Origin of the sequence: Amycolatopsis sp. A133 (assembly GCF_031082405.1) — a bacterium.
In the GTDB taxonomy this organism is placed as follows: domain Bacteria; phylum Actinomycetota; class Actinomycetes; order Mycobacteriales; family Pseudonocardiaceae; genus Amycolatopsis.
The window spans coordinates 113,630-171,300 of the sequence record NZ_JAVHJU010000020.1; the positions used below are offsets into that span (position 1 = coordinate 113,630).

The following is a 57,671-nucleotide window of genomic DNA, read 5'->3' on the forward strand; positions in this document are numbered from 1 at the left end:
GCGGTGCGGGGGTGGCGGCGGATCAGCTGCCGCCAGGCCGCGCGACCTCCGGCCCTCTTCGCCGGCCCAGCAGCGGGGTCGCCGGGAGGCGATAGTCCGAAAAGGACAGTTCGCGGCTTTCGCCGGGAAATCGCGCGAGACGTGGAGGCCCGCGCCCTTCTCGGCCAGGAGGGGTTCGGCGGGCGGTGGTGCGCGGGGTCGTGACCTCCTTTTCCATCAAATCCATTTGATGTATTGTCCGGGGATGGTCGCCGAGCCGCCCGCTTTCGTCCGCCTGGCCGCCCACCCGCTGCGGTGGTCGCTGCTGACGGCGCTCGCCGGCGGCGACCTGCGGGTCCGGGAACTGGTGGAGCGCGTCGGCGAACCGCAGAACCTGGTCTCCTACCACCTGCGGCTGCTGCGCGTCGGCGGCCTGGTGACCGCCACCCGCAGCAGCTTCGACGGCCGGGACAGCTACTACCACCTCGATCTGGACCACTGTGCGGGCGCGCTGGCCGAAACGGGTGCGGCGCTGCACCCCGCGCTGCGCCCGGAAACCCCGCCGCCGGCCGGGCGGATCGCCGTGCTGTTCGTCTGCACCGGCAACAGCGCCCGCTCCCCGATCGCCGAAGCCCTGCTGCGACGGCGGACCGCCGGGAAGGTGACGGTGACCAGCGCGGGCAGTCACCCGAAAGCCGCCCTGCACCCCGAGGCGGTCCGGGTGCTGGGCGACGAGTTCGGCATCGACATCACCGGGCAGCGGCCGCGGCACCTGGACGCGGTCGCCGGGCAGCGGTTCGACCACGTCATCACGGTGTGCGACAAGGTCCGCGAGGTCTGCCCCGGGTTCCCGCACCGCCCGCGGCGCCGCCACTGGAGCATCCCCGACCCGGCGGCGGCGCGCGATCCCGGCTCGTTCGCCAGGACGGCGGCCGAGCTCGACACACGCGTCCGGCACCTGCTGCCGGATCTCGTCACCACGAAGGACAAGGAGGTCCGGTCGTGAGCGAACAGCACGCCAGTGTCCGGTACGTCGTCGACGACGTACCGGCGGCCGTCGATTTCTACACGACCCACCTGGGGTTCACGGTGCGCATGAGCGCGGGACCGGCGTTCGCCGACGTCGTCCGCGGCCCGCTGCGGCTCCTGCTTTCCGGCCCCGCCAGTTCCGGCGCCCGCGCCACCCCCGCGGACGCCGCGGCGGCCGGGCGCAACCGCATCCACCTGGTGGTCGACGACCTCGACGCCGAGATCGCCCGGCTCACCACCGCGGGGCTGGCCTTCCGCACCGACGTCGTGTCCGGGCCCGGCGGGCGGCAGATCCTCCTGGCGGACCCGGCGGGCAACCTCGTCGAATTGTTCCAGCCCGCGCACCCGAGCAGCCGCTAGGCTGCGGTGCCGTGCCCGGAACCCGCCTCGACCTCGCCCGGATCCAGGCGGCCCGCCGGGTGATCGACCCGGTTTTCCTGGAGACACCGCTCTACCGCTGCGAAGCGCTGGAACCCGCCCTCGGGTGTGCGGTGAGCATCAAGCTCGAGACGGCGAACCCGGTGCGCAGCTTCAAGGCGCGCGGCACCGAAGTCATCGCGAGCCGGCCCGGCTCGCCCGCGGTGGTGTGCGCCAGCGCGGGCAACCTCGGCCAGGCGCTCGCCTGGTCCGGACGCCGCCGGGGGCTCGGCGTCACCGTCGTCGCATCGCGGTACGCGACGACGGCGAAGCTCGAGCGCATCCGCGCGCTGGGTGCCCGGCTGGAACTGGTGGACGGCGACCACGAACTGGCTCGCGAGCGCGCGGCGGCCATCGCCCGGCGCGACGGCATCCGGCTGGTCGAAGACAGCCTGGACCTCGAGACCTGCGAAGGCGCGGCCACTATCGGCCTGGAACTGGTGGACGCCGGGCCGTCGTTCGACGCCGTCCTGATCGCCCTCGGCGGCGGGGCACTGGCCACCGGGGTGGGGCACGTGCTCCGGGCGCGCGCCCCGAGCACCGAGGTGATCTGCGTCCAGCCGCAGGGCGCTCCGGCGATGACGCGCTCCTGGCACGAACGGCGCGTCGTCACCACCGGCCCGACGAACACCATCGCCGACGGGGTCGCCGGGCGGTGTCCCATCCCGGAGGTCCTCGACGACCTGCTCGTGGTCGCCGACGACGCCGTCCTGGTCGGGGAAGCGTCGATCATCGCCGGGGTGCGGCTGCTGTTCGACCACGCCGGGCTGGTCGTCGAGCCGTCGGCGGCGCTGGGCGTCGCGGCGATCCTCGAAGACCCCCGCCGCTTCGCCGGACGGCACGTGGTGACCATCGTGTGCGGCGGCAACGTCGACCCGGCCGCCCACCGCGGCTGGACCCATCCGGCCTGAAGAACTGTTGTGGCCCGCCGGAACCCGGCTTACGCTGGACAGCCTGCACGGTTCAACCCCGAGCCATCCCCTGTCCCCCGTCGCGCGGGAGGGTGGTTCCCGACCATGCACCCGGCCGATCCTCCGCATCCGGGGCGGCTGACCGTCTCGCGGTCCCACGGCGATCCCGCCGTCGTGGCGCTGGACGGGGAACTCGACAGCGAAACCGTGCTGCTCATGGCCCGCGCCATCGCGCAGAGCCTGGCGCAGGATCCGGTGCCCGAGGTCGTCGTGCTCGACCTCGCCGGGGTCACCGCGCTGGCCGCCGCCGGGCTGCGGGTCCTGCTGCACGCCCGCGACCACGTCGCCCGCTGCCGGAGCTCGCTGCGGATCACCACGCCGCGGCACCCGGAAGCGCGGCGGACACTGCAATCGTCCCGGCCGTACGCCACCTTCGACGTCTACGCCGATCGCCGTGCCGCGCTCGACGCGGGTGACCGGCACTCCTTCCTGGAGCTCGTTCACCGGCTGTGGGCCACGGGCGGCTGAGCCGCCGAAATTACCAAAGGTAATTTCTGCCGCCTTCTTGACTTTACCAATGGTCAAGAGGAAGGTACTGGCCACCTGATTCGTCTAGACCAATCGGCGCTCCCCGCGGTACGGCATCCCAGGAGGAGACCCATGTCCCGCACCACCCGCACCACCACAGCAGCTTTGACGAGCCTCGCGACCGTGGCCGCCACGGCCCTGATCCTCTCCGGCGGGGCCGACGCCAGCCCGGCCGCCGCGGCGGCCGGCTGCGGCGTGCTCTTCGACGACTTCCACTACGCCTCGCCCACCGATTCCGCCTTCGGCGGAGCCGGCTGGACCACGCGCAACGACGTCGGCAGCCCCGGCGTGGCCGGCGCGCGCTGGCTCACGAGCAACATCAGCTTCCCGGCCGTGAACGGCGAACGCGTCGCCCAGCTCACCGCCACCACCGACGGCAGCGCGGCGGGCACGACACACGCCGAGCTGTACCAGAACCAGTTGCGGTTCTTCGAAGGCACGTACGCCAGCCGCGTCCGCTTCACCGACGCGCCCGACAGCGGCAGCGACGGGGACCACGTCAACGAAACCTACTTCACGATCTCCCCGCTGCGGTACGACCGCGACCCGCTCTACAGCGAACTCGACTTTTCCGAGTACCTGCCCAACGGCGGCTGGGGCGGTTCCCAGGCGAACTACCAGACCAGCTGGTACACCTACTGGAACAACCCGACGTGGGACGGCCTGCGCACGTCCACCGCGCAGAACCGCAGCATGGCCGGCTGGCACGACATCGTCACCCAGGTTTCCGGCGGGCACGTGAAGTACTACATCGACGGCGTGCTCACCGCGGACCACACGACCGACGCCCAGGGCAACCCGGTCTACCCGCGCACGCCGATGTCGATCAACTACAACATGTGGTTCATCGACACGGCCGGGCACACGAGCGGGAACAGCGTCTACACCGAACAGGTCGACTGGACCTACTACGCGGGCAACCAGGTCGTTTCGCCGTCCGACGCCGTCGCGCAAGCGGGTCGGTACCGCTCGAGCGGAACGTCCCATGTGGACTCGGTCAGCGGCTGCACCACACCGACCACCCCGCCGCGGACGACCACCACCCCGACGACGCCGACGACCCCCACCACGCCGTCCCAGCCCGCCGACTGCTCGACGGCGCCGGCCTGGGACCGGGGCACCGTGTACCTCGGCGGCCAGCGGGTGAAGCACAACACCCACCTCTGGCAGGCGAACTGGTGGACCCAGGGCTCCGAGCCGGGGCTCACCGCCCAGTGGGCCGACCTCGGCCACTGCTGACCCTCCCGCAGCCCGTCGTGAGTGGTAATGCGGGTTAGAACCCGCGTTACCACTCACGACCGCCGCGCCACCTCCACCCTCACGCCTTCGGGAAACCCCATGCGCAGACGCACCCTCGCCGCCGCACTGGCCGTCGCCGCCGTGACCGCCGTCGCCTGCGGCACCGACACACCCGCTCCCGCCGCCCACGGCGGTGAGCTGACCGTCTGGCTGATGAACGGCGACCTCAGCGACAAGGCCACCGCGGCGATCAACGCCGCGTTCGAGAAGGCCACCGGCGCCAAGGTCACCGTGCAGATCCAGGAATGGGACAACATCAACACCAAGATCAGCACCGCGCTGGCCCAGGACAACACGCCGGACGTCATCGAAATCGGCAACACGAACGTCCCGCTGTTCGCCGCCAACGGCGCGCTGACCGACCTCACCCCGCACCGCGACGAGCTCGCCGCGGGCCAGACCTGGCTGCCCGGCCTCGCCGGTCCGGCCACTGTGGACGGAAAGCTCTACGCCGCGCCGCTGTTCGCCGGCAACCGCGCGGTGATCTACGACAAGCAGGTCTGGGCCGACGCCGGCGTCACCTCGCCGCCGAAGACGTTCCCCGAGCTCACCGCGGCGCTCGACAAGATCAAGGCTAAGCACCCCGCGCCGGACTATTCGGTCTTCCACTTCCCCGGCCGGTACTGGTTCGGCGCGCTGCAGTTCGTCTGGGACGCCGGCGGGCAGATCGCCACGCAGCAGGACGGGAAGTGGACCGGTGCCCTCGGAAGCCCCGAGGCGCAGAAGGGGTTGCAGGCGTGGAAGGACTTCCAGAACGCCTACTCCTCCGCCGCGTCCCGCAACGTCGACACGAAGGCACCGGACCAGGCGGCGATCTTCTCCGCCGGCGGCGCGGCGGCCATCCTCGACACGAGCGTCAACACCGTGCTGAAGAACAAGCCCGAGCTGAAGGACCGCCTGGGCACGTTCCCCTTCCCGAGCACCACCCCCGGGAAGACGCAACCGGTGTTCCTCGGCGGCTCGGACCTGGCCGTCGCGGCCAAGAGCCGTCACCAGGACCTCGCACTGGCCTACCTCAAGACGGCGGCCGACCCGGCCGTGCAGCGCGACGCGATCGCCGGCCTCGACGGCTGGACCCCGGTCTCGACCGAGCTGATCGACCGGATCACGCCCACCCTGCCGCCGCTCAACGCGGCCTTCGCCACCGCGGCGAAGACCAGCGTCGCCACCCCGGCCGCACCCGGCTGGGCGACCATCGAAAGCGACAAGTCCATCAACGCGTTCTTCGCCGACATCGCCACCGGGCGACGGCCGGTCGCCGAGGCCGCCCGGGAATTCGACGCCCACCTGTCCGAGGCGCTGGGCGCCCGCTGACCGGCGGGGTGGCCCGGCCGACCAACGAGCGCCCAGCCACCCCGCCCCTGTTCGTGAAGGAGTCCCCGTGCTGCTGGAGAAAGCGCCGCCGCGCGCCAGGGAACGAACGGCGGCGTCCCGCCGTGGTTCGCTGCTGCCCTACGGCCTGCTCCTGCCCGCGGCCGCGTTGCTCGGGCTCGTGCTCGGCTACCCGCTCGTCCGGCTGGTCGTGATTTCGCTGCAGGAGTACGGCCTGCGGTCGCTGTTCACCGGCAAGACGGGTTTCGCCGGCTGGGACAACTACGCCGCCGTCCTCGGCGATCCCCAGCTGCTGCCGGTCCTCGCGCGCAGCGTCGGGTTCTGCGCCGCGCTGGTGGCCGGGACGCTCGTGATCGGTTCCGGCGTCGCGCTGCTGCTGCGGCGCCTGGGCCGCGGGATGCGCACGGCGGTCACCCTGTGCCTGATCGCGGCGTGGGCCCTGCCGAACGTGGCGTCCACCCTGGTCTGGCAGTGGCTCTTCCAGCCCGGGTACGGCGTGGTGAACTGGCTGCTGACCCGGCTCGGCTTCAGCGACCTCACCCAGCACGACTGGACGACGACCCCGGCGTCGGCGTTCACCCTGGTCTGGCTGCTCGTGGTGTGGCAGTCGGTCCCGTTCGTCGCGCTCACCCTGCACGCCGGCCTCTCCCAGATCCCGCGGTCCTACTACGAAGCCGCGGCGCTGGACGGCGCCGGGCCGTGGCGGGTGCACCGCACGATCACCCTCCCGTTCCTGCAGCCGATCCTCGGCCTGGTCACCATCCTCTCGGTCATCTGGGACTTCACCGTGTTCAACCAGATCTGGATCCTCACCCAGGGCGGCCCGGGCGGCGGCACGACGACCCTGGGCATCTGGACGTTCACCCGCGCCTTCAGCCGCAACGACTTCGGCCAGGGCGCGGCGATCGCCGTCGTCTCCGTCGTGCTGCTCGTCGGGCTGACCGCGGTGTACGTGCGGCGGCTCGTCCGCGCCGGGGAGGACCTGTGATCCGGCGGATCGGCCGGAACACCGCGGCCGCCCTCTTCTGCCTCGTGTGGATCTTCCCCGTCTACTGGATGGTGCTCACGGCGTTCAAGCCCGCGGGCAAGATCCTCAACCCCACCCCGGAGTTCCTGCCCTTCGACGTCACGCTGGAGAACTTCGCCGGCGCACTCGCCAAGCCCGGGTTCGTCCAGGACCTCGTCAACAGCGTCGTGGTCGTCGTCGCGGTCGTCGTCCTGTCCATCGTGGTCGCGTTCCTGGCCGCGACGGCGTTGACCCGCTTCCGGTTCTTCGGGCGCCGGAGCTTCCTCATCGGCGTGCTGGTGCTGCAGATGGTGCCGGTGCCCGCGCTGGTCATCCCGCTGTTCCTCGGCCTCAAGAGCGCGCACCTGCTCGACACGCTGCCCGGGCTCGTCCTGACCTACGTGGCGCTCGTGCTGCCGTTCACGATCTGGACGTTGCGCGGCTTCCTGCACGGCATCCCGGTCGAGCTCGAAGAAGCCGCGATGGTCGACGGCGCGACGCGCGGACGCGTCATGCGCTCGGTCCTGCTGCCGCTCGTGCTGCCCGGGCTGATCGCGACCAGCGTGTTCGCCTTCATCACCGCGTGGAACGACTTCCTGTTCGCCTACGTGATCATGAAGGACAGCTCGGGCTACACGCTGCCGGTCTGGCTGGTCTCGTTCAGCACCAGCACGGGCACCGACTACGGCGGCCTCATCGCCGCGTCGACGCTGTTCGCGCTGCCCGTCGTCGTCTTCTTCGCGCTGGTGCAGCGCCACCTGGTCGAAGGCATGACCGCGGGCGCGGTGAAGGGCTGATGCTGATCCCCCACCCCGCGCGGCTCACGCGCCGCGCCGGTTCCTGCGTGCCCACCGGAATCCTGGCGGGCCCGGGCACCCGCGGCCCGGCCCGGCTGCTCGCCGCGTACACCGGCCTCCCGCTGGTCTCAGGCGGACCCGTCATCCGGCTCGCGCGGAAACCGGGGCTCGGGCCGGAGGAGTACACCCTCGAGGTCACCCCCGACCGCGCGCTGCTCACCGCGTCCACGGACGCGGGCCTGCTGGCCGGCGTGCAGACGATCCGCCAGCTGGCCCCGCGGCTACCGTGCCTGACGATCCGCGACGCGCCGCGGCTGCCGTGGCGCGGGGTGCTGCTCGACGTCGCCCGGCACTTCATGCCGCTGGACTTCCTCCGCGAGTTCGTCGACCTCCTGGCGCTGCACAAGTACAACGTCCTGCACCTGCACCTCACCGACGACCAGGGCTGGCGGATCGAGATCGGCGGGTGGCCCCGGCTCACCGAGGTCGGGGCCTGGCGCACGGAGTCGATGGTCGGACCAGCGGGCAGCGGCGTCTTCGACGGCGTCCCCCACGGCGGCTCGTACACCCAGCGGGAGCTGCGCGAGCTGGTCCGGTTCGCCGCCGAGCGCGGGGTGCGGATCGTGCCGGAGATCGACCTGCCCGGGCACGTCCGCGCGGCGCTGGCCGCCTACCCTTCGCTCGGCAACCGGCCGGAAACGCCGTTGCCGGTGTGGACGGAGTGGGGCATCAGCCCGGACATCCTCGGCGTCCACGACGGCGCGTTCGCCTTCTGCCGCGACGTCCTCACCCAGGTCGCCGACGTCTTCCCGGCGCCGTACCTGCACATCGGCGGCGACGAATGCCCGACGGTGCAATGGGAAACCAGCCCCCTCGCGCGCGAAAAGGCCACGCGGCTGGGGTTGCGCACCACCGCCGAACTGCACCCGTGGTTCCTCGGCAAGCTGCACCGCGTGGTCGCCGGGCTCGGCAGGCAGGCGGTCTGCTGGGACGAAACCGGGCACGCCGCGGGACGGCTGCCCGCGGACCTGATCGTCACGGCCTGGCGCGACGCCGCCCACGGCGCGCTCGCCGTCGCCCGCGGCCACCGGGTGATCATGGCCCCGCACACCTCGACCTACTTCGACTACCGCCAGAGCGAGGACCCCGGCGAGCCACCCCGCGAGCCCGTGACGACCCTGGAAGACGTCTACCGCTTCGACCCCCTGGCGGGCGGGCTGCCGATCGCCGACGGGACCGGGCCCGGCATCCTGGGCACCCAGGCCCAGCTGTGGACCGAGCACGCCCCGACGCCCGACCACGTGCGCCACCTGGCGTTCCCGCGGCTGTGCGCGCTGGCCGAGCGGGCGTGGTCGCCGCCGGGCCGCGGTTATGCTGACTTCCACCAGCGCCTGACCGGACACCTCGGCCGGCTCCGGGCGCTGGGTGCCCTGCCGAAGGAGCGAGTCCGGTTCGCCGGCGCGCTCGGAGTACCCGGGAAGACGGTGCCTTGACCGCTGTGCCATCCGGGGCTTCGCCCCAAGCCGGGGACTCCGCCACCCGGAACCCCCGAAAAGAAGCTGTGACATCCGGGGCTTCGCCCCAAGCCGGGGACTCCGCCACCCGGAACCCCCGAAAAGAAGCTGTGACATCCGGGGCTTCGCCCCAGGCCGGGGGCTCCGCCACCCGGAACCCCCGAAAAGAAGTGGGCGAGCTGACGGACCGGCCGCCCACAGTGAAGCGCGACCGCGTCCGCCGGCACCTCCTGAAGGTGATCGAGAACGCCGACCCGGGCACCGGGCTCGCCTCCGAACGGGACCTGGCGACCGAGCTGGGCGTCTCCCGCCCGACCGTCCGCGCGGCCATCGACGAGCTGACCCGCACCGGGCTGCTGGTGCGCCAGCGCGGCCGCGGCACGTTCACCAGCCCGCAGAAGGTCACCCAGGAACTGGCGACCGGGCTCGCGGTGCCGCCGGCGGAAGGCCACTGGACCAGCCGGGTGGTCGCGTTCGCGGTGTCCCCCGCCGCCCGGACCCTGGCCGGGGAGCTGGAACTCGAGCCGGGCACGCCGGTGCTGCGGATCACCCGGGTCCGGTACGTCGACGACGAACCGATCGCGATCGAACGCCTCGCGCTGCCCGCCGGCCTGGTCCCCGGCCTGCGGCCGGCGGACCTGGAGGCGGGCAACTTCTACCGGCTGCTGCGGGAACGCTTCGGGATCGCCGTGCACGACGCGGTCCAGACGATCGAGCCCGCGGTCACCAACCCCGAGCAGGCCGAGCTCCTGGAAATCGCGGTGTACGCCCCGATCCTGCACATCGAGCGGCTCACCCGCGACGGAGGAGGCCGGATCGTCGAACTGACCCGCTCGGTCTACCGCGGCGACCGCTACCGCATCACGTCGAAACTCCGCTTCGACGCCGAATCCGGTTAGCAGCCGAGGCCGGATCCCCAGCGCCCCGAGTGCGTTGAACCGGCACTGCGGCGCGAAGCGCCTCCGTTGAGGGTGGTGGCGGGGGCATGGATGGAGCAACCGAGGCCACCTTGGGGCGGTGCCGTCAGCCGAGGGCGTCGAGCAACTCGCGCTCGCGGTGCGCGCTGAGGCCCGCGCGCCGATCCCGGTCCAGCCCCTGCTCGCGCTCCCAGCGCAGCGTGTCCGCCAGCAGCTCCGTCCGGGGCCGGTGCCGGAGCCCGGCGGCGCGCGCCGCGGACCCGTCCCGGGCCGACCACCCTTCCCAGCCCGGCTCGACCAGCCACATCGCCAGCGATTCGGGCCCCATGTACTCGGCCACGCCCTGGGCGAGCAGCCACTCGGCCCCGGCGGTGACCACCGGACCGGTGTGCCCGCCGGCGGCGCGGGACAGCTCGATCCACTCCCCGAACGGAACGACCGGGCCGACCGCGTCGTAAGTGCCGGTGGTGCCCGTCTCCGCGGAGTCGAGCAGCCAGGCGGTGAGGTCACGCACGTCGACCACCTGGGTGGGCACGGCCGGGGTGCCGGGGACCAGCATCGGCCCCCGCGGATCACGGGCCGCGCGGGCGGCCCAGTAGCCGGAGCGCCCGGTGTGATCGCCCGGACCGCCGATGAGCCCGGCCCGCGCGATGAGGAGGCGGTCGCCCACCGCGGCCGTCGACGCCTGCTCGCAGGCGACCTTCGCCTCGCCGTACACCTCGCGGTCGGCCTCGCCCCGGTCGGTCGGGGCGAGCAGGGCCGCGGATTCGTCGGCTCCCGGGGTGGCGTGCGAGGCGTAGACGTTGCCGGACGAGACGTATACCCAGTGCCCGGCCTTGCCACCCAGCGCGTCGAGCGCTCCGCGAACGAAACCGGGCTGCCACGACACCTCGACGACCGCGTCCCACACCCGGCCGAGCAGGGGGTCGTACGCCGACAGCAGGCGCCGGTCGGCGGCGATGAGGGTCGCTCCGTCCGCGGCTTCTCCGCTCTCGCCGCGCGCGAGGCAGGTCACCCGGTGGCCGCGTTCGATCGCCTGCCGCGACAGCTCCCGGCCCACCCACGCCGTTCCGCCCAGAACCAAGATCTCCATACCGGCACCCAAGCACCAAGATCACCGCCAGACCAGCGAATTCGCTCACAGCTGATGACGGGCCGCAGATCGGGCATTCGGTTAATAAATCTTCGGCCACGTCGGAAATGCGCTTTCTTAGCCCACCCTCGTTACCCGAACGAGTGAACGGGGACAGCATTCGGGTGACAACGACGCCGAAACCCGCTTGTCACGGCAGGTGCCCACCGCGGCAGATGGCCCAACAATTGCGCTGTTCGTTTCGCTTTTTCAGCGCCCGGGTGAGAGTGCTTCAACCGCACTGCCGGAACGGCATAGGATTTTCCTTCGCTCGGGAAAACGTTTCCCGGCGCATTCCGGCAAACGAAGAATCGAGGACCATCCATGCGAAGACGCATGCTGGGGGCGGTCCTGCCCCTGGTGCTCACGGCGGCCACGGCCGCCCCGCTGACCGCGGCCGCCGATCCCGCCCCGGCGGTCTCGGCGCTGACGAAGTCCGTGCAGGGCACCGGTTCGCCCGCCGCGCACGGCGCGACCGCGAACTGGGTCGTCGGCTACGAAGACCACGCCACCACGACCGGCGCCGCCACCATCACCGACGCCGTCGGCGCCGGGCAGACCTACCAGCCCGGTTCCCTGCACGTCCCGCCCGGCTGGACGCCGGAGTGGTCGACCGACGGCAGCACGTTCACCGGCGCCGAACCGGCGTCCGGGGTCACCGCGGTCCGCGCGACGAACCCCACCGCCGGTCCCGACGCGACCCAGCTGACCGGCGCCCTCACCCCGCCCGTGCAGGCGGTCACCACCGCGACCGGCGGCGACGGCTTCACGCCGATCCTGTACCGCACCCCGAGTGGCGTGCTGCAGGCGTGGAACATCTACCACCACCTGGGGGCCACCGCACCGAAGGTGGTCTGCACCGACCTCGCCACCGGGCAGCGGTGCCCGGGCGGCCCGTGGCCGAAGGTGCTCAACACCGCGCCCGGCCCGCTCGGCACCCTGGGGGCCGGCGACATCGCCACCACCATGGTCGAGCAGTACGTGCGCGACCCCGCGTCGCCCGCGAAGGTCTACTACCCCGCCGTCACGGCGGCTTCCGTCGGCGTCGCCTGCCTGGACATGGCCGCCGCGGCCAACTGCGGCTACTGGTCGCTGGCCGCCATCGGCGGCTCGCCCGCGGTGAGCGGCCTCACCGGGTTCGTCGAAACCGGCGGCAACCTGTACGGCCTGGTCACCAGCGGCGCGGTGGTCTGCTGGACCATCGCCACCCAGAGCGCCTGCGGCGGCCAGCCGTACGCGCCGATCGCGCCGCCGATCAGCGGCAACCCGTACGTCTACGGCGCGCTGGACGTCATCGCGGGCAAGGTGTTCGCGTCGTCGTCGAACCCCGGCACCGCGCAGCAGCCTTCACTGGGCTGCTTCGACCCGGCGACGGCCACGGCGTGCGCCGGCTGGGCGACCTGGCGGCCGACGGGACCGGCGGGGAACTTCACCTACAACGCGTACACGGCGTTCAACGCGGCCGGCGCCCCGGTGGGCGTGTGCTCGTCGACGACCGGCGGCACCAACGTCACGACGTGTTACGCGGTGGACGGTTCCGCACTGCCCGCACCGCCGGGCGCGGCCGCGCTGCCGGCCGGGACGTACGTCTTCAACCCCGAGGTCGTCACCGACCCGAGCGGCCACGTGCGCAGCTACCTCCCGGTGTGGAACGGGGGTATCGCGGGCGCGGCGCTGTGCCACGACTGGACGACGGGGGCGGCGTGCGCGGGGCTGCCCGCCCGCATCACCCACCCGTCGGTGAACGGGGGCGCGACGCGGGACTACGGCTACGCGTACGACCCGCCGACGGGCTGCCTGATCGGCCTCGGCGATGCGGGCGTGCTGTTCTCGATGGACCCGGCCACCGGCGCCACGCCGTGTGTCCGTTCCGGCGGGCAGGTCACGCTGCGCCCGGGTGATTTCTACTGCGACGGCGGAAGTCACGTCCAGGGTTACACCGCGGCGCGGCTGACGGGCATCGACCCGGCGAACGTCGACTTCGCGGCGTCCCGGGTGACGGTCGTCGACCAGGACGGCGCCGTGGTGCCGACGCCGGGCTTCGCCCCGGACGGCTCGGTCGACCTCACCGGCGTCTCGGTGGCGGCGCACCCGTCGATCACGGTGACGACGACACTGGTCCTCCACAGCGCGGCCGGCTTCAGCGGTTCGCTGGTGGTCGACTTCGCGGGCGACGCACCCCAGCTGTGCTTCCGCACGACGATCACCAACGACTGCATGGTGACGTCGGTGGCCAACACGGCGACCGGAACGGACTCGACGGGTTCGTTCACGTCCAACACGGTGACGCTCCCGGTGGCCCCGGGCGCCGCGTGCACCCCGAAGGTGACCGTGGAGAAGGAGATCTGCACGGCGGTCCACCCGGCCCAGTGCGGCCCGGGCGGCGCCGGACCGTGGGCGAAACAGGCCCCGGTCGGCCTGCTCGGCGTGCTCGCCGCGTCGGCGTACTGGCGGATCACGGTGACGAACCAGGGTCCGGTGGGGATCACGTCCGCACAGGTGGTGGACACCGTGGAGCCGACGTGCCAGACGGGTCCGTTCACGCTGGCGGCGGGCCAGTCGAAGCAGGTGTACTGCGCGACCTACGCGCTGCTGAACCTGTTCCCGATCACCAACAAGGCGAAGGTGACGTACGTGCCGGTGAACGTCCCGCCGGGGACGCCGCCGTCCACAACGGACTGGTCGTCGGCCAAGGCCTGTTCGCTGCTGTGCAGCCTGTAGGGAGGTGAGCCGGGCGGCCCGCGGGATGTTCCCGCGGGCCGCCCTCTCTTCGGCGGCGGCTCACACCGTGACGGCTTCCTCCGCCGGTGGCTCGGCGGCCTTCGGCGAGACCGCCGGCGCCATCAGGACCGCGCACAACGGCACCGCCATCGCGATCGCCGCCAGCACGAACACCGGGAACAGGAAGGAGAACACCTCGGCCCCCGCCGGGTCCGGGGCGGTCGTGTCCATGGTCATCCGGACCGCCGCCATGCCCGTGTAGTGCATGCCCGTCACCGCCGCGCCCATCACGAAGCCGGCCAGCAGCCGCAAGGAGAGCCGGTCGAGGAACACCGCGAACCACAGCGCCGCCGTCGCCGCCACCACCGCGATCACCACCGAAAGCGCCACCAGCACGCCGTCGTAGCCGAAGTCGCCCTTCACCCGCAGCGCCGACATTCCCGTGTAGTGCATGACGTTCACCGCCAGGCCCGTGATCACGCCACCGAGGGCGAGGCGCCACCAGCCGAACTTCGCGCGGCCGCCCACCACCACGAGCCCCGCGAACACCGCCGTCACCGAAAGAACCGCCGACAGCACCGTGCGGAAGATGTCGTAGCGGACCGGCATCCCGGGGGTGCTGAAACCGAGCATCGCCACGAAGTGCATGAGCCAGATGCCGACGCCGCCGATCGAGATCGCCGCCAGCACCAGCCACCGCATCCGGTGGCGGGGGTTCGCCGCGTGGCGGGCCTGCACCGCGCACGCCAGCCCGAGCGCGCAGCCGACCACCGACGTCAGGTAGGCGAGCACGAGCAGCCAGTGCCCCAGCGCAAAATGCTCCATGGCGGATCCTCTCTACAGGTCGCGCAGCCCGTGCAGCACGCGCTCCATCAGGTCGTGGCGCTCGCCCCAGGTGGCGGTGTCCGAAAGCGTGTCGCGGACGATCACCAGGTTGTCCTGCATCAGGTCCGCCACGAGCACGCGGACCACGCCGAGCGGCAGGGCCAGCAGCGCGGCGACCTCCATCAGCGACCGCGGCCGGACGCACAGCTCGAGGACCTCCGCCGGCGCGCTCGACGTCTGGTAGCCGGCTTCGGCCCGGCCGTCGCCGGTGGTCTCGACCAGCGCTTCGACGGCGATCTCGACCGACGGCGCCGTCCGGCCTTCCGTCCACGCGTAGGGGCGGGCGAGCGCCGGGCTGCGGCGCGGCTCGTCCCCGTGCGGACCGGGCGGCGGATCGTCGATCACCGGTGGTCCTGGGCCACCGGTATCTCGCGCGCGGGCACGTCGACCTTCTGCCCCACCCGCTCGACCAGCATCGTCATCTCGTAGCCGACCAGCCCGATGTCGCAGCCGGTCGAGGCGAGCACGACGAGGTTCGAGCCGTCGCCCACGCTCATCAGCAGCAGGAACCCCTGCTCCATTTCGATCACCGACTGCACCACCCGCCCGGCGGTGAACAGCTCCGCGGTGCCCAGCGACAGGCTCGATAGGCCGGCCGCGATGGCCGCGAGCTGGTCGGCGCGTTCGCGCGGGAGCGCTTCGTCGGCGGCCACGAGCAGCCCGTCGGCGGAGACGAGCACGGCGTGCGCGACCCCCGACACGTCCTGCACGAACCCGTTGACCAGCCAGTTCAGCGTGGCCGTCCGTTCGGGCGGCACGGCGGGGAAGGCCGGTGTCCCGCCGAAGGACCGGGACGGCGGGGCGGCGCGGCGAGTCGGGGAGCCGGGGAGTTCCGTCATCGGGGATCCACTTCGTCGTTTCCGGATCGTTCGGCGCGGGCGGCGGTTTCCCGCCGGGCCGCGCGCATGCCCTGGTAGTGGCGCGAGAGGCTGCTGCGGACGGCGGCGGCGTCGCGGAACACGCCCCCGCTCTGCTCGCGCCCGCGCGGAACGACCGCCCCGGGAGCGAGCTGCGCCCCGGGCCGCCGGGTCGGCAGCCCGGCGTCGGTGAGCGGCTGCGCGGCCACGGGCTTGAGAGCGCTTTCGGCGGCGTGCCGCGTGCGGTCGGCCGGCGTGTCCCACTCACCGACGGTTCCGGGCCGGGCGCCGGGCGCTTCGACGGAGGTGGGCGGGTCCGTGGGGTCGGCCGCATGCGACGCCGGCGCTGCCGGTTCGGCTGGAACGGTCCCGGCTTCGGCGCGGGCAACCGGGTCCACCGGCTCGGCCGGGGAGGCTCGATGCCCCGCACGGGATCCGGCCCCACCCGCCACCGCGACCGAAGACACCCGATCCCCCGGCTCGGCCGGAGAATCCCGGCGCCCTGCCCGAGAGCCGGCTTGACCGCCCTCGTCCACCGCCGGCCACTCCACCGGCGTGGCCACCCCGTTCCGGCGGACCACCGGCTCGGCCGGCGGCTCGGTGAACCAGCTCGTCACGACCTGCTCGAAGATCGGCGTCGAGGCCTGGGCCGGCACCACCGGCGGCCGCGGGTGGTGCGTGCGGTCCGGGCCTGCCGTCACCAGCCGGCCCGCGCCGATCGGGCGGGCCAGGTCGGCGAGCACCAGTGCGCCCGGGACGTGGACGCTCGCCGTCACCCCCGCGTGGCGCGCCGCCGTTCCGGTCGCGCGCAGGCGGACCGTCACGCCGTGCAGCGCCGCGAGCCTGCCGACCACGAACAACCCCATCCGGCGGGTCGTCTCCGGGCCGACCGTGCCGGCCGCGGCGAGGCGGTCGTTCACCGCCTCGAGCTCCGCCGGGGTCAGGCCCAGTCCCTGGTCCACGACCTCGATGAGCAGGCCTCCGTCGGCGCCGCGGTCGGCCGTCAGCGCCACCTTGTGCTCCGGCGGCGAGAACCGGGTCGCGTTCTCCAGCAGCTCGGCGAGGATGTGCACCACGTCCGCGGCCGCCTCGGGCTGCACCGAGCTGCGCGGTGCGTTGCCCAGCGCCACCCGCCGGTAGTCCTTGACCTCCGACGTCGCCGCGCGCAGCAGGTCGCGCGTCGGCACCGGTTCGCGGCCGTGGCGGACCGGGCGGCCGCCCGCCAGGACGTGCAGGTTCTCGCCGTTGCGGCGCAGCCGGGTCGCGATGTGGTCGATGCGGAACAGCTCGTCGAGCCGCCGCGGGTTCTGCTCGCCCGCTTCGAGGTCTTCGATGATCGACAGCTGCTGTTCGATCAGCGACTGGCTCCGCCGCGACAGCGTCACGAACATCTCGCTGACCTGCTTGCGCAGCTCGGCCTGCTCGACGGCGAGCCGCACGGCCTGGCGGTGCATGTCGTCGAACGCGCGGGCCAGCTGCCCGATCTCCTCGTCCGTCCGGACCCCCGAGCCGGGCACCGCGCGCCAGTCGACGTCGTGGCCCTCCCGGACCTGCCGGACGGTCTCCGGGAGCTGTTCGTTCGCCGCGCGCAGGGCGGCCGCGCGCAGCCGGCGCACCGGCGTGACGAGCGAGCGCACCACCAGCAGCGCGATCGCGAGCGCGCCGAGCAGCGCACCGAGGACCAGCGCGGTGTCGCGCAGCGAGTCCGACCGGGCCCGGTCGGCCGCGGCCGAAACGTCGTCCGCCAGTTTCGCCGCGACGTCGGTCAGCACGGCCGTCACGCCGGTGGTCTCGGCGGTGATCGAGGGCAGCAGCGACGCGAGCGGGCGGCCGCCGCCCGGCTCCTGGAGGGCGTCGAGCCGGCCGTCTGCGGCACCGGTCGCCGCGGTGAACCGGGTCAGCCGGTCGCCGGTCAGCTGGTGCTCCGCCTGTTCGACGAGGACCTCCTGCTCGGCGGCGGTCTGGATGACGGCCGGGCGCAGCGAAGCGTCGTCCGGGCTGTTCTGCGCGGCCCGCCGGTAGGTCTCTTCGGTGGCCAGTTCGCCCCGCAGGTGCACCAGCAGCCGGGCGGTCTCCGCGCCGGCCGCGGTCTCGGCGCCGGCGTCGGCCGGGACGAACGCGGGCACGAGGTCGCCGAGGGTGGCGATGATGTCGTTGTAGCCGGCGGCTTTCGTGCGGACGTCGCCGCCGCCGTCACCGGCCGCGCGGATCCCGGCGAGCTTGCCCAGCGCGGTGTTGAGCGCCCGGCCGGTGTCGGCGGGCAGCGGCGCGAAACCGGCGTCGCGCTGGATCGCGGCCACCTTCGCGTCGACGGCCGCGGTCAGCGTGTCCGGCGCGCCCGCCGGGACCGCCACCGCGGCGACCATCTCCTGGCCCAGCGCCCCGGTCAGGTCGATCGTGTCGCGCAGCACCGGCAGCCGGTCACGGGCCGCGCTGAGCGCGGTCGCCCGGTCGAGTTCACCCTGGATCCGGATTTCCGCGAGCGCCACCGCGACCAGGACCGGCAGCAGGAGGACGACGCTGATCTTGGTGCGGACGCTCCAGTGCGCCGGCCACCACGCGGCGTCCGCCGACCGGCGGAGCGTGGATCTGCTTTCGTGCATGGCGGAATCGCTCGATTCCCAGCCGCGCGCGCACGGCCGATGTCGAACTCGGACAGGACGAGGAACCCCAGGGGAAGACGTGGCGTTGATCGAGCCGATCAGCAGAAGACATCACGTCCGGCGCCCTTGTCAACCCCGCGCAGCGGCGTTTCGACCAGGCCGGATCGAATTATTTCCGCGGCTCACGCATTGTGGTCCGGCGGTCGCTGCTTGCACACCGTTCAAGCATGTTCGTGCAGCTCCAGGGCCTACCGAGGGGTAGACAAGGCCCGCCATCAAGCTGGCGGCAGAATTACCGACAGCGGCAGGCGGGGCGAATTCGGCCATTGTTCGGGCGGTGTGTTATTAATTCCCCGTGACCGATGTGGACGAAGGCGGCAAGCGGGTCGGGTGGGTCGAGCTGTACTTCGACCTCGTCTTCGTGTTCGCGGTGGGGCAGGTGGCGCACGGCGTCGTCGCGGACCCGCACTGGGCGCGCGCCGCCGCCGCGCTCGGCCTGTTCGCGACGCTGTGGTGGACGTGGATCGGCTTCGCCGTGCTGTACAACCGCCGCGGCGACGACGGCCGCGTCGCCGACCGGCTGTTCGTGCTCACCGGCACGATCCCCTGCGGGATCGCCGCCACCCAGGCGCACCACGTCTTCGAAGGGCACCCGGCGATCTTCGCGGTGGCGATGGCCGCGGTCCGCGTGGTCTTGGCGGCCGCGCACCGGTGGCCGGCGCGCAAGGGACTCGACCAGCGGCGGGTCAGCTGGGGCTACACGGTTTCGGCGGTGCTGTTCGGCGTGTCGGCGGTCGTCCCGCACGGGTGGGTGCTGTGGGCGTTCGCGCTGCTGCAGGAGGCGGGCTTCCTGTTGCTCGGCGACCGGCACGACCGGCATGACCGGCGCCGCGGCGAGCGGCCCACGCGGGAGGCGAGGTGGCGGACCATGCTCGCGCCGCCACGCGACCCGAACCAGGCGGTCGACTCGGCGCACCTCGCGGAGCGGTTCGGGCTGTTCATGATCCTGCTGCTGGGCGAACTGGTGATCACGGTCGGCACGGCGGCACTGGAACGGCCGGCCGACGACCTGGGGTACTGGCTGGCCCTGGCCGGCGGCCTGGTCCTCGCGGGCGCGCTGTGGTGGGTGTACTTCTCGTCGGCGGTGGAGATCTACGAGCGCATGCTCGGCCTCTCGGGCGGCAACCCGGCGCTGGCGTATTCGCTGTACGCGGGCGGGCACCTGATGCCGGCCTTCGCGTTGCTGCTGATGGCGGCCGGGGTGAACCTCTCGCTGCACGAGTCCCCGCCTCCGGCGGCGGTGTGGTTCACGACGGCGGGCCTGACGATGTACCTGGCCGGGACGAGGGTCTTCGCGGCGGGCTCCCACCGCTGGTACTTCGGGCTGGCCCGGGTGGCCGCCCTGGCGGCCACGGTGAGCCTGGCGTTCCTGGGCCGCCTGCTGCCGGCCCCGGCGGTGGTCCTGGTGATCGCCCTGTGGGCAGCGGCCTCGGCAACGGTGACGGCCCTGATCCGCCACCGCACCCTGACCAGTTTCGACGCCGACCCGGTCGCCTTCCTGCGGCAGGTCGCCGACCGGCGCCGGACGGGCGGGCCGAGCGAGTCCGACACCTGACCCGCGTGATCCCAACCGGAACTCGCGTGATTGAGGCCGGAACTCGCGTGATTCAAGGCGGAACTCGCGTGATTGAGGCCGGAACTCGCGAGTTACGGGTTCCATCACGCGAGTTACGGGTCTGATCACGCGAGTTACGGGTTCCGTCACGCGAGTTACGGGTCTGATCACGGGGGTTGCGGGTCTGAAGGCGCGAGCGACTCGCGGGAGCCCTGCTCGTCGACCAGGCTCCGCGCTTCCTCCAGCACCTGCGGGGACAGCATCAAGTTGGTGCAGTTCCGACGTTCGCGGGTACCCGTTCTTCCCAACGGAAAACCTTTTTTCCCGCCTTTACGTTGTGTCACGCAACAGTGGACGCGAATCCGCTTCGACCGCCCCCGCGAACCGCTCGAACGCGGCGATCGTGGCCGCGCGGGTCCCGGCGTCGAGCCGGTTCAGCACGCCCGCCAGCACCCGGCGGCGGTCGCGGTCGACCCGGTCCACGAGCTGCCGCCCCGGTGCGGACGGGGCGAGCAGCGTTTCCCGCCGGTTCAGCGGGTTGGGGGCCTTTTCCAGCAGGTTCAGCGCGACCAGCCGGTCACACGCTCGGGTGACCGACGACGGGTTCATCGCCAGTTCGCGCGCCACCCGGCCCATGGTGACGGGGGTCCGGTCGACCACCACCCGCAGGGCGCGGAACTGGGTCAGGGTCAGCTGCTCGGTGTTCCGCTCGACCGTCGAGTCGGCGATCAGAACCATCGCCCGCAGCGCCGCCAAGGCCGCGCCGGTGCCGTCTTGCTCCCGCCACGTTTGCGTCACGCAAGTATGGTAGACAGCAAAAGCGGGTACAGCGATTCGTGAGCGCCGACGGCGACCGCGAAAGGAGGCGTCCGCGCCGGTGAAACCCGATCCCGGGCACCTCGAGGCCACGGCCCTGCGCGACTACGTCGAGACCGTCGCCGAGCTGCTGCGTGTCGAACCGGCCGCGTCGTGGAGCGAATACGGCCCTCCGTCGACCGCCTACATCGCACTGGCCGCGCGGCACGGGGACCGGTTCCTGATGCTGCTGTGGGCCGCCGACAGCGGGTGGTGCCTGGCCGTGGAACCGGACGGAGCCGAAGAGCCGGCGGTACTGGCCCGGTGGCCCGAGCCGGCGCGGCCGCAACCGGCCGTCGTGGCCCGCCGGGTCCACCAGGCGCTCACCGAAGCGGCACCGCACGGCAAAGGGAGTACTCATGAGCCAGACAGTCGGTGACTACCTGCTGCAGCGCCTGCGCGAGTGGGGCGTGGAGCAGGTCTTCGCCTACCCGGGCGACGGCATCAACGGGCTCGTCGCCGCCTTCGGCAAGGCGGACAACCAGCCCCGCTTCGTGCAGGCCCGGCACGAGGAGATGGCCGCCTTCTCGGCGGTCGGCTACGCGAAGTTCAGCGGCAAGGTCGGCGTCTGCATGGCCACGTCGGGCCCGGGCGCGATCCACCTGCTCAACGGGCTCTACGACGCGAAGCTCGACCACGTCCCGGTGGTCGCGATCGTCGGGCAGACCGCGCGCAGCGCGATGGGCGGCAGCTACCAGCAGGAAGTGGACCTCCAGGCGCTCTACAAGGACGTGGCGAGCGAATACCTCGTCGAGGTCAACGTCGCCGAGCAGCTGCCGAACGCGCTCGACCGGGCGATCCGGACGGCGCAGTCGTCCCGCTGCCCGACCGCCCTGATCATCCCCGCCGACCTGCAGGAGGAGGCGTACTCGCCGCCGCAGCACGCGTTCAAGCAGGTGCCCTCGAGCCCGCCGAGCACGGCGTGGCCCCGGCCGGTCCCGCCGGAGCAGGACATCGACGCGGCGGCCGAGGTGCTCAACGCCGGCGAGAAGGTCGCCATCCTCGTCGGGCAGGGGGCGCGCGGCGCGGCCGGGGAAGTCCGCCAGGTCGCCGAGGTGACCGGCGCCGGCGTGGCGAAGGCGTTGCTGGGCAAGGACGTCCTGCCCGACGACCTGCCGTGGGTGACCGGCTCGATCGGGTTGCTCGGCACCCGCCCGAGCTACGAGCTGATGCGCGACTGCGACACGCTGCTGATCGTCGGCTCGAACTTCCCGTACAGCCAGTACCTGCCGGACTTCGGCCAGGCGCGGGCCGTGCAGATCGACCTGGACGGCCGGCTGATCGGGATGCGCTACCCGACCGAGGTCAACCTCGTCGGCGACAGCGGGGCCACGCTGCGCGCGCTGCTGCCGAAGCTGACGGCCAAGCCGGACCGCTCGTGGCGCGAGACGATCGAGAAGAACGTCGCTTCCTGGTGGGAGACCGTCGAAAAGGAAGCCGCGGTGGACGCCGACCCGGTGAACCCGATGGCCATCGTGTCCGAGCTGTCCAAGCGGATCCCGGAGAACGCCATCGTCACCGCGGACTCCGGCTCCTCCACCAACTGGTACGCCCGCAACCTCCGCATCCGCGGCGACATGCGCGGGTCGCTGTCCGGCACCCTGGCCACGATGGGCCCGGGCGTGCCGTACGCCATCGGCGCCAAGTTCGCCCACCCCGACCGGCCGGTGATCGCCCTCGTCGGCGACGGAGCCATGCAGATGAACGGCCTCGCCGAGCTGATCACCCTCGCGCGCTACCACACGCTCTGGAGCGATCCGTGCTGCGTGATCTGCGTGTTCCACAACAACGACCTCAACCAGGTCACGTGGGAGCTGCGCGCGATGGGCGGCGCGCCGAAGTTCGAGGAGTCCCAGTCCCTGCCGGATGTCGACTACGCCGGTTTCGCGCTGTCGCTGGGCTTGGCCGCCGTCACGGTCGACAAGCCGGACCAGCTGGCCTCGGCCTGGGAGACCGTGCTCACGGCGGGCAAGCCGGCGGTGCTGGACGTCCGCTGCGACCCGGACGTGCCGCCGATCCCGCCGCACGCCACCTTCGAGCAGGTGAAGTCGGCGACCGAGGCCGTCCTCAAGGGCGACCCCGACGCGTTCCACCTCGTCGCCCAGGGCGTCAAGACGAAGCTGCAGGAGTTCCTGCCGGGCGGGAAGGACCGGTGACGCGCGGGGTCGCGGCGGCGCGAGCGGTGTGGGGCGGCGGCATCCTCCTCGCTTCCCGGTCCCTGCCGGTCCCACGGGAGGTGGCGCTGGCGCTGGGCCTGCGCCACCTGGCCCAGGCCGCGGCGGTGCTGCGGCGGCCGGACGGCCTGATGGCCCGCTGGGGCTGGACGATCGACGTGGCGCACGGCGTGAGCATGCTCGGCCTGGCCGCGGTGTCCCCCCGGTGGCGGGCGGCGGCGCTGGCGAACGCGGTGGTCGCGGCCGCCTGGGCCCGCGCGGCCCGCAGTGGACAACGGAGGCAGTCATGAACCAGGTCGTCGTCGTGACGGGGGCCAGCGGGGGCATCGGCCGCGCCGTCGCCCGGGCCTTCGGGGCGCGGCACGCCCGGGTCGCCCTGCTGGCCCGCGGCGAAGAAGGGCTCGAAGCCGCCGCCGAAGACGTCACCCGCGCCGGCGGAACCGCGTTGCCGATCCGGGCCGACGTCGCCGGCTTCGACCAGGTCGACGCCGCCGCTTCCCGGGCCGAGCAGGAACTCGGCCCGATCGACGTGTGGGTGAACGTGGCGTTCACGTCGGTGTTCGCGCCGTTCGAGGAGATCGAGCCGGACGAGTTCCGCCGCGTCACCGAGGTCAGCTACCTGGGTACGTGCACGGCACGCTGGCCGCCCTGCGGCGCATGAAGCCGCGGGACCGCGGCACGATCGTGCAGGTCGGCTCGGCGCTGGCGTACCGCGGAATCCCGTTGCAGAGCGCGTATTGCGGCGCGAAGCACGCGATCCAGGGGTTCAACGAGGCCCTGCGCTGCGAGCTCCTGCACGACGGCAGCCGCGTCCGCACCACGATGGTGCAGATGCCGGCGGTGAACACGCCGCAGTTCTCGTGGGTCCGGTCCAAGCTGCCGCACCAGGCCCAGCCGGTGCCGCCGATCTACCAGCCGGAGGTCGCCGCCCGCGCGGTCCTGCACGCGGCCGCGCACCCGCGCCGCCGCGAGTACTGGGTCGGCGGCAGCACGGTCGGCACGCTGATCGCGAACGCCGTCGCGCCGGGTGTCCTCGATCGCTACCTCGCCCGGACGGGGTACCGGTCCCAGCAGACGGGTGCGGAGAAGCCGGCGGCCGGCCGGAGAACCTCTGGTCGCCGGCGGATCGCACGCGGGATTTCGGTGCGCACGGCCAGTTCGACGACGAGGCGACGACGAGGAGCGTGCAGCTGTGGGCGAGCCGGCACCACGGTGCCGTCGCCGCGGCCGGGGGTGCCCTGGCCGCGACGGCGCTGGCGGTGTGGCGGCGAGCGCGGGCGTAACTCGCGGTTCGTCCCCCGGTCGCCCGTCGAGAGGCGGAGCCCGGCGGCGATCGGGACGTAGCCGTCGGACATCGGCCGAAAGGACGAGGCCGCGACGCCCGGACCGCCCCTTCGGCCGAGGTGACCTGCCCCTTCCCTCCCTAGCTTGATCGTCAGGTGGGGAGGAGGGACCATGAAGTTCACCGCCAAGCGAGTCGTCGTCTCCGGGGCCGTGGCCGCGGTGGCCGTGGTCGCCGTCGGGGCCACCGTGCTCGCCACCGCCGCCGATCCCGTCTCGCCCGAAGTCACCAGCACCACCCCCGCCGAAGCCGGGCACGAGAACGAAGGCAAGTACACCGCCGGGGACTACGTGCTCAACGTGCACGAACTCAACGACGACGGCGAAGGCATCAGCACCGCCATCGGCCCGCACACCACCTACTACTCGAAAACCCTGCACCGCAACGGAAATCGCTCCCACACGGTTGTCAAGTTCTCGGCCGGGCCGGACGCCGACGGGCCGATCTTCTTCAGCTACCCCGTTCCCGCGCCCGGCCGGGTCGTCGGCTGCGTGGCCTCCGGGACCGAGGCCGCGCCGCAAGTGCGGTGCGAGACCCAGTTGCCCGCGAGGTGATCGGCTCGGTACAGTCCGAAGCAACGCCGCGTTGCCCCTTCGAACCCGGGAGCACGACGTGCGTATTCTCCTCTGCCTCGCCGCTGTCCTTCTCACCGTCCCCGTCGGCAGCGCCGACGCCGCCACCGCGCGGAACTGGCCCGGTGATCCGGCCGTCGCGGTCGCCGATCCCGCCGGGGTGCTCGGCGACAACGTCAGCGGGCTTTCCTTCGACGGCCCCGATGTGCTGTGGCGGTCAAGAACGGCCCGGGTACCCTCCACCGCCTCGTCCGCAGCGGGGGCAGCTGGCAGCCCGCCGCCGGCTGGAAGCTGCACTACCGGGACGGCAGCGGCGACCCGGACGCCGAAGGCGTGGTGGTGACGCCCGACGGCGTGTTCGCCGCGACCGAGCGCGACAACAACGAAGACGGCAGCCGGCTGAAGGTGCTGCGGTACCACCCCGGGTCGACGGCGGAGTCGCTCGACGCGGCCGCGGAATGGGACTTCACCGACGACCTGCCCGCCGTCGACGACAACGGCGGCTTCGAGGGCATCACCTGGATCCCGGACTCCTTCCTGACCGCCGGCGGCTTCCGCGACGACCGCACCAAGGTCCCGTACGACCCGGCCGCCCACCCCGGCCACGGGACCGGGCTCTACTTCCTCGGCCTCGAGGACGAGGGCCGGATCCACGCCTACGCCCTCGACCAGGCCGGCGGCGGGTTCACCCGGGTGGCGTCCTTCTCGGCCGGCTTCCCGAACGTCATGAAGCTGGAGTTCGACCCGGTGACCGGCAGCCTCTGGTCGCTCTGCGACGACACCTGCTCCGGCAAATCGGCGACGCTGAAGCTCAGCGGCGGCAAGTTCACCGTCACGGCGACGTACGCGCGGCCTTCGAAGATGCCGAACTACAACAACGAAGGGTTCGCGATCGCCCCGGCCTGTTCCGCCGGGCGCCGCACGGTCGTCTGGTCCGACGACGGCAACGACGGCGGCCACGCCCTGCGCACCGGGACGCTGACCTGCTGAGGGTCACAGCCCGAGCGCACTCACCAGCAAGGCGGACACCGCGGCCCGGTGCTCCGGGTGGTCCGCCCACCGCAGCCGGCGCCCGGCTTCGACCACCACGCCGAAGCCCGCGTGCACCAGCACCCGCGCCTGGCGCGCGTCGAGGTCCGGGCGGGCCTCGCGCAGGTGCTGCTCCCAGACCGCGATGTGCTCGCGCTGCGCCGCGACCAGGGGGCGGCGCAGCGCGTCCGGCAAGCCGGCGATCTCCGCGTTGGCCACGCTGTTGAGAGCGCTGTGCTCGAAGCTGTACGCCACGTACGTCGCCGTCAAGGCGCTCAGGGCGTCGTGCGGGCCGGCCGTCGCGCGGAGGTTGTGGTCGACCGCCTGGGCCAGCAGGCCCGCGGCCTGCAGGCACGCCGCCGCCAGGATGTCGGCCTTGCCCGGGAAGTACCGGTACAGCGCGGACGGCACCAGCCCGACCGCCTCGGCGATCCGGCCGTTCGTGACGGTGGCGAACCCGTCCCGTTCGAACAGGGGGACGGCGGCCGCGAGGATCTCCGAACGCCGGGTCCGGGGCACCGGCGGGGCGGGGATCTCGACGAAGGGCGCGTGCGCCGCGGCGGGGCCGGTCGCGGCCACGCGCCGGGCGGCGGCCCGCAGCAGGTCTTCGACCCGGCGCTGGGCGATCGAGTTGTGGTGCATCGTGACCGACCCGATGGCCCCGAGCGCCGCCACCGCCCGCAGGTGCTCGCCGGGCCACGGGTGCTCGCGCCGCACCGCCGCCGCCACGCGCTCGACGACGTGCGCGAACTTGCCCGCCAGCAGCCTGCGGTCGTCGCGCTCGAGGTACCGGGCCTCCCACCGGTACACACCACCGGTCTCGCGGTGGGCGACGGTGACCCGGGTGACGGCGGCGAAGATCTCCGCGAGGGGTGCGTCCGGGGGCACTTCGGCGAGCGCGGCCACGAGCCGGTCCGCCATGACGGTCGCGCACTCGGCGAACAACGCGTACTTGTTCGGGAAGTGCCGGTACAGCGCGGCCGCGGTGATGCCGACGCGGGCGGCGATCTCCTCCATCGACGCCGCGTGGTAGCCGCGCTCGCTGAACACCGCGGCGCCCGCCTCGACGATGAGCTGCCTGCGGTTGCGGGGCCGGACGGCCGCGGCCGGCTCGGCGGTCACCGCGGAAACCGGGCTGGGGTACGCGAGCGTCGGGCCATGCGTGTCAGTCAACCACAGGGCGGCCGGGTCTTGCCGACGCGCGAGTCAGCTTCTATGTTAATCAGGAATCTCCTCACGAAGAGCCCATTACCTATCAAGGAAGCTAGGTAAGTAAATGAGCAATCTCAGCAGGAGGAACGTTCTCTCCCTCGGTGTCGCGCTGGGTCTGGTGAGCGCGGCGAGCGCCGTCCCGGCCTGGGCGTCGACGGCGGGGGCCGACCCGTGGTGGGTCTGGGACGACGAGGTGGACCGCCTGGTGGCGGGGCTCGTCGACAGCGGCCGGGTGCCCGCGGTCAACACCGCGCTGCGGTCGTGGGTGGACAACGACGACCCGCTGCCGACCGGCTTGCCCGCCGACCTCGCCGCCTGGCTCCAGGGGGTCAACCGGCTGCCCTCCTGGGCCGACCCCGCCAAGCTGCGCCGCGCCGCGGACTTCAACCGGCGCAAGGACACCTACCTGTTCCTGCTCTACGGCCTGGGCAGCGGCATCATGAGCACGGTGATCCCGCGGGAGGCCCGGTCGGTCTACTGGTCCGCGGGCGGCGCCGACATGCAGGACCGCGCGGCCAAGACGTTCACCTTCGGCTACGACCTGAGCGAAGCCGGTGCGTTCGAACCCACCGGCCAGTTCGTCGTCACCGCCAACAAGACGCGCCTGGTGCACGCCGCGGTGCGCCACCTGCTGCCGCAGTCGCCGCGCTGGCGGGCGGTCGCCGACGAGCGGGTGCCGATCAGCAACGGCGACATCCTGGTCACCTTCCACAGCCTCGGCACCTTCGTGCACCGGAAGCTGCGCGAATGGCACGTCCCGATGTCGGCCGCGGACGAGGAGGCCTTCCTGCACCAGTGGCAGGTCGCCATCCACCTGCTCGGCGTGCGGGACGAGTTCATCCCGAAGACGTGGGCCGAGGCGGACGCGCAGTCGGCCCAGGTGCTCACCCCGCTGCTCGCCCCGACACCCGAGGGCAAGGAGCTGGCCGCCGACCTGCTCGGGCTGACCGCCCAGATCGACCTGGGCGTCACCCGGGGCTTCCTGAACGAGTTCGTGCGGTACGTGCTCAGCAACGAGGTCGGCGACTGGCTCGGCCTGCCGCGCGACTACGCCGCCGCCACCCTCGTCCGCACGGGGTGGCCCGCGTACATCGCGTTCCGCGAAGGCCTGCTGCCGATCGCCCCCGCGGGCTTCTACCTCTTCGACCAGTTCGTCCGCGCGCTCGCCATGCTGTTCCTCAACAAGGGCCGGTCCTCGACGAGCACGCCCATCACCATCCCCGCCGGCAACCGGCCCGGCGCCTGAACCCGCCGGACGTCAGGCCGGTCCCCGGCCCCACAGCCGCCAGGTCTGGTTGAGCGGGCTGTTCTGGGTGACCGGCCGGCACGTCCACTGGAGGACCTGGGCGCGGGCCGCGGTGGAGACGCCGCTGACGTCGACGCACTTGCCGCTGTGCCGGGCGACGAGCTGGTAGTCGTGGGAGTCGTTGCCGCCGTAGGTGACCCGCCGCGGCGTGAACTGCTGGTTCGTGGCGCCGTCCGTGCAGGTCCGCTGCTGCACCGCGGCACCGTCGTCGGCCGCGGCGCCGGCCACCTCGAGGCACTTGCCGCTCTGCTGGTTGACGACGGTGTACGCGCCCGCGGCGCCGGGCACCGGGCGGAAGGTCCACAGCTGCCGGTCGTCGCCCTCGCAGAAGTCCTGCTGCTGCCGGTTGCCGTCCGCCGTGCCCGAGTCCGTGTTGTCCAGGCACAGCTGGGAGTGCTGGGCGACGGCGACGGACTGGAAGCCGCCGTCCGACGGGGGCAGCAGGGTGATGCTGAGCGCGTCGTCGATCGTGGTGTGCGGCAGATCGACGGTCACGGCGTTGCCGGACACCGCCGCCACGGAGTCCCGGATGGTGACCGGGCTCTGGACCGCCGCACCGCCGTTGTACGGGATCCGCTGGACGACGACCCGTACTTGGCCGTTCTGCACGATGCCCGCGGTGGTGTCCAGGCGCTGCAGGGCGACCGAGACGTTCCCCGTCGTGCCGCCTCCGCCGACCAGGATCTTCGCGACGCCGGCCGCCTTCGTGGCGAACGCGTCGTAGGCCGGGCTGGGCTTCGTGGCCACGATCTGCCCGGTCTGCGAGCCGTAGAAGCGGTAGGCCCACCATTCGCCCTTGGGCTGGTGCCGTCCCGCGGAGTTGCGGACGAGCAGGTTGCCCAGATCGTTGTGCAGGTTCCCGCCGCCGGCCCAGTTGGCGCGCAGCCCGTCGGCGCCGGCGCGCTCGAGCCGGGTGATGTACCAGGCGCCGTCACCGGGGTTCTGCTCGTTCGAAGCCCCGTATTCGTTGATCTGGTACGGCCGTGGGTGCGGGATGCCGCGCGAGCCGAGCGACGCGTCCGCGGCGGCGACGTTGGCCACCGGGTCGCCCGGCAGGGAGTGCCAGCTGACGATGTCCGGCACCGTGCCGGAGCCGCGCACGAAGTCGAGGTACTGCGTCCACCAGCCCGGCGAGGTCGACGGGACCCCGGCGAGGCTCGGGCCGACGATCGGCTGCGCCGGGAACGCCGAGCGGACGCGCTGGTACGTGCGGCGCCACAGCTCGAAGTACTGGCTCTGCGGCCGGTTCCAGAACAGCGAGATGTTGGGCTCGTTCCACAGGTCCCACTCCACCGGGGCACCGGTGGCCCGCACGTCGCCGAGCAGGCGGGTGAGGAAGGCGTCGTAGTCCGTCCAGTCGCCGTTGTCGCCCGGGAACCGGGAGATCGGGTAGCCGTCCGCGCCCCAGAGGTCGTGCACGAGCAGGACGAACCGCCCGCCGAGCGACCGGGTGCGCAGCAGCTGGGCCCGGGTGGCGTTCCACCGCCGGTCGTACCGGCCCGACACCCAGCCACCCGGGCTGTCCAGCTGCGCGCCCCCGGCCCGCATCGCCTGGAAGCGCACGTCGCGGTAGAAGTGGTCGGCCGGGGCCGCGGCGTTCTCGGTCATGCCGTAGATCCACCCGGAGGCCCGGTAGGTGGGCGAGCCGCCCGCGGCGGAGAAGTCGGCCGAGATCGACTCGTCCGCGGCACTGACCGGCGCGGGAAGAGCCACGGCGGAGGCACCGGCCAGTGCTCCGGAGATCAGCAGGGCGGCCAGGCCACGGCGCACGCGTGGCCGCTGACGTGAGGTGTCCACGACGACTCCTTCGGCGGGGGACGTGCGGAGGTCGAACGCCGCTCATCGAACCGGTTCGACCAACAAGGAACGTACGCTGCACGCAATCCACCGACAATCGGCCGAATGGAGGCGAACCGGTTCGCGCACGCGACGACCACAGCACGGTCCACCGCGGATCGAGGCACGACCGGCGGCCACGCCCAGACCTCCCCCACCGCCCGGTCCGAAGCCGCAACACAATCGGTGGGCTCAACGAGAGGGGCTTCCCCCGCAGCACGCGAGGAAAGCCCCTGCCGTCCGCCCCAGCGGCTCAGCGGTAGCCGGCGGCGACCACGTTCGCCTGCACCGCGTTCTCCGTCGCGTCCGAGGGGTAGCCCGCGACCATCGCCCCTTCGTAGAACGTCCCCGCGCTCAGGTTCGCGCCGCCACCGGGTTTGCAGCAGTCGCCGCCGCTGCCCAGGATGATCGCGCCCTGCTTCTTCATCGGGCTGTAGCCGCCGGGGAGGCCGCCGTCCCACATGGTCGTGAGGCTGCCCGACTGGGCGTTGCTGCCCTTGAGCGCGAAGCGGGACGTGCCGTTGTTCTTCAGCATCGCCGTGACGAACTTGCTCGGCAGCGCCCGCTGGTTCGGGTTCCACTGCTGGCTGCCGCCCGGGTACAGCCCCCACTCGAGGTCGGCCTGCACCCACGGCCCGCTGCCGGAGCACCCGCCGAACCAGCACTGCGTGCCGAAGTTGATCGCGTCCATCGCGCCGGCGGCGTCGGCCTTCCTGGTCGTCTCGCTGTTGCCGTAGTCGAAGCAGCAGCCGCTGTTCACGTGCGTCCCGCTGGTCACCATGTACATGCCTTCGGGAGCGCTGCCGGTCGGCACGCCCGTCAGGTGCCCGTCCCGCCAATAGCTGTTGCCGGGGTTGATGTACAGCGAGTACGCCTTCGCGCCGCCGACCGTGAGCGACTCCGACGTCGCCTTCGCCGGGCTGCTCTGGTTCGAGCCCGGGACCACGCTCGAGCCCTGGTACCACAGGTCGTTCCCGCGCCCGGACTGGTCGTAGACCACCGTGATCACGCAGGACGTGCCGGTGCAGAAGGAATCCTGAGTGGCCGCGTCGACGGTGCCGCCCGCCGCCCGGACCCCGACGTTCCTGGTCGTGTTGTCGGACGAGCGCCGGACCTGGTACAGGTTGCCCGCGTAGGTGCCGTAGAGCGCCCGGACCGTGCTGTGCGCGGCGACGCACGGCGTGCCACCGGAAGCGTAGATGTCGCACGGCGCCGGGCCGCCCGGGAGCGGCGGGGTCGTCCCGGCGCTCCACTGCTGGTTGCTCCGGCCGTGGCAGGTCCACAGGACGACCGCGGTCCCGGCGGCCGTGCCGGCGCCGGTCACGTCCAGGCACAGGCCCGACTGGGCTCCGCTGATCGTCCCGTCGGCGTTCTGCCGCCACTGCTGGTTCGCCCCGCCGTGGCACGACCAGATGATGGCGGCCGTCCCGGCCGACGTCTGGTTGCCGTAGGCGTCCACGCACCGCGTGCCGTTCAGCGTCCGCAGCTCCCCCGCGGCGGTGAACTCGTACGCCTGCCCGGCTCCGCCGGTGCAGTCCTGGATCTCCAGCGCCGTCCCCGGCGCGTCGGTACCGCCCTTGACGTTCAGGCACCGCCCCGACGCCGCGCCCACCAGGGGCGCGGCAGCCGCCGAAGCCGGTACGGCCCCGGCCAGCGTCGCCACCAGCATCGCGGCCACCACCACGAACACGCGCACGATTCCTCCTCGTCCTCTGTGGACAGCAGTGTCACGCCGACTTGCGCGCCACCAGCTCGGTGTCGAGCACCGTGCTCCGGCGCGGGGCCGCGCCGTCGATCATCGCCAGCAGCTCGGCGGTCATCCGGGCGCCCATTTCCTCGACCGGCTGGCGCACGGTGGTCAGCGGCGGGTCGGTCCAGCAGCTGATCGGCAGGTCGTCGAAGCCGACGACGGCGACGTCACCGGGCACCTTCCGGCCCGCGCGGCGAAGCGCACGCAGTGCCCCGACCGCCATCATGTCGGAGGCGGCGAAGATCCCGTCGATGTCCGGACGCCGGCTCAGCAGCCGCGACGTCGCGTACTCGCCGGACGCCTGCCCGAAGTCGCCGCAGACCACGAGGCTCTCGTCGTACCGGCCGGCCCGCGTCATCGCCTGCCGGTACCCGAGCAGCCGGTCCACGCCCGCGGTCATGTCCTGCGGACCGGCGACGGTCGCCACGGTCTGGCGGCCGCCGTCGAGCAGGCGCTGGGTGGCCAGCCGCGCGCCCCCCTGGTTGTCCGCGTCGACGTACGGCAGCCGGGCCCGGCCCGCCTGGACCGGCCGGCCCCCGAACACCACCGGGATGCCGAGCCAGTCCAGGTCGAGCGGACGGCGGCCGTGCATGCCGACGACCAGTGCGCCGTCGACGTGCCCGCCGTCGAGGTAGCGCACCACCGGCGCCTGGTAGTCGTCGGTCGCCGGAACGGTGAGCAGCACGAGCTGCACCCCCACCGCGGTCAGCTCCCGGCCGACCCCGGCGGTGATGCGCGGGAAGTAGGGATCGGTGAACAGCCGCGGCACTTCCTCGCACACCACCAGCGCGATCGAACCGGTGTGCCGCGAGCTGGACGCCCGCGCGGCCCGCTGCCGGGCGTAGCCCAGCGCCAGCATCGCGGACTCCACCTGCTTGCGCCGTTCCGGGCTCACCCGGGGAAATCCGTTCAGCACGCGGGAGGCGGTGGCGATCGACACCCCCGCCACCCGCGCGACGTCGGCCAGGGTGGGACGGAAGCCGGACGGCTCGGCGACGGACACGGGCTCAGGCGCGCTGGAGCTGGAACCGCTGGTTGGCGTTCCCGGTGAACGTCCACTGGGATATCCGCGCGCCGTCGGCGGTGGAAACCCCCCAGACGTCCAGCGCCAAGCCGCTCGACCGGTTCACCAGGCTCACCGCGCCGCTGCCCTGGTCGACCACCCGCCACTGCTGGGCCGTGGCGTTGGTGTCCGCCTGCTGGCTGATGTCCGCACCGCTGTCGGCGCTCGCCGCCTGCAGCACCAGCCCGCTGTGGCGGGCCCGGACGCGGTAGTAGCCGTCACCGGAGTCGACGAAGTCGAACTGCTGGTTGAGGCCGCCGGTGGCCGACTGCTGCTGGATCAGCACACCGGCGGCGGTGGACGAACCGGCGATCTCGACGAGCTTGCCGCTGTGCTGGGCCGTCAGCTTGTAGTTAACACCCGTCTGCACCGGCGGGGTCGGCGGCGTGGTGGTGCCGAACTGCGTGATGAACTTCCACACCTCGCCGGAGGTCCAGGTCTGCCAGCCGCTGCCGCCGCCGTCCTTCGGACCCGGGTCGTGCCCGCCGTCGAAGGCGGCCCAGACGACCGGGTAGCCGGCCCGGCAGCCGGAGTAGGCGGTGACGATGTGGGTGCGGCTGCCGGCCGCGGGCTCCGGCGGGTTCTGCGGGGTGCAGCCGTTGTTCCGCACGAACTGGTCGCGCAGCTGACGACCGGAGGAGATGGGCAGGACGTTGTCCCCGATGCCGTGCATCCCGATGTACGCGACCGGCTGGGTGCCGCCGCTGCAGCCGCTGAGGTTCGCCCCGGAGTAGACGGCGACCGCGCGGAAAACCGTCGGCCGGGCGCAGGCGAGCGCGTAGCTCATCGCGCCGCCGTAGCTGAAGCCGCCGGCGAAGACCTGCGAGGTGTCGACGCACAGCGCCGCCTCGACCTGCCGCAGCAGGTCGTCGATGAAGGTGACGTCCTGGCCGCCGGGGTTGGCCCAGCCGTTGCCGTTGCCCTGGGGCGCCACGAAGATCGTGTTGTTGCCCGAGCTGTCCGCCAGCCGCCGGAGCCCGTAGTAGGACCAGTTGTAGCCGTCGGTCCCGCCCGAGTCGACGTCGTTCGCGGTGCCGCCCCGCCAGTGGAGGCCGACGAACAACCGGTACTGGTGGTTGTTGTCGTAGCTGTTCGGGACGCGCAGGATGTAACTGCGGTTCTGGCCGCCGCTGGAGATCGTGTGGTTGCCGCTCGCCAGCCCGGGGGCTTTCCCGCAGCCCGCGGTGCCGGCGGCCGCGGCGGCCGGCGCGTCGGGGGCGGGGACGGCCGGGGCGGCTTGCGCGGTGCCGCCCGCGGTCAAGGCGACCACGGCGGAAATCACGGCGGAAACGAGCAGGGATCTGTGCTTCACCATCACGCGGCTCCCTCTGGTCTTCGGACGTCGTCGTCCTCCGGCGGTTCGGGGAACCCCCGGAGCAGAAAGTCCACAATGGAGTGATCGCCGGTTTCCCGGGATCGGGTGGGTTCAGCGCCCGAAGAGCCGCCGCTGGATCTCCCGGCGGTAGTCCTCCAGGGTGTTGTCGAGGTGGATACCGGCGGCCTGGGCCGCCGCGTCCGGGTCGCCGTCGCAGATCGCCCGGTAGATCGCGCGGTGCTCGTCGATCGCGCCCTCCGCGTGCCCGCCGATCCCGCCGGACATCCCGATGATGTTCGACTGGCGTTGCAGGCGGCGGGCTTCGCGCACGGCCGCGACGAGGAACTGGTTGTGCGAAGCGGCGGCGATCCCGGCGTGGAAGTCGTCGTCGCCCCGGTCGAACAGCGCGGTCTGGCCGGTCAGGTGGCCGTGCCGGCAGGTTTCGGCGGCGGTCTCGATCGCGCGCAGCTCCACGGGGGTGGCGTTGGCCGCGGCCAGCCTGCTGGCCGCGGTTTCCTGGATCCGGCGGAATTCGAAGAGCATGTAGACGTGGTCGAGATCGGCGGGCAGGAAGAACCCGCCCCACCGGGAAGCGCCGAGCATGCCCTCGTCGTCGGAGACATACAGCCCACGTCCTTTGTGCGCTCGCACCCGGCCGATCGCCGAGAGGATCTTGACGGCCTCCCGCACGACGGTCCGGCTGGTTCCCATCCGCGCCGCCAGCTCGTTCTCGGTCGGCATCCGGTCACCCGGCCGCAGTTCCAGTTCGGCGATCAGCCGCAGGATCTGCTCCGCCACCACTTCGTAACCGGGGCGGTACGGGACAGGCGGTGCTATTTCCTCGTCACGGGTCACGCAATGAGTATGACTCAGTACCGGCCAGCACCTTACCTCGCTGACCCGGCATCCGGTCAATCTTTGCCAGAGCGGACTGAAAGTTACATACCTTCGGCTGTTGAACGTGTCGAAACGGCTCGGCCAGCGCGTTGATCCCTTGACGACAGCGGATCCATACCCTCGAATGAGTCGTACACATCCTCCCAGATTCCCCTGCCAGGCCGGCGAGCGGACGCCACAGCGAAGTGGAGCAGCTGATGCGGGAAAGACCACGCCCGGCCGTGCTGGCCGGCCTGCTCGCCGTCGTGCTCGCCGCGGGGTGCAGCACCGGCAGCGGCTCGCCGACCGCCCAGAACACCTTCAGCCCGGCCCCGCAAACCGACGGACCGCTGACGGTGTGGGTGGATTCGACCCGGATGGCCGCCGCCCAGCTGTACCAGAAGCAGCATCCGGAAGTGAAGCTGGACATCGTCGGCTACGACGGGGACGCCAACGGATCGAACTACCTGCAGACCAAGGTGAGCCTGTTCAACCGGACCGGCGAAGGCTGGCCGGACGTGGTGTTCAGCTCCCAGAACAACGAAGTGTCCTGGGCCCGGCAGGCGAACTTCACAGCGCCGCTGGACAAGGGCCTGATCCCGCAGTCCGTTTTGGACGGATGGGCACCGGGCGCCAACGATCCGTGCACAGTGGACGGTACGCTGTACTGCCTGCGCAACGACCTCTCCCAGACCGTGTTGTGGTACAACGCGGCGCTGATGCAGCAGTGGGGCTACCGGGTGCCGTCGACCTGGCCGGAGTACCAGGCGCTCGGCCGGAAGGTGGCCACCGAGCACCCCGGCTACCTCGTCGGGGCGGCGGGTGACACGTTCACCCCGGAGATCTACCTCTGGGCGAGCAAGTGCGGCGCCAACCGCATCACCGGCCCGAAAACCGTCACGGTGACCGCCACCGAGCCGAACTGCACCCGGATGGCGCAGCTGCTGGACACGCTGATCGCGGCCGGCAGCATGTCGACCAGCAGCGTGTTCAGCTCCGACTTCGACAAGAACTCCGCGGACAAGATCCTGCTGATGCCCGGCCCGTCCTGGTACGGCGGCTCGCTGTTCAAGGAAAGCTTCAAGACCCCCGCGGGCCAGGTCGCGGCGGCGCCGATGCCGCAGTGGCCGGGCGACCCGGCCCCGTCGGCGGGCAACGTCGGCGGCGGGACGTGGCTGCTCTCCGCGCACAGCCACCACCTCAAGGCCGCCACGGACTTCCTCACCTGGGTCACCACCTCGGACGACTACCAGGGCAAGCTCGCACCCGGTTATCCGGCGCACAAACAGGCGGCGAAGACGTGGCTGGCGAACCAGGCGTCCTCCGGCTACTACGCGGGGGACATCGCCGGGCCGCTGCAGGCCGCGGCCGGCCAGGTCTGGTCCGGCTGGGGGTACGGCCAGTTCAGCCAGGAGGCGATCTGGGCGGCCACCGTCACCCCGGGCCTCACGGCGGGCAAGAGCATCGAGTCGCTGCTGCCGGCGTGGCAGAGCGCGATCGAGAACCACGCCCGGTCCACCGGCTACGAAGTCAAGCAGCAATGAGCGCGCCGTCGGCCGCGCGAGGCCGGGCGGGCTACGGCTTCGTCGCCGCCTACCTCGTGCTGCTGATCGCGTTCGGCGTCGTCCCGACCGGCTACGCGATCTCCTTCGCGGTCACCGACGCGGGTGGTGGCTTCACCGGGTTCACGAACTTCGCCACGGCGGCGCAGGACTTCCGGTTCGCCGCGGCCGTCGGGCACGTCGCGCTGTACCTGGTCTTCTGGCTCGCGGCGCTGGTCGTGTTCGTGGTCGGGCTGGCCCTGCTGCTGCACCGCCTCGGCACGCGCGCCACCGGCCGGGCCCTGCGGTTCCTGTACTACATCCCGGGCGCCCTCGCCGGCGCGGCGAGCGTGCTGGTGTGGCTGTTCATGCTGGACCCGGCGGTCAGCCCGGCCGGGTTCCTGCTGCGCGGCCTGGGGTTCGACACGTTCGGCCAGGTCGTCGCGCTCGAGCACCTGCCCGTGCTGTTCACGCTGATCGCGTTCTGGACCGGCGCGGGCGGCTGGATCGTCGTGCTGTACGGGGCGTTGAACACCATTTCCCCCGACATCCTCGAGGCGGCCCGGATCGACGGCGCCGGTGCCTGGCAGACCGCGTGGCGGATCCAGCTCCCGCTGCTGCGCAAGTGGATCGTCTACATGGTGATCCTGGCCTTCGCCGGTGGCACCCAGCTGTTCGTCGAGCCGCAGCTGCTGTCCCAGGCCAGCGTCGGCGTGGCCGGCCGGGACTACTCGCTCAACCAGCTGTCCTACGACTTCGCCTTCCAGAACAACGACGTCGGCACCGCGGCCGCCATCTCGGTCGAGCTGCTGGTCGTCGGCCTGGTCGTGGCGGCCGTGTTCGTGACCCGGTCGAGGTTCTTCGATGCCGATTGACCTCGAGCGGCCCGCCGCACCGGCCCGCGCTCCGGCCGCCGCCCCCGCCCGCGCCCGCCGGAGGCGCCGGCTGCCGAACCCGCTGCCCGGCGTCGTGCTCGCGCTGTTCGTGCTGTTCTTCGTGCTGCCGGTGCTGTGGCTGGTGCTGGCCGCGACGAAGACCGACGACCAGCTCGTGCACGGCCACCCGCTGTCCTTCGGCTCCTGGGAGGCACTGGGCGGCAACTGGGACGCCCTGCTCGCCTACCAGGGCGGCGCGGTCTTCCGGTGGCTGGGCAACTCGGCGCTCTACGCGTTCTTCGCGCTCGCGATCACGCTGCTCGTCGCGGTGCCAGCCGGCTACGCGCTGGCCAAGACCGAGTTCCGCGGCCGGCGCTTGCTGCTGGTGACGACCCTGGTCGTCATGCTGATGCCGAACGCCACCCTCGTGGTGCCGCTGTTCCTGGAGCTCAACACCGTGCACCTGATCGGCACGATGTGGTCGATCGTCCTGCCGTACGCGTTCTACCCCTTCGGCGTGTACCTGGCCTACATCTACTTTTCCACCGCCCTGCCGGAGGAACTGCTCGACGCCGCCCGGCTCGACGGCTGCTCCGAGTTCGGCGTGTTCCGCCGGGTCGCCCTGCCGCTGGCCACACCGGTGGTCGCGCTGGTCGGGTTCTTCAGCTTCGTGGCCAACTGGACCAACTACTTCCTGCCGTACGTCATGCTGCCCGAAAGCGACCGGTTCCCGGTCCAGGTCGGCCTCGGCACCCTGCTGAACGACGTCCCGCAGTTCAACCCGACCGTCGGCGGGCTCGCCGTCCAGCGGCCGGTGCTGGCACTGGCCACGCTGCTGGCGATCACCCCGGTGCTGGTCGTCTTCCTGTTCTCCCAACGGTTTCTCGTCACCGGCATGCTCGCCGGCGCCACCAAGAACTGATCCGCCCACGCGAACGGGAGGACGCCAGGGATGGACCCCGTGCTCACGGCCTCGGTGCCGCTGCTCGAACCGCCGGGCTGGGCGCTGGCCCAGCGCGGCCTGTTCGCCCTGCTCGACCGCGCCTGGCGCGCGTTCGAGGCCGGCTTCACCGGCCCGGACGGCCGGCTCGCCTACCGCGGACGGCTCTCCACCCGCGACGGGGTCGACGACTTCTACGAGACCTTCTTCAACTGGCCGCAGCTCTACCTGCTCGGCGGGGCCGACGACCTGCTCCCGGCGGCCGAGCGGCACTGGGAAGGCGTCACCCGCCAGCTGACCGAGCTGGGGATGCTGCACGAGGAGTACGAGCGCGGGTACGACTGGTTCCACCAGGGCGAAAGCCTGCTGCTGTTCTACTTCCTGTGCCTGGCCGCGCCCGGCCGCTGGACCGGGCGGGCGCGGCGGTTCGCCGACCTCTACGTCGACCCCGCGCACGGCAACTACGACCCGGTGCACCGGATCATCCGCCGTCCGCACAACGGCAGCGACCCCGGCCGGGAAGGCCTGTTCGACGGCCGGTCCTACCCGTGGCTGCCCGAAGAGGCCCGGATGTACGGCTTCCCGCTGGACTGGGTCCTGCCGCCCGGTGCCGGGGAGCCCCCGCGCGAGCGCGATCCCCGGCTGGGCGAGCAGCTGCGCCGCCGGGTGGGCGTCGGCGACACCGCGGTCAACCTGGCCACCACCGGGCTGGTGCTCAACGCGCTGATGCTGACCGGCGAGCCGCGGTACCGGGACTGGATCGCCGAGTACGCCGGCGCCTGGTGCGCCCGCGCGGCCGCCAACGGCGGGATCGTGCCGGACAACGTCGCCCCGGACGGCACGGTCGGCGGGCTGCTGGAGGGCCGCTGGTACGGCGGGCACTACGGCTGGTCCTGGCCGCACGGCTGGTACAGCGTCGGGCAGGCCGCCACCGTCGCCGCGCTCGCCGCGGTGGCGGCCACCGGCGACGAGTCCTTCCTCGACCTGGTCCGCCCGGCCCTGGACGAGATCATCGCCCAGGGCAAGGTGATGACCTTCGCCGAAGCGGATTCGAGCCTGCAGTCCCGCTGGAGGGCCCAGCTCGGCACCGACGTCCGCGCGCCGACGCTGCACGTCCCCTTCCGGTACTCCGACCGCGGCTGGTTCGACCACAACCCCATGCTGATGGCCGTGCCCACCGCGTTGTGGCACCACTCGGCCGCCCCGGCCGACCGGGAGCGGATCGAACGGCTGCGCGCGGCCAGCGGGTACGACTGGCGCACCGTGCGGCCGTTCCGCAGCAAGGAGGAAGGCGGCCACGAGGAACCCTGGCTCGCCTTCCTCGCCGGGGACGACCCCGGTTACCCGGAGCGCATCCTGGCCGCGGCGCAGGCCCAGGTCCGCCACCGCCTGGCGCGCATGGAACGCCACCGCGGCGAGGACGTCGCCGAGGCCGACATCCACCTGTGGCAGCAGGCCAACCCCGTCGTCACCGAGGCGCTGGTCCAGCTGACCTGGGGCGGCCCGCAGGTCCTCTACAACGGCGGCCTGCAGCAGGCCCGCGTGCGCTACTACGACGCCGTCGCCGCCCGGCCCGGCCTGCCGCCGTCGGTGGCCGCGCTCGTCTCCCGCATCGAGCCCGAAGCGACGGTGGTCGACCTGGTCAACCTGGCCCCCTCGACCGATTGCGAGGTGATCGTGCAGGCCGGCGCGTTCGCCGAGCACAGCATCCGCACCGCCCGCCACACCGCCTGCGACGACCCGTCGTGGATCGGCGGGCTCTACGACTACGGCCACACCGAACCCCGGATCACCTCGGCCACGACCCGCGTCGACGGGCCGTGGCTGACCGTGCGGCTGCCGCGCTCCACCACCGTCCGGCTCACCTTGGAGCTCGGCCTGCGCACCCGGCCGCCGTCCTACCGCACCCCCTTCGACGCACCGTAACCCGTCCCCCGGAGAGGTCCCCGCCCATGCCGTCGCGCACCGCCGCCGCGCTCGCCACCGCCCTGGTGCTGACCGCACTGGCCACCCCACCCGCCCACGCCGCGACCGTCACCATCGCCGTCGCCCCGAACGGCGACGACACCAACCCCGGCACCCCCGACCGGCCGGTCGCCACGCCGGCGAAGGCCCAGCAGCTGGCCCGCGACCGGTCGGCGGCCGACGACGTCGTCGTGCAGCTCGCCGGCGGCACCTACCGGCTGCCGGCCCCGCTGCGGTTCACCAGCGCCGACTCCGGGCAGAACGGTCACACCGTCACCTGGCAGGCCGCGCCCGGCCAGACGCCGGTGCTCTCCGGCGGCACCCCGGTCACCGGCTGGTCGGTGCAGGACGCCGGGCAGAACATCTGGGTCGCGTCCGTGCCGCCGGGCGCCGACTCCCGGCAGCTGTTCGTCGACGGCGCGCTCGCCCCGCGCGCGGGGATCCCGATCTCCCGCAGCGACGTGCAGATCACCACGACCGGGATGACCATCACGAACCCCGCGCTGAACTACCTCGCGACGCTGCCGCAGCAGAACCGGATCGAGGTGGAGAGCCAGAACTCGTTCACCGACCGCTACTCCCCCGTCGACCGCATCAGCGGCACCTCGATCGTCATGCAGCAGCCGGCGTGGAACAACAACAACTGGGGTTACGACACCCTCGCGAAGCCCTTCGGCGGCGGTCAGCTGTTCCTCGAGAACTCCTACTCCTTCCTCAAGAACACCGGCCAGTGGTACCTGGACCCGCAGGCCGGGAAGCTCTACTACAAGGCGCCCGGCGGCTGGGTCCCCGGCAGCCACGCCGTCGAGCTCCCGCGGCTGACATCGCTGCTGCAGATCGGCGGCACCTACGACAACCCGGTGCGCGGCATCGCCTTCAAGGGCCTGAACTTCGAGCACACCACCTGGCTCACGCCCAGCACGTCGGTCGGCTACGCGAACCAGCAGACCGGCACGTTCCTCCCGGCCGCGGCCCCGATGCCGGGCGACTTCCTCACCTCCTGTCAGTCGGGCTGCCGCCAGTTCGAGGGCGCCCGCAACAGCTGGGCCCAGGCGCCCGCCGCCGTCCAGGTCTCGGCGGCCACCGGGATCACCTTCAGCGGCAACACCTTCACCCGCCTCGGCCAGGTGGCCCTCGGCATCGGCAACGACGCGAACGCCCACGCCTCCGGCATCGGGCTCGGGGCGTCGTCGATCACCGTGGACCACAACACGTTCACCGAGGTCTCGGGCGGCGGCATCGTCGTCGGCGGGGTGCGGCCCGACGCGCACCACCCGTCCGCCGCCGCGATGACGAACAAGGACGTCACCCTCTCCTACAACACGGTCAACCGGGTGGCCCTGGACTACCGGGAGATGGCCGGCATCCTGTCGACGTACGCGACGCACACCGTCATCACCCACAACGACGTCTCCGACCTCACCTACGACGGCATCGACGTCGGCTGGGGCTGGGGCGCCAACGACCAGGGCGGCAGCCAGGACTACCGCAACCGCGGCCTGTACGACTACCAGCCCGTCTACACCACGCCGACGACGCTGCGGGACACGGTCGTCAGCTACAACCGGGTGCACGGCACGAAGAAGCTGATGCACGACGGCGGCAGCATCTACAACCTCTCGGCCAACCCCGGCAGCTCCATCGACCACAACCACATCTTCGACAACAACCGCACGGTCGGCCTGTACCTGGACGAGGGCTCCCGGTACGTGTCCCTGTCGGCCAACGTGATCCAGGACTCCGGGGTCTGGGCGTTCACCAACGCCAGCGGGTCGAACAACACCAACGACAGCACCTTCGCCGGCAACTGGTACAACGGCGGCGCGACCCAGGTGGCCACCGGGCCGCCGCACAACAACGTCCTGAGCGGGAACGTCCAGGTCAGCGGCACGAACTGGCCATCGGGCGCCCAGCAGGTCATCGCCGCCGCGGGCACCGGCGGGAGCACGCCGGCCGCGGGCCCGGTGCGGGCCGCCGGTGCGGGCAAGTGCCTCGACGTCTCCGGTGCCGCCACCACGCCCGGCGCGTCGGTGCAGATCTGGGACTGCCACGGCGGCACCAACCAGTCCTGGAGCCGCACGGCCGCGGGTGAGCTGACCGTCTACAGCGGCGACAGCACCCGGTGCCTCGACGCCTCCGGCCAGGGCACCACGCCGGGCACCAAGGTCGTCACCTGGACCTGCAACGGCGGGGCCAACCAGCGGTGGCAGGTCACCGCGAACGGCACCATCACCGGTGTCCAATCCGGACTCTGCCTGGACGTGACCGGCAGCGCCACGGCGAACGGCACCCTCGTCCGCCTGTGGACCTGCACCGGCCAGGACAACCAGAAGTGGACGCTCGGCTGAGAGGAGCCCGGCATGTCCCCGTCCGCAGCCGGGCGCGCTCGAGCCTGCCCGGCATCGGCAGCTACCGCCGTACGTGGTGAAACTTACCTTCGCCGGGCCGGTTCCCACGCCCGGCTCCGGTCCCCCGCCCGCCGGGCCACCGGCACCGCGCTCGACGGCATGGGCAGCACCGCCGCCGGCAGAAACGGGAAAAAGATCACGGTCACACCCTTTCCTTGGCGAATTCCTTGTGGTTTCATCAAAACATCCGGCTGAGAGCGCTCCCAGAAACGCCACAACGACGTGGAGGAGACAGATGAAACTGAGGCATGCCCTGTCCGCCGCGCTGCTCGCCGCGGCGGGGCTCGCGGCACCGGTCGCCGTCGCGCCGGCCGCGCACGCGGACACGCTGATCTGCGACCAGTACGGATCGACCACCATCGGCGGCCGGTACGTGGTCATGAACAACCGCTGGGGCAGCAGCGCGCAGCAGTGCATCAACGTCACGGGCAGCGGGTTCCGGATCCAGACCCAGCAGGGCTCCACCAGCGGCGGAGCCCCGTTGTCCTACCCGGCGATCTACATCGGGTGCCACTACGCGAACTGCTCCCCCGGCACCAACCTGCCGCGGCAGCTGAGCCGGATCGGCAGCGCGCCGTCGTCGATTTCCTACAGCTACGCGGGCGGGGTCTTCGACGCCGCCTACGACATCTGGCTGGACCCGACGCCGAAGACCAACGGGGTCAACCAGATGGAAATCATGATCTGGTTCAACCACACCGGGAACGTGCAGCCGGTGGGCGGCCGGGTCGGCACCACCAGCGTCGGCGGCCGGAGCTGGGAAGTGTGGCAGGGCAACAACGGCGGCAACGACGTGGTGTCCTACGTGGCCCCGTCCGCCATCTCGGGCTGGTCGTTCAACGTGATGGACTTCGTCAACGACGTCGACAACCGCACCCGCGTCGACCGGTCCTGGTACCTCACCAGCATCCAGGCCGGGTTCGAGCCGTGGAGCGGCGGCGTCGGCCTCGCGGTCAACTCGTTCTCCGCGAGCGTCAACTAGCCCCCCGGCCGGCCGGACGTCGCGCAGACGTCCGGCCGGTACAACCGGTCCGAAGTGTTAGCGCTAACAGAACTGCGGAAAGAGGCTCCGATGCCCGCTCCAACCCGTTCCCGGGTCCTGCACCTGTTCGCCGCGACGGCGGCCGCGCTGTCGGTGGCGGTCGCGACGCCGGCCGCGGTGGCGGCCGCGCCGGGGTCCCCGGCGCTCACCCCGCCCCTGGGGTGGAACAGCTGGAACAGCTTCGGCTGCGGTGTCAGCGAAACCACCGTCCGCCAGGCCGCCGACGCGATGGTCTCCTCCGGGATGCGCGACGCGGGCTACCAGTACGTGGTGGTGGACGACTGCTGGTTCGACCCGCAACGCGACGGCCAGGGCAACCTGCGCGCCAACGCCTCGAAGTTCCCCGCCGGCATGAAGGCCCTCGGGGACTACATCCACGCCCGCGGCCTGAAGTTCGGCATCTACCAGGTCCCCACCGACCGCACCTGCGCCCAGCGCACCGGCACCTACCCCGGGTCCACCGGCAGCCAGGGCCACGAAACCCAGGACGCCCGCACCTTCGCCGACTGGGGCGTGGACTACCTCAAGTACGACTGGTGCTCCCCCGCCGGCACCCGCGACGAACAGGTCGCCCGCTTCGGTCTCATGCGCGACGCCCTGCGCGCGACCGGCCGCCCGATCGTCTACAGCATCAACCCCAACAGCTACCACGCCATCACCGGCGACAAGTACGACTGGGGCCAGGTCGCCGACCTCTGGCGCACCACCGAAGACCTGCTCGACATCTGGCAGAACGGCAACACCAACAGTTATCCCATGGGCGTCGGCAACGTCCTGGACGTCACGGCCCCGCTCGCCGCCCAGGCCGGCCCCGGCCACTGGAACGACCCGGACATGCTCGTCGTCGGCCGCCCCGGCCTGACCCTCACCGAATCCCGCGCCCACTTCGCCCTGTGGGCCCTGATGGCCGCCCCCCTGATGGCGGGCAACGACATCCGCACGATGTCCGCCGACGTCAGCGCCATCCTCCGCAACCCCCGCCTGATCGCCGTCGACCAGGACCGCCTCGGTGCCGGCGGACGCCGCGTCCGCGACGACGGCAACGTCGAGGTCTTCGCCAAACCCCTCGCCGACGGGTCCGTCGCCGTCGGGCTGCTCAACCGCGGCAGCGCCACCACCACCGTCAGCACCACCGCCGCCCAGATCGGGCTGTCCGGTACTTCGTTCACCCTGACCGACCTCTGGACCGGCGGCACCTCGGCGAGCGCCGGCGCCATCAGCGCGAGCGTGCCGGCCCACGGCGTCGCCGCCTACCGCGTCACCGGCGGTTCCCCGCTGGCCGCCACGACTTCACGGTTGCGCGACGCCGGCTCGGGCCGCTGCCTCGACGTCGACAACGCCTCCACCGCCTCCGGTGCGGGCACGCTGATCTGGGACTGCCAGACCGCCGCCAACCAGCTGTGGACCACCTGGGAGAACGGCGAAATCCGCGTCTTCGGCGACAAGTGCCTCGACGGGACCACCAGCGGCGCCCGCGTGTTCAGCCGGTCCTGCACCGGCCAGGCCAACCAGAAGTGGACCCTCGGCCAGGACGGCAGCGTCCGCAACGTCCAGTCGGGACTGTGCCTCGACGTCGAACGCGCCGCCACCGCCAACGGCAGCCACGCCATCCTCTGGACCTGCAACGGCCAGGCGAACCAGAAGTGGGCCCGCGCCTGACCGCGGCCGGTTCCGAAACTTTCAGCGCAAAAGGCGGCAGGAATGAAACTTACCCGGATTTCGTGGTCACCGGCACCGGGGCGCGGATACGCTGTTCGACCGAGCGGAATTCACCGCTCCCCGCGGGCCGGCCGGCATTTCCGCCGCCCGGGGCGAACCCGGACCGGAATCGCGTACCCGCCCTCCGGTGCACAAAGGACTTTCCGATGAAACTCGCAAAAACCATCGCCGGTCTGCTGGCGGCCGGTGCCGTGCTCGGCGCGGTGACGCCGGCCGCCGCGAACCCGGCTGCCGCCGTCGCCGCCGCGGTGCCGGTCATGCCGCTGGGCGATTCGATCACCCAGGGCGGCTCGATCGGTGGCTACCGCCTCGACCTCGGCGCGAAACTGCGGGCCGACGGACGCTCGATCGACTTCGTCGGCTCGCTGGCCGACGGACCGGCGAGCATGCCCGACCGCAACCACGAAGGCCACCCGGGCTGGACCATCGCGCAGATCGACGCCAACGTCTCCGGCTGGCTGAACACCTACCGCCCCCGCACGATCCTGCTCCACATCGGCACCAACGACATGTACGGCAGCGACCCGGCCGGCGCGCCGCGGCGGCTGTCGGCCCTGGTCGACCGGATCACCGCCCAGGCGCCGGACACCGAGCTCTTCGTCGCCACCATCATCCCGATCCGGTTCGCCGACCAGACCGTCCGCACCTTCAACGCGGCGATCGCCCCCGACATGCGGGCCAAGGCCGCCGCCGGCAAGCGCGTGCACCTGGTCGACATGTATCCCTCCGTTGCGGTCGCGGACCTGCCCGACGGCATCCACCCCAACGCCGCCGGTTACAGCAAGATGGCCACCACCTGGTACAACGCGCTCAAGGCGGTGCCGGGCAGCATCGGCGGGGACCCGCAACCCCCGGCCGGAGAGGGTCCCTGCACCGCGACACCGCGGGTCGTGGGCACCTGGAACGGCGGGTTCCAGGGTGAAGTGAGCGTCGCCAACGGCGGCACCGCGGCCCTCGACGGCTGGACCGTGCGCTTCACCCTGCCCGGCGGTCAGAGCGTCACCCAGGTCTGGGGCGGCACGGCGAGCGGCACCAGCCCGGTGACCGTCAAGAACGCCGCCTACAACGGCTCGCTCGGCGCCGGCGCCACGACGACCTTCGGCTTCCTCGTGTCCGGTCCCGGCGCGGCGAGCCTCGATGCGGCCACGTGCACCAGCCCGTGACCGCCCACCCGTCCCCACGAATGAAGGTGTGAACATGAAGATGACATCGCGGTCACTTTCCCGCGCCGCGCTGGCTTCGGCTTTCCTGGCGACGTCGCTCGGCGTTTCGCTGGTGCTCGCCACGTCGGCCTCCGGCGCGGCCACGACGCTCGGCGCGGCGGCGGCCCAGTCGGGCCGCTACTTCGGCACCGCCGTCGCGGCCGGGAAGCTCGGCGACTCGACCTACGTGAACATCCTGAACCGGGAGTTCAACATGGTCACGGCCGAGAACGAGATGAAGTGGGACGCCACCGAACCCAACCGGGGCCAGTTCAACTACAGCGGCGGCGACCGGATCCTCAACCACGCGGTGAGCAACGGCAAGCGGGTGCGCGGGCACGCACTGCTGTGGTACCAGCAAGAACCGGGCTGGGCGCAGCGCATGGAAGGCTCCGACCTGCGCCAGGCCATGATGAACCACGTCACCCAGGTCGCCACCCACTACAAGGGCAAGATCTACGCCTGGGACGTCGTCAACGAGGCGTTCGCCGACGGAAACAGCGGCGGCCGGCGTGACTCCAACCTGCAGCGCACCGGCAACGACTGGATCGAAGCCGCCTTCCGCGCCGCGCGGGCCGCCGATCCCGGCGCGAAGCTCTGCTACAACGACTACAACACCGACGGCGTCAACGCCAAGAGCACCGGCATCTACAACATGGTCCGCGACTTCAAGTCCCGCGGCGTGCCGATCGACTGCGTCGGCTTCCAGTCCCACCTGACCAACTCCGCGCCCGGTGACTACCAGGCCAACCTCCAGCGGTTCGCCGACCTCGGCGTCGAGGTCCAGATCACCGAGCTCGACATCGCCGGTTCCAACCAGGCCGCCGCCTACGGCGCGGTGACCCGGGCCTGCCTGGCCGTCGCCCGCTGCGCCGGCATCACCACGTGGGGCATCCGCGACACCGACTCGTGGCGCACCGGGGCGAACCCGCTGCTGTTCGACGGCAACGGGAACAAGAAGGCCGCGTACACCAGCGTCCTCGACGCCCTGAACGCCGCCACCCCGACCACCCCCACCACGCCCACCACGCCGACCACCCCGACGACGCCGACCACCCCGACGACCCCGACCACGCCGACGACCCCCAACCCCGGTGGCTGCACCGCTTCGGTCTCCCTGAACTCCTGGAACGGCGGGTTCGTGGCCACGGTGAAGGTCACGGCGGGCGCCAGTGCCCTCAACGGCTGGAAGGTGACGACGGTCCTGCCCGCCGGCGCGGCCGTGACCAGCTCGTGGAGCGCCGGCAACAGCGGCACGTCCGGTTCCGTCACCTGGTCCAACGTCTCCTACAACGGCGCGGTCGCGGCCGGGCAGTCGACCGAGTTCGGCTTCCAGGGCACCGGCAGCGCCGAGGGGCTGAGCGGCACCTGCTCGGCGAGCTGATCCGTCCCGTTCCCCGCTACCCACGGAGGTTTCCGTGCCCCACCGAAGGCGCCTGCTCGCCTGGATGACCGCGGCCCTGTGCGCGACGGCGCTCCTGCCCGGCACCGCGCGTGCGGACAACCCGATCGTGCAGCACATCTACACCGCCGACCCGGCACCGCTGGTGCACAACGGCCGGGTCTACCTCTACACCGGGCACGACGAGGACGGCTCCACCTACTTCACCATGAAGGAGTGGCGCGTCTGGTCGTCCGCGGACATGGTCAACTGGACCGACCACGGCTCCCCGATGAGCCTGTCGACGTTCAGCTGGGCCAAACAGGACGCGTGGGCCGGGCAGGCCGTCGAGCGCAACGGCAAGTTCTACTGGTACGTCCCGGTGGTCAACCGCTCGACCGGCCGGATGGCCATCGGGGTCGGGGTCGCCGACAGTCCCACCGGGCCGTTCCGGGACGCGATCGGCCGTCCCCTGGTCGAGAACGGGGAGATCGATCCCACGGTCTTCATCGACGACAACGGACAGGCGTACCTGTACTGGGGCAACCCGAACCTGTCGTACGTGCGGCTCAACGCCGACATGACGTCGTACTCGGGCGGCATCACCCAGATCCCGCTGACCACGGCCGGGTTCGGCACGCGTCCCAACGGTGGCAGCCGGCCGACGCTGTACGAGGAAGGCCCCTGGGTCTACAAGCGCAACGGCCTGTACTACAACGTGTTCGCGGCCAAGTGCTGTTCGGAGTTCATCGCCTACTCCACCGCACCCGGGCCCACCGGTCCCTGGACCTACCGGGGCACGGTCATGCCCACCCAGGGCGGCAGTTTCACCAACCACCCCGGGATCGTGGACTACAAGGGCAGTTCGTACTTCTTCTACCACAACGGCGCGCTGCCCGGCGGCGGCGGGTACACGCGCTCGGTGGCGGTGGAGAAGTTCGCCTACAACGCCGACGGCAGCATCCCCACCATCACCATGTCCACCGGCGGGCCGCCGCCGGCCGACACGCTCAACCCCTACACCCGGCAGGAAGCGGAAACCATCGCCTGGGGCTCGGGGATCGAGACGGAACCGGCTTCCGAAGGCGGCATGAACATCGGGTGGATCGAGAACGGCGACACCGTCAAGGTCCGCAACGTCGCCTTCGGCGCGGGCGCGAAGTCGTTCACCGCCCGCGTCGCCTCCGCGAACGCCGGCGGCACGATCGAAGTGCGCCTGGGCAGCGCCACCGGCACGGTGGTGGGCCGCTGCACCGTCCCCGGCACCGGCGGCTGGCAGACGTGGTCCTCGGTGTCCTGCCCGGTCACCGGCGCGACCGGCACCCAGGACCTCGTCCTGCGGTTCACCGGCGGCAGCGGCTACCTCTTCAACGTGAACTGGTGGCAGTTCTCCGCCTGACCTTTCCCCGCAGCGAAGGAAGATCATGTCCGCAACCCTTCACCGATCCGCAGTGGCCGCGGCGACCGCGGTCGTGACCGGCGCCGCCGCGACGCTGCTCGCGGTGTCCTCGCCCGCCGCGGCCGCGGCCGGGTGCTCGGTCACCTACTCGAAAACCTCCGAGTGGCAGGGCGGCTTCGGCGCGTCCGTGTCGATCACCAACCTGGGCGACACGATCAGCGGGTGGACGCTGGAGTGGTCGTTCGCTTCCGGCCAGCAGGTGGGCCAGCACTGGAACGCGACGATCACCCAGTCGGGCACCCAGGTCAGCGCGAAGAACGTCGCCTACAACACCGCGCTGCCCACCGGCGGCACGGCCGAATTCGGCTTCAACGGCACGTTCGCCTCGGCCAACCCGGCGCCGGCGGCGTTCCGGCTCAACGGCGTCCTCTGCACCGGGGGCGTGGACCCCACGGCTCCGACCACGCCGACGACCCCCACCACACCGACCACGCCGACGACCCCGATCACCACGACCACCCCGAACCAGCCGTCCACCTTCACGAACCCGGTGCTGTGGCAGGACTTCGCCGACATCGACATCATCCGGGTCGGCAACGCCTACTACTACTCCGCCTCGACGATGCACTACTCCCCCGGCGCGCCGATCCTGCGCTCCTACGACCTGGTGAACTGGGAATTCGCCGGCCACTCCGTGCCCAAACTGGACTTCGGCGCGAAGTACGACCTGAACGGCGGCCGCGGGTACGTGCGCGGGATCTGGGCGTCGTTCTTCAACCACCGGGCGAGCAACAACACCTTCTACTGGGGTGGCTGCATCGACTTCGCCAAGACCTACATCTACACCGCCACCGCCGTCGACGGCACGTGGTCCAAGCACACCACGATCGACAAGTGCTACTACGACGCCGGCATGCTCGTCGACGACGACGACACCATGTACGTCGCCTACGGCAACACCACCCTCAGCGTCGCCCAGCTGTCGAAGGACGGGAAGTCCGAAGTCCGTTCGCAGCAGGTCTTCCAGACCCCGTCGAACATCGGCACGCTCGAAGGATCCCGGTTCTACAAGCGCAATGGCAGTTACTACATCTTCGTGACCCGCCCCGCCAACGGCCAGTACATCCTGAAGGCGAGCAACCCGTTCGGGCCCTACACCGTGCAGCAGGTGCTGCTGGACCTGCCGGGCCCGATCTCCGGCGGCGGCGTCCCCCACCAGGGCGGGCTGGTGCAGACCCAGAACGGCGACTGGTACTACCTGGCCTTCGTCGACGCCTACCCCGGCGGCCGCGTCCCCGCGCTCGCCCCGGTCACCTGGACGGCGGACGGCTGGCCGCGGCTGCAGACGGTCAACGGCCGCTGGGGCACGACCTACCCGAAGCCGAACCTGCCACCGCCACCCCGTCAGGTCGAGCCGATGACCGGCACCGACACCTTCCCCGGCCCGGCGCTGGGACCGCAGTGGGAGTGGAACCACAACCCGGACACCACGAAGTTCTCGGTCGCCAACGGGCTCAAGCTGTCCACGGCGACGGTCACCGGCGACCTGTACTCCGCCCGCAACACCGTGACCCGGCGCATCCAGGGGCCGACCTCGACGGGCACCGCCACGCTCGACCTGACCTCGATGCGCGACGGCGACCGCACCGGCCTGGCGATGCTGCGCGACTCTTCGGCGTGGATCGGCGTCAAACGCGACGGCGGCCGCAACCGGGTGGTGATGGTCAACGGCCTGACCATGGACAGCAGCTGGAACACGACCGGCACCGGAACCGAGGTGGCGAGCGCAGCGCTGTCCGGCAGCCGGATCTGGCTGCGCGCCAACGCCGACATCCGCCCCGGCACCGGCCGCCAGGCCCGGTTCTCCTACAGCACTGACGGGGTGAACTTCACCCCGCTGGGGACACCGTTCACGCTCAACAACGCGTGGCAGTTCTTCATGGGCTACCGCTTCGCCGTGTTCAACCACGCCACCCAGGCGCTCGGTGGCGCGGTCACCCTCCAGCGGTTCGACCTGACCACGCCATAAGCCGCGGGCGCTCCCGGTGACCGCCGCGGCGGTCACCGGGAGCGGGCGGCGACGGCGGAAGTCCACAGCATCGCGGTGATCACCCCGGCGGCCAGGGTCAGGGTGCCGGCCCGGCCGCCGGTCATCGCCCACAGATTGCCCAGCAGCAGCGCGGTTCCGGCGGCCGCGGACAGCACGGCGGCACGGCGGTTCCCGGCGCGGGCGTACCGGCGGCCGAGCACAAGACAGACGGCGATGAGCGCGAGGAAGGAGAGGCTGCCGGCCACCAGGTGACCGAAGCCGTGCCACGACAGCGCCGCCGGCGGACCCTCGGGCGTGCCCGCCGGGAAGCCGGCACCGGGGTCCGAGGGCAGGAGCCCGGCCGCGACCATCCCGGCGCCGTACACCGCCGGCAGCCGCGAGACCGCTCCCCCGAGGCCGGGCGCACCGACGAGGACGAAGTTCGTGATCTGCACCCAGCCGAGGGTGCCGGTGCTGAGCGCGCTGAGCGGGTGGCGGGTCAGGTCGTACCCCCTCGCGGGTCGCGGCCTGGGTGAGCGTCACCGTGGCGACGCTGGTGGTCATGGCGAATGTCCTCTCGGGAGGGGGTTTCAGAAGGTGACGCCGGCTTCGGCGGCCGCGTCGTCGTCGAGGAAGTCCTGCTCGATGCGTGGGGAGGCGTGGATGCACAGCATGCGCAGCGGCTCGGGGCCGACGGCCCGGAACGCGTGCGCGGTGCCCGCGCCGACGATCACGACGTCGCCCTGGTGCGCCGTGCCCTCGCCGTCGGCGGTGCGGAAGAGCGCCTGACCGGCGAGCACCACCCAGGTTTCCGAGTACGGGTGGACGTGGGCGTCCGGGCCCTGCCCTTCGGTGTTGTGCACGTGGAAGAAGGAGATGCCGGAGCCGTGGGCCTCGCCTTCGAACCGGGCGGTGCGCCCGCTGCCGATGCGCAGGTCGTCTTCCTTCGCGATGACCACCATGGTGTTCCTTCCGGGTCGGTTGCCGTTGTGGTGGTGATCTTCGGGGCGGCCCGGGTGCCGGGGCATCCGTGGCGACCACGGAATGCGCCACGGAATCCACCACGGAGTTCCGGTACGGAGACGGCGACCGGGCATAATCGGGCCATGCCGACCGCGCCGACGATCTCGCCGCGCGAGCGCGAAGTCCTGCTGGCCGTCGCGGACCGGTTGACCAACGCGGAGATCGCCGAGCGGCTCTACGTGTCGGTGCGGACCGTCGAGAGCCACGTGTCCACGCTCCTGCGGAAGCTGGCCGCCCGCGACCGCCGCGAACTGGCCGCGCGGGCGCCGGGGCTCGCCGGCCCGCCGGCCGGGCTCGTGGTGGGGGCGCCGCGGCCGCCGACCAGCTTCGTCGGCCGGGCGGCCGAGCGCGACGCCGTGGTGCGGCTGGTGGCCGGGAGCCGGGTGACGACCGTGCTCGGCCCGGGCGGGATGGGCAAGACGCGGCTGGCCGTGGCCGCGACCGAAGCGGCGTCGCCCCTGTTCCCGGACGGCACCACCTTCGTCAACCTGCTCCCCAGCCGGCCCGGTTCGGTGCTCGAGTCGGTCGCGGCCGGGCTCGGCGTCCGCCCCCGCCCGCAGCAGCCGCTGTCGGACGCCGTCACCGCGCAGCTGGCCGGCCGGGCGCTGCTGGTGCTGGACAACTGCGAGCACGTGGCCGACGACGTCGCCGACGTGATCACCGCGCTGACGGCGGCGAGCCCGCGGCTGAGCGTGCTGACGACCAGCCGCGAACGGCTCGGCGTGCCCGGCGAAACGGTGCTGCACCTCGGCCCGCTGCCGGCCGCCGCCGACTTGTTCACCGAGCGGGCGAAGGCGGTCGACCCGGCGTTCGACGCGGACCCCGCGAAGGTCGCCGCGCTCTGCCGCGCACTGGGCGGCTCACCGCTGAACATCGAGCTCGCCGCCGCGCGGGTGGCCTCGCTGGGCATCGACGCGCTGCACACGGGACTGGCCGACGACCCGCTGCGCGTGCTGTCCGCCGGCCGCGGCCAGGACCGGCACCGGTCGCTGCGCTCGGTGCTCGAGTGGAGCCACCGCCTGCTGAGCGCCGAGGAACGCACGCTTCTGGCCCGGATTTCCCGGTTCCGCAACGGCTTCGCCCTCGGCGACGTGGCGGCGCTGTCCCCGGACCTGTCGGTCGGCGCGGTGTCCGACCTGCTCGGACGGCTGGTGGACAAATCCCTCGTCACGGCCCACCGTGAGGCCGGCACCTGGACGCTCTTCGACGGGGTCGCCCGCTTCGCCCGCGAACGGCTGGACGGCTCGCCGGAGGCGGCCGAGGTCACCGCCCGGTACCGGCGGTGGGCGGCCCACCGCGCTCGGGAGCTGACCACCCGCCTCGGCGGCGACTGGCGCGACGAGTTCGACCGCATCGCCGACGACCTGCGCACCTGCGTCACCGAGGGCGGCACGGCTTGCGGCGAGCACCGCCACGACCAACACGGCCGCCTCGCCGACACGCGCGCCACCGCGGACCACGATCACCCGCATGCCTCCGTCGCCGGCACCCCGGACCACCCCCACCCGCATGCCCCCGTTGCCGACACCCCGGACCACCCCCACCCGCACGCCCCCGTCGCCGACACCCGCGCCATCGCGGACCATTCCCGCCCGCGCGCCCCCGCCGCCCACACCCACGCCACCTCGGACCACCACCCGCATGCCTCCGTCGCGGACACCCGCGCCGCCCCGAACCACCCCCATCCGCATGCCCCCGCCGCCGGCACCCGCGCCACCGCGGAGCTCGACCACGACCTGGCCGCGAACCTGGCGCGGCTGGCCTACGCGCGCGGTTTCCTGGCGGAGGCGGTGACCCACTGGCGCACGGCCGCGGACCGGGCGCCGTCCGCCGCGGTCGCCGCCGGTGATCTCGCCCGTGCGGGCAGCGGCACGCATCTGCTCACCCACGCCCGCGACCACTTCGACCTGCTGCTCGTCGCGGCCGGGCGCGCGGCCGGCGACCCCGCCACGCGGGCGGTCTGCCTGGCCGGCGCCGTCGTACTGGCCGAACGGTTCCGCGGCGCCGGCTTCGTCACCGATCCCGTGCCGGAGCCCGAACTGGACCGGCTGCTCGCCGAGGCCACCGAAGCGGCCACCCGGGCACCGGCAGCCGCGGCGAGCGTCGCCGTCGCCCGCGCCTGGCGGTCCGGACCGGGCCCGCAGTCGGTCGACGCCGAGGCCGCCGGGCGAGCCGTCGCGGCGGCGTCCGGCGATCCGCTGCTGCTCAGCGCCGCGCTGGACGCCCAGTGCACGGCGCAGGCACTCGCCGGCCGTCCGGACCGGGCGTACCGCACCACCCAGGAGCGCCTCGCCCTCGTCACGACGCTCGACCGCACCGACCCGCACGCGGCGGTCGAGGTGCTGGACGCGTTCCGGGCCGCGATCACCTACGCCGTCGCCACCGGCGAGCTGTCCGGCGCGCTGGCCCTGAGCAGGCGCGCGGCCGGCGACCCGGCGCTCGCCGGCCACCCGTACTGGGGCACGAGCGGCCTGGTCACCGCCCTCGCGCTGACCGGCCGGTTCGCCGAAGCCCGCACGGCCGCCGACGAGCTGTGGCACACGACGGCCGAAACCGGGCCGCCGCGCAACGCCACCCTCGGCGTACCGCTGCTCGCGGCCGCGCTGGCGGCGGGCCTGTCCGGCGACGAGCCGTCGATGGCCGAATGGCGGACCCGCGCGGCCGCGGTCGCGGGCGTGGCGACGCCGGCCGAGTCGGCCAACCTGGCGCCGCTGGACGCGTTCGTCCGGGCCCGGGTGGCCCTGCACACCGGCACCGGCCTGGCCGGACTGCTCCCCGAAGTCGGCACCGCCTTCACCCCCGGCCGCTTCGACGGCTACGCGGCGGGCCTGGCCGCGGAACTGGCCGTGGCGCTCAACGCCCCGGACATTTCCCACCACATCGCCCGCGCGGAGCGGCACGCAGCACACAACCGCTGGACGGCGGCGGCCCTGACGCGCGCCCACGCCCGCCGCCAAGGCGACGCCGGCCTGCTGAAGGACGCCGCAAAGCAGTTCACGGAACTCGGCGCGGCCTTCGAAGCGGAAGCGACGTGACCGGCCACCGGCTGCGGGATCTCCTGGCTTCCCTGGCTTCCCTCGGCGAACTCCGGGCGACGTGCACGGCCGGGACCGGCGCCTCGTCGAGGTGGCAGCTGAACGGATCTCCGACGAGCCGACCCCCGGTCGAAACGAAGGCCGCCACTGCAGCGCCGGTCCGGTTCGATCCGGTCTGACCACCTCACGTGACGAGGGGTAGCCCGATGCGGGGAGGGGTTCGCGCATACTGGTGACGTCCCCGGCGGAAGGAGAAGCGGTTTGAGTGCCACCGCCGAGGCGGGTGCGGGCACCTTCGTGCACCCCGCGTTGTTCTACCGCGGTGCCGCCGAGTACCTGGCGGGCACCGTGCCGTTCGTGTGGGGCGGCCTCGCCGCGGACGAGCCGGTGGCGGTCGCGGTGCCCGGGGACAACCTCGCCCTGCTGCGACGCGAACTCGGCGCGGACGCCACGCGGGTCCGGCTGCTGGACATGACCGAGGCCGGGCGCAACCCCGGCCGGATCATCCCCGGCGTGCTGCGTGCCTTCGCCGACAGCCACCCCGGCCGGCCGGTGCGGATCATCGGCGAGCCGATCTGGGCGGCGCGGTCGGCCGTCGAGTACCCGGCGTGCGCCCAGCACGAAGCTCTCATCAACCTCGCCTTCACCGGCCGGGACGCGACGATCCTCTGCCCCTACGACGTCGAGTCGCTCGCCCCGGACGTCCTCACCGACGCCGAGGCCACGCACCCGGTCCTGATCGACGGCACCGGACGGCGCGCCAGCACCGGCTACGACCCCACCGGGCTGATCGCCCGGTACAACGAGCCCCTGCCCGTGCCGGAAGGGGCGTTCGAGCTGGCGGACACCACGGACCTCGCGGCGGCCAGGGCACTGACCCACGTCCGCGCGACCGCCTGCGGGCTGGGCGCCGATCAGGTCGCCGACGTCGCGGTGGTCGTCACCGAACTGCTGACCAACAGCGTCGAACACGGCAGCGGGTCCGGCACCGTCCGGTTCTGGGGCGGCGACGGCGAGTTCGTCTGCGAGATCCACGACCGCGGCCGGCTCACCGATCCCCTCGCCGGCCGCCACCCCGCGACGCCCTACCAGCCCCGCGGCCGGGGGCTGCTGCTCGTCAACCACCTGGCCGACCTGGTCCGCCTGCACACCGGCGACGACGGCACGACCGTCCGGGCCTACTTCCACGCCTGAACCGCCGGTCCCCCGGCACTACCACCGCACTACCGCCCGCGCCTGAACCGGCCACCCCAGCGCTACCGCACTACCGCCCGCGCTCACTCCCGCGCCTGAACCGCCGGTGCACGACGCCACCCGCGACCGCCCCCAGCGCCACACCGCCGTACACGTCGGTCGGCCAGTGCGCCCGCGTCCGGAGCCGGCTGTAACAAACCGCGGCCGCCAGCGGCGCGAGTGCGGCTCCCACGGCGGGCGCGTCGAGCGCGACCGCGACCGTGAACGCGGCCGCCGTCGTCGCGTGCGTCGACGGGAAAGCCGAGGACTTCGGTTTCTCCAGCAGCGCGCGGTGGGCCGGCAGACTGTCCGCCGGTGGCCGCCGGCGCCGGACCACGGCCTTCATGCCGTGGCCGAACGCCATTCCGGCCGCGGCGGCCACCAGCCCGCGGCCCGCGGCCCGGCGCCGGCGGCCCGGCCGCCACGCCAGCACTCCCGCCACGACCACCCACAGCAGGCCGCCTTGGGCCAGTGCGCTGAGCGTCGTGACCGGCCACGCCGGCCGGGTGACCGGAAGGTCGTTTTCGTCCGGTCCGTCTCCCTCACGAAACGGTGCTTCACTCGGCATGAGGACCAATTTCCCCGCCTGCCACCGGTTCAACCACCCGTTTGTCCACCGTGGAGCATCCACAGTGACGGACGGGCTCTTCAACCCGATGGCGCGGGAGCTGGTGGAGGTGCAGTACCAGCTTCGGCGGCATCGAGCCCACCCCGGCCGACGACGCACGGCGGGAAACGATCGGCGGCCTGCGGGCGCCCACCCCCGCCTAACTCTGGCTCGGGATCTCCGTGGCCCGTTCCCAGCCGGACGGCAGGCGGCTGACGTTGAGCGCGTGGTCGAGGCCGCTGGCCGAAAGGGCCCGGCGCACCACCCGGTTGTCCCCGGTGACGACGCGCAGGGTCGCGTTCTCGCGGACCACGCGGGCCTGGATGCCGCCGAGGGCGGC

At 72.3% G+C, this 57,671-nt stretch carries 47 protein-coding genes and 1 pseudogene (1 of these 48 cut by a window edge); 32 read left to right on the top strand and 16 right to left on the bottom strand.

The window, feature by feature from the left end; genetic code table 11:
- The first annotated feature begins 244 nt into the window (after positions 1 to 244).
- The 10 genes from Q5425_RS17045 to Q5425_RS17090 all read left to right on the top strand — a co-directional run bounded on the left by Q5425_RS17045 (position 245) and on the right by Q5425_RS17090 (position 9,771).
- A complete protein-coding gene (locus Q5425_RS17045) occupies positions 245 to 985 on the top strand; it encodes an ArsR family transcriptional regulator (RefSeq protein WP_308673220.1) in 741 nt (246 codons plus the stop codon).
- Positions 982 to 1,368, top strand: a complete 387-nt coding sequence (locus tag Q5425_RS17050; protein WP_308673221.1) for a VOC family protein — start codon at positions 982 to 984, stop codon at positions 1,366 to 1,368. The genes Q5425_RS17045 and Q5425_RS17050 overlap by 4 nt, the downstream gene beginning before the upstream one ends.
- 11 nt (positions 1,369 to 1,379) lie before the next feature.
- Positions 1,380 to 2,336, top strand: coding sequence for a pyridoxal-phosphate dependent enzyme (locus tag Q5425_RS17055; RefSeq protein WP_308673222.1), 957 nt, complete (start codon positions 1,380 to 1,382; stop codon positions 2,334 to 2,336).
- Positions 2,337 to 2,441: 105 nt separating this feature from the next.
- On the top strand, positions 2,442 to 2,864 hold the full coding sequence (locus Q5425_RS17060; RefSeq protein WP_308673223.1) for an STAS domain-containing protein: 423 nt from the start codon (positions 2,442 to 2,444) through the stop codon (positions 2,862 to 2,864).
- 132 nt (positions 2,865 to 2,996) lie between these two features.
- Positions 2,997 to 4,163: a carbohydrate-binding protein gene (locus Q5425_RS17065; RefSeq protein ID WP_308673224.1), complete on the top strand. Its 1,167-nt coding sequence runs from the start codon at positions 2,997 to 2,999 to the stop codon at positions 4,161 to 4,163.
- Positions 4,164 to 4,262: 99 nt separating this feature from the next.
- Entirely contained in the window at positions 4,263 to 5,537 is a 1,275-nt protein-coding gene (locus Q5425_RS17070) for an extracellular solute-binding protein (RefSeq protein ID WP_308673225.1), read from the top strand.
- 67 nt (positions 5,538 to 5,604) lie between these two features.
- Positions 5,605 to 6,543 carry a sugar ABC transporter permease gene (locus Q5425_RS17075; RefSeq protein ID WP_308673226.1) on the top strand — a complete coding sequence of 313 codons (939 nt, stop codon included), beginning with the start codon at positions 5,605 to 5,607 and terminating at the stop codon, positions 6,541 to 6,543.
- A complete protein-coding gene (locus Q5425_RS17080; RefSeq protein ID WP_308673227.1) occupies positions 6,540 to 7,358 on the top strand; it encodes a carbohydrate ABC transporter permease in 819 nt (272 codons plus the stop codon). The genes Q5425_RS17075 and Q5425_RS17080 overlap by 4 nt, the downstream gene beginning before the upstream one ends.
- A complete protein-coding gene (locus Q5425_RS17085) occupies positions 7,358 to 8,851 on the top strand; it encodes a beta-N-acetylhexosaminidase (RefSeq protein ID WP_308673228.1) in 1,494 nt (497 codons plus the stop codon). Before Q5425_RS17080 ends, Q5425_RS17085 begins: the two co-directional genes overlap by 1 nt.
- A gap of 191 nt (positions 8,852 to 9,042) precedes the next feature.
- Positions 9,043 to 9,771, top strand: coding sequence for a GntR family transcriptional regulator (locus Q5425_RS17090; protein ID WP_308673229.1), 729 nt, complete (start codon positions 9,043 to 9,045; stop codon positions 9,769 to 9,771).
- A gap of 124 nt (positions 9,772 to 9,895) precedes the next feature.
- On the opposite strand, the gene Q5425_RS17095 is transcribed toward Q5425_RS17090, so the two are convergent.
- A complete protein-coding gene (locus tag Q5425_RS17095) occupies positions 9,896 to 10,882 on the bottom strand; it encodes an epimerase (RefSeq protein WP_308673230.1) in 987 nt (328 codons plus the stop codon).
- Positions 10,883 to 11,245: 363 nt separating this feature from the next.
- Between Q5425_RS17095 and Q5425_RS17100 the strand changes: the two genes are divergently transcribed.
- Positions 11,246 to 13,642: a hypothetical protein gene (locus Q5425_RS17100; RefSeq protein WP_308673231.1), complete on the top strand. Its 2,397-nt coding sequence runs from the start codon at positions 11,246 to 11,248 to the stop codon at positions 13,640 to 13,642.
- A 60-nt stretch (positions 13,643 to 13,702) separates the two neighbouring features.
- Here the strand turns inward: Q5425_RS17100 and Q5425_RS17105 are convergent, their stop codons facing one another.
- The 4 genes from Q5425_RS17105 to Q5425_RS17120 are packed head-to-tail and all read right to left on the bottom strand — an operon-like array spanning position 13,703 to position 17,987.
- On the bottom strand, positions 13,703 to 14,467 hold the full coding sequence (locus tag Q5425_RS17105) for an MHYT domain-containing protein (protein ID WP_308673232.1): 765 nt from the start codon (positions 14,465 to 14,467) through the stop codon (positions 13,703 to 13,705).
- 12 nt (positions 14,468 to 14,479) lie between these two features.
- Positions 14,480 to 14,872 (bottom strand): DUF742 domain-containing protein, encoded by a 393-nt coding sequence (locus Q5425_RS17110; RefSeq protein WP_308673233.1) that lies wholly within the window; start codon positions 14,870 to 14,872, stop codon positions 14,480 to 14,482.
- A complete protein-coding gene (locus Q5425_RS17115; RefSeq protein ID WP_308673234.1) occupies positions 14,869 to 15,366 on the bottom strand; it encodes a roadblock/LC7 domain-containing protein in 498 nt (165 codons plus the stop codon). Before Q5425_RS17115 ends, Q5425_RS17110 begins: the two co-directional genes overlap by 4 nt.
- A complete protein-coding gene (locus Q5425_RS17120; RefSeq protein WP_308673235.1) occupies positions 15,363 to 17,987 on the bottom strand; it encodes an ATP-binding protein in 2,625 nt (874 codons plus the stop codon). The genes Q5425_RS17115 and Q5425_RS17120 overlap by 4 nt, the downstream gene beginning before the upstream one ends.
- A gap of 355 nt (positions 17,988 to 18,342) precedes the next feature.
- Between Q5425_RS17120 and Q5425_RS17125 the strand changes: the two genes are divergently transcribed.
- Positions 18,343 to 19,602: a low temperature requirement protein A gene (locus Q5425_RS17125; protein WP_308673236.1), complete on the top strand. Its 1,260-nt coding sequence runs from the start codon at positions 18,343 to 18,345 to the stop codon at positions 19,600 to 19,602.
- A 330-nt stretch (positions 19,603 to 19,932) separates the two neighbouring features.
- Here the strand turns inward: Q5425_RS17125 and Q5425_RS17130 are convergent, their stop codons facing one another.
- Complete coding sequence (locus Q5425_RS17130; protein ID WP_308673237.1) at positions 19,933 to 20,400, bottom strand: MarR family transcriptional regulator; 468 nt, start codon at positions 20,398 to 20,400, stop codon at positions 19,933 to 19,935.
- 79 nt (positions 20,401 to 20,479) lie between these two features.
- On the opposite strand from Q5425_RS17130, the gene Q5425_RS17135 reads away from it, so the two are divergent.
- The 6 genes and pseudogenes from Q5425_RS17135 to Q5425_RS17160 all read left to right on the top strand — a co-directional run bounded on the left by Q5425_RS17135 (position 20,480) and on the right by Q5425_RS17160 (position 25,535).
- Complete coding sequence (locus Q5425_RS17135; protein ID WP_308673238.1) at positions 20,480 to 20,836, top strand: DUF6292 family protein; 357 nt, start codon at positions 20,480 to 20,482, stop codon at positions 20,834 to 20,836.
- Positions 20,817 to 22,613: a thiamine pyrophosphate-requiring protein gene (locus Q5425_RS17140; RefSeq protein ID WP_308673239.1), complete on the top strand. Its 1,797-nt coding sequence runs from the start codon at positions 20,817 to 20,819 to the stop codon at positions 22,611 to 22,613. Before Q5425_RS17135 ends, Q5425_RS17140 begins: the two co-directional genes overlap by 20 nt.
- A complete protein-coding gene (locus tag Q5425_RS17145; protein WP_308673240.1) occupies positions 22,610 to 22,921 on the top strand; it encodes a hypothetical protein in 312 nt (103 codons plus the stop codon). The genes Q5425_RS17140 and Q5425_RS17145 overlap by 4 nt, the downstream gene beginning before the upstream one ends.
- Positions 22,918 to 23,975: pseudogene (locus Q5425_RS17150) on the top strand (SDR family oxidoreductase). Before Q5425_RS17145 ends, Q5425_RS17150 begins: the two are co-directional and overlap by 4 nt.
- Before the next feature lie 111 nt (positions 23,976 to 24,086).
- Positions 24,087 to 24,527, top strand: a complete 441-nt coding sequence (locus Q5425_RS17155; protein ID WP_308673241.1) for a hypothetical protein — start codon at positions 24,087 to 24,089, stop codon at positions 24,525 to 24,527.
- A gap of 228 nt (positions 24,528 to 24,755) precedes the next feature.
- Positions 24,756 to 25,535 (top strand): hypothetical protein, encoded by a 780-nt coding sequence (locus Q5425_RS17160; protein ID WP_308673242.1) that lies wholly within the window; start codon positions 24,756 to 24,758, stop codon positions 25,533 to 25,535.
- Positions 25,536 to 25,538: 3 nt separating this feature from the next.
- On the opposite strand, the gene Q5425_RS17165 is transcribed toward Q5425_RS17160, so the two are convergent.
- On the bottom strand, positions 25,539 to 26,696 hold the full coding sequence (locus Q5425_RS17165) for a helix-turn-helix domain-containing protein (RefSeq protein ID WP_308673243.1): 1,158 nt from the start codon (positions 26,694 to 26,696) through the stop codon (positions 25,539 to 25,541).
- A 154-nt stretch (positions 26,697 to 26,850) separates the two neighbouring features.
- Here Q5425_RS17165 and Q5425_RS17170 point away from each other — a divergent pair, with 154 nt between their 5' ends.
- On the top strand, positions 26,851 to 28,032 hold the full coding sequence (locus Q5425_RS17170; RefSeq protein WP_308673244.1) for an oxygenase MpaB family protein: 1,182 nt from the start codon (positions 26,851 to 26,853) through the stop codon (positions 28,030 to 28,032).
- 12 nt (positions 28,033 to 28,044) lie between these two features.
- On the opposite strand, the gene Q5425_RS17175 is transcribed toward Q5425_RS17170, so the two are convergent.
- From Q5425_RS17175 to Q5425_RS17195, 5 genes are all read right to left on the bottom strand, one after another.
- Complete coding sequence (locus Q5425_RS17175; RefSeq protein ID WP_308673245.1) at positions 28,045 to 29,889, bottom strand: RICIN domain-containing protein; 1,845 nt, start codon at positions 29,887 to 29,889, stop codon at positions 28,045 to 28,047.
- Between the two features lie 292 nt (positions 29,890 to 30,181).
- On the bottom strand, positions 30,182 to 31,624 hold the full coding sequence (locus Q5425_RS17180) for an arabinofuranosidase catalytic domain-containing protein (protein WP_308673246.1): 1,443 nt from the start codon (positions 31,622 to 31,624) through the stop codon (positions 30,182 to 30,184).
- Positions 31,625 to 31,655: 31 nt separating this feature from the next.
- Positions 31,656 to 32,681 (bottom strand): LacI family DNA-binding transcriptional regulator, encoded by a 1,026-nt coding sequence (locus Q5425_RS17185; protein ID WP_308673247.1) that lies wholly within the window; start codon positions 32,679 to 32,681, stop codon positions 31,656 to 31,658.
- A 4-nt stretch (positions 32,682 to 32,685) separates the two neighbouring features.
- A complete protein-coding gene (locus tag Q5425_RS17190) occupies positions 32,686 to 34,056 on the bottom strand; it encodes an RICIN domain-containing protein (protein WP_308673248.1) in 1,371 nt (456 codons plus the stop codon).
- A 111-nt stretch (positions 34,057 to 34,167) separates the two neighbouring features.
- Positions 34,168 to 34,911 (bottom strand): FCD domain-containing protein, encoded by a 744-nt coding sequence (locus Q5425_RS17195; protein ID WP_308673249.1) that lies wholly within the window; start codon positions 34,909 to 34,911, stop codon positions 34,168 to 34,170.
- Between the two features lie 239 nt (positions 34,912 to 35,150).
- Between Q5425_RS17195 and Q5425_RS17200 the strand changes: the two genes are divergently transcribed.
- The 11 genes from Q5425_RS17200 to Q5425_RS17250 all read left to right on the top strand — a co-directional run bounded on the left by Q5425_RS17200 (position 35,151) and on the right by Q5425_RS17250 (position 51,433).
- Complete coding sequence (locus Q5425_RS17200; protein ID WP_308673250.1) at positions 35,151 to 36,476, top strand: ABC transporter substrate-binding protein; 1,326 nt, start codon at positions 35,151 to 35,153, stop codon at positions 36,474 to 36,476.
- Complete coding sequence (locus Q5425_RS17205; RefSeq protein WP_308673251.1) at positions 36,473 to 37,348, top strand: sugar ABC transporter permease; 876 nt, start codon at positions 36,473 to 36,475, stop codon at positions 37,346 to 37,348. Before Q5425_RS17200 ends, Q5425_RS17205 begins: the two co-directional genes overlap by 4 nt.
- A complete protein-coding gene (locus Q5425_RS17210) occupies positions 37,338 to 38,270 on the top strand; it encodes a carbohydrate ABC transporter permease (protein WP_308673252.1) in 933 nt (310 codons plus the stop codon). Before Q5425_RS17205 ends, Q5425_RS17210 begins: the two co-directional genes overlap by 11 nt.
- A 30-nt stretch (positions 38,271 to 38,300) precedes the next feature.
- A complete protein-coding gene (locus Q5425_RS17215) occupies positions 38,301 to 40,214 on the top strand; it encodes a hypothetical protein (protein WP_308673253.1) in 1,914 nt (637 codons plus the stop codon).
- 26 nt (positions 40,215 to 40,240) lie between these two features.
- Positions 40,241 to 42,601, top strand: coding sequence for an RICIN domain-containing protein (locus Q5425_RS17220; protein ID WP_308673254.1), 2,361 nt, complete (start codon positions 40,241 to 40,243; stop codon positions 42,599 to 42,601).
- Positions 42,602 to 42,896: 295 nt separating this feature from the next.
- On the top strand, positions 42,897 to 43,643 hold the full coding sequence (locus Q5425_RS17225; RefSeq protein WP_308673255.1) for a GH12 family glycosyl hydrolase domain-containing protein: 747 nt from the start codon (positions 42,897 to 42,899) through the stop codon (positions 43,641 to 43,643).
- A 90-nt stretch (positions 43,644 to 43,733) separates the two neighbouring features.
- Entirely contained in the window at positions 43,734 to 45,362 is a 1,629-nt protein-coding gene (locus Q5425_RS17230; RefSeq protein ID WP_308673256.1) for a ricin-type beta-trefoil lectin domain protein, read from the top strand.
- Positions 45,363 to 45,568: 206 nt separating this feature from the next.
- A complete protein-coding gene (locus Q5425_RS17235; RefSeq protein WP_308673257.1) occupies positions 45,569 to 46,585 on the top strand; it encodes a cellulose binding domain-containing protein in 1,017 nt (338 codons plus the stop codon).
- Positions 46,586 to 46,619: 34 nt separating this feature from the next.
- Positions 46,620 to 48,008 carry an endo-1,4-beta-xylanase gene (locus tag Q5425_RS17240; protein ID WP_308673258.1) on the top strand — a complete coding sequence of 463 codons (1,389 nt, stop codon included), beginning with the start codon at positions 46,620 to 46,622 and terminating at the stop codon, positions 48,006 to 48,008.
- Positions 48,009 to 48,072: 64 nt separating this feature from the next.
- The gene (locus tag Q5425_RS17245) at positions 48,073 to 49,404 is read left to right on the top strand and encodes a glycoside hydrolase family 43 protein (RefSeq protein ID WP_308673301.1); all 1,332 of its coding nucleotides are present in this window, start codon (positions 48,073 to 48,075) and stop codon (positions 49,402 to 49,404) included.
- Positions 49,405 to 49,429: 25 nt separating this feature from the next.
- Positions 49,430 to 51,433: a family 43 glycosylhydrolase gene (locus tag Q5425_RS17250; protein WP_308673259.1), complete on the top strand. Its 2,004-nt coding sequence runs from the start codon at positions 49,430 to 49,432 to the stop codon at positions 51,431 to 51,433.
- 32 nt (positions 51,434 to 51,465) lie between these two features.
- Here Q5425_RS17250 and Q5425_RS17255 read toward each other — a convergent pair whose 3' ends face one another.
- Complete coding sequence (locus Q5425_RS17255) at positions 51,466 to 51,888, bottom strand: DUF998 domain-containing protein (RefSeq protein ID WP_308673260.1); 423 nt, start codon at positions 51,886 to 51,888, stop codon at positions 51,466 to 51,468.
- Between the two features lie 135 nt (positions 51,889 to 52,023).
- A complete protein-coding gene (locus tag Q5425_RS17260; protein ID WP_308673261.1) occupies positions 52,024 to 52,395 on the bottom strand; it encodes a cupin domain-containing protein in 372 nt (123 codons plus the stop codon).
- Positions 52,396 to 52,539: 144 nt separating this feature from the next.
- Here Q5425_RS17260 and Q5425_RS17265 point away from each other — a divergent pair, with 144 nt between their 5' ends.
- Both Q5425_RS17265 and Q5425_RS17270 read left to right on the top strand, forming a co-directional pair.
- Positions 52,540 to 55,491, top strand: a complete 2,952-nt coding sequence (locus Q5425_RS17265; RefSeq protein ID WP_308673262.1) for a LuxR C-terminal-related transcriptional regulator — start codon at positions 52,540 to 52,542, stop codon at positions 55,489 to 55,491.
- Between the two features lie 261 nt (positions 55,492 to 55,752).
- Positions 55,753 to 56,685: an anti-sigma factor RsbA family regulatory protein gene (locus Q5425_RS17270; protein ID WP_308673263.1), complete on the top strand. Its 933-nt coding sequence runs from the start codon at positions 55,753 to 55,755 to the stop codon at positions 56,683 to 56,685.
- A 70-nt stretch (positions 56,686 to 56,755) separates the two neighbouring features.
- Here Q5425_RS17270 and Q5425_RS17275 read toward each other — a convergent pair whose 3' ends face one another.
- Both Q5425_RS17275 and Q5425_RS17280 read right to left on the bottom strand, forming a co-directional pair.
- Positions 56,756 to 57,292 (bottom strand): phosphatase PAP2 family protein, encoded by a 537-nt coding sequence (locus Q5425_RS17275; protein WP_308673264.1) that lies wholly within the window; start codon positions 57,290 to 57,292, stop codon positions 56,756 to 56,758.
- Between the two features lie 199 nt (positions 57,293 to 57,491).
- Positions 57,492 to 57,671, bottom strand: partial view of an STAS domain-containing protein gene (locus tag Q5425_RS17280; RefSeq protein WP_308673265.1) — the end only. 246 nt of this gene lie beyond the right edge of the window; only the last 180 of its 426 coding nucleotides appear in the window; its start codon lies off the right edge, out of view; the stop codon is at positions 57,492 to 57,494.

What these genes read in the sequence shown, in the direction of transcription:
- Q5425_RS17060 (WP_308673223.1), top strand. Translation starts at nt 2,442, where the DNA reads ATGCACCCGGCCGATCCTCCGCATCCGGGGCGGCTGACCGTCTCGCGG.
- Q5425_RS17095 (WP_308673230.1), bottom strand. Translation starts at nt 10,882, where the DNA reads ATGGAGATCTTGGTTCTGGGCGGAACGGCGTGGGTGGGCCGGGAGCTG.
- Q5425_RS17065 (WP_308673224.1), top strand. Translation starts at nt 2,997, where the DNA reads ATGTCCCGCACCACCCGCACCACCACAGCAGCTTTGACGAGCCTCGCG.
- Q5425_RS17155 (WP_308673241.1), top strand. Translation starts at nt 24,087, where the DNA reads ATGAAGTTCACCGCCAAGCGAGTCGTCGTCTCCGGGGCCGTGGCCGCG.
- Q5425_RS17265 (WP_308673262.1), top strand. Translation starts at nt 52,540, where the DNA reads ATGCCGACCGCGCCGACGATCTCGCCGCGCGAGCGCGAAGTCCTGCTG.
- Q5425_RS17200 (WP_308673250.1), top strand. Translation starts at nt 35,151, where the DNA reads ATGCGGGAAAGACCACGCCCGGCCGTGCTGGCCGGCCTGCTCGCCGTC.
- Q5425_RS17205 (WP_308673251.1), top strand. Translation starts at nt 36,473, where the DNA reads ATGAGCGCGCCGTCGGCCGCGCGAGGCCGGGCGGGCTACGGCTTCGTC.
- Q5425_RS17100 (WP_308673231.1), top strand. Translation starts at nt 11,246, where the DNA reads ATGCGAAGACGCATGCTGGGGGCGGTCCTGCCCCTGGTGCTCACGGCG.
- Q5425_RS17275 (WP_308673264.1), bottom strand. Translation starts at nt 57,292, where the DNA reads ATGCCGAGTGAAGCACCGTTTCGTGAGGGAGACGGACCGGACGAAAAC.
- Q5425_RS17230 (WP_308673256.1), top strand. Translation starts at nt 43,734, where the DNA reads ATGCCCGCTCCAACCCGTTCCCGGGTCCTGCACCTGTTCGCCGCGACG.
- Q5425_RS17190 (WP_308673248.1), bottom strand. Translation starts at nt 34,056, where the DNA reads ATGGTGAAGCACAGATCCCTGCTCGTTTCCGCCGTGATTTCCGCCGTG.
- Q5425_RS17115 (WP_308673234.1), bottom strand. Translation starts at nt 15,366, where the DNA reads ATGACGGAACTCCCCGGCTCCCCGACTCGCCGCGCCGCCCCGCCGTCC.
- Q5425_RS17220 (WP_308673254.1), top strand. Translation starts at nt 40,241, where the DNA reads ATGCCGTCGCGCACCGCCGCCGCGCTCGCCACCGCCCTGGTGCTGACC.
- Q5425_RS17045 (WP_308673220.1), top strand. Translation starts at nt 245, where the DNA reads ATGGTCGCCGAGCCGCCCGCTTTCGTCCGCCTGGCCGCCCACCCGCTG.
- Q5425_RS17225 (WP_308673255.1), top strand. Translation starts at nt 42,897, where the DNA reads ATGAAACTGAGGCATGCCCTGTCCGCCGCGCTGCTCGCCGCGGCGGGG.
- Q5425_RS17170 (WP_308673244.1), top strand. Translation starts at nt 26,851, where the DNA reads ATGAGCAATCTCAGCAGGAGGAACGTTCTCTCCCTCGGTGTCGCGCTG.
- Q5425_RS17215 (WP_308673253.1), top strand. Translation starts at nt 38,301, where the DNA reads ATGGACCCCGTGCTCACGGCCTCGGTGCCGCTGCTCGAACCGCCGGGC.
- Q5425_RS17070 (WP_308673225.1), top strand. Translation starts at nt 4,263, where the DNA reads ATGCGCAGACGCACCCTCGCCGCCGCACTGGCCGTCGCCGCCGTGACC.
- Q5425_RS17260 (WP_308673261.1), bottom strand. Translation starts at nt 52,395, where the DNA reads ATGGTGGTCATCGCGAAGGAAGACGACCTGCGCATCGGCAGCGGGCGC.
- Q5425_RS17245 (WP_308673301.1), top strand. Translation starts at nt 48,073, where the DNA reads ATGACCGCGGCCCTGTGCGCGACGGCGCTCCTGCCCGGCACCGCGCGT.
- Q5425_RS17250 (WP_308673259.1), top strand. Translation starts at nt 49,430, where the DNA reads ATGTCCGCAACCCTTCACCGATCCGCAGTGGCCGCGGCGACCGCGGTC.
- Q5425_RS17235 (WP_308673257.1), top strand. Translation starts at nt 45,569, where the DNA reads ATGAAACTCGCAAAAACCATCGCCGGTCTGCTGGCGGCCGGTGCCGTG.
- Q5425_RS17120 (WP_308673235.1), bottom strand. Translation starts at nt 17,987, where the DNA reads ATGCACGAAAGCAGATCCACGCTCCGCCGGTCGGCGGACGCCGCGTGG.
- Q5425_RS17105 (WP_308673232.1), bottom strand. Translation starts at nt 14,467, where the DNA reads ATGGAGCATTTTGCGCTGGGGCACTGGCTGCTCGTGCTCGCCTACCTG.
- Q5425_RS17140 (WP_308673239.1), top strand. Translation starts at nt 20,817, where the DNA reads ATGAGCCAGACAGTCGGTGACTACCTGCTGCAGCGCCTGCGCGAGTGG.
- Q5425_RS17240 (WP_308673258.1), top strand. Translation starts at nt 46,620, where the DNA reads ATGAAGATGACATCGCGGTCACTTTCCCGCGCCGCGCTGGCTTCGGCT.
- Q5425_RS17085 (WP_308673228.1), top strand. Translation starts at nt 7,358, where the DNA reads ATGCTGATCCCCCACCCCGCGCGGCTCACGCGCCGCGCCGGTTCCTGC.
- Q5425_RS17210 (WP_308673252.1), top strand. Translation starts at nt 37,338, where the DNA reads ATGCCGATTGACCTCGAGCGGCCCGCCGCACCGGCCCGCGCTCCGGCC.